This window comes from Rhizobium giardinii bv. giardinii H152 (genome assembly GCF_000379605.1).
In the GTDB taxonomy this organism is placed as follows: Bacteria; Pseudomonadota; Alphaproteobacteria; order Rhizobiales; family Rhizobiaceae; genus Pararhizobium; species Pararhizobium giardinii.
In genome coordinates this window covers 1-55,698 of the sequence record NZ_KB902691.1, presented here as the reverse complement: position 1 = coordinate 55,698, position 55,698 = coordinate 1, and the positions used below count along the sequence as shown (strand labels likewise).

The window sequence follows — 55,698 nt, the reverse complement described above, 5'->3', positions numbered from 1 at the left end:
TGATCTTCTGCGAACGCCGAATATGCATCTCTTCGGTGACTTGCCATCGCATGTTCCTCGCCTCTGTGTGCAAGAATGCTACGGAAATGCCGTAAAGGAAATGGCGTGAGAAAGCCGACAAATTTAACGACCGCTAAGATCGGCCGATCCTGACCGGTAAGGGCAGGGCGCCCAGTTCGCTTCCTGGGGCCTATCCCTCGCTCAGCATTTCCACACCGCCTGTCAGCCGGTCCATCAGGCTGCGGCGGACGCGGCCGACATCGCGCCGCGGCGGCTCGCCGTACAGCCGGGCATATTCGCGGCTGAACTGCGACTGGCTCTCATAACCCACCTGATGGCCGGCCGATCCTGCATCGAGCATCTCTACCAGCATCAGCCGGCGCGCTTCCTGCAGGCGCAACTGTTTCTGGTACTGCATCGGGCTCATGGCGGTGATCGCCTTGAAATGATGGTGCAGCGAGGACACGCTCATGCTGACGCGGCTGGCGAGTTCCTCGATCTTCAGCGGCAGGGCGTAGTTGTCCTTCAGCCAGATGCAGGCGCGGTTGATCTGGTGCGACTGGCTGTCGGTGACGGCCATCTGGCGCAGGCGGTCGCTCTGCGGTCCCGTCAAAAGGCGATAGAGGATCTCCCGCTCGATCAGCGGCAGCAGGACCCCAACGTCTTGCGGCCGGTCCAGCAGCCGCAGCAGTCGCGTGGCGACGTCCTCGAGCTCAGGCGTCAGTTCGTTCACCGCCATGCCGCGGGTGGCTGGGGTGGAACTGCGATCCGCCTGACCGGCTTGGTCCACGAAGCCGGCGATCTTGGTGGTGTCGATCTGGAAAGTCATGCTCAGATACGGCTTTTCGACGGTCGCCTCGACGATCTGGGTGGTGACCGGCAGGTCGATTGAGGTGAGCAGGTAGTCGCCGCGGCCATAGCGGTAGACGTCATCGCCGAGCGCCACCTGTTTTGCTCCCTGGACGATCAGCGCCAGGCTCGGCTTGTAGGCACCACATGCCTTGATGCCTGTTCCCGAATGCCTATGAACGCTCAAGCCGGGGATCGACGTTTCGTGATCGCCGTCTTCTTTGGCGAAACGGGCAATGAGATCAATCAGTTCCTGACTGCGCGGGGTTCTTGAATCTGTCATAATCGAAAGTCTTTCCAGCCATTTAGACTTCATCACGCAATTCGAGAGATAGTCTTTTAGCACGCGTCTGCAAAACGCCGGCGAGATATTTTGCAGGATCGTACAATAATCTTGCAGGATTGCTCTAACACCCTTTCGCCGCTGCCTGCATAGTGCGCTTCGGGGAGAGGCCGCTCGCGCCTCCACCTTAATCCCCGCTTCATGGCATAAAGGAGTGATCTATGGCCCTGGCAAGAGGATATGCGGCGACGGATGCGTCGAAACCGCTGCAACCTTTCACGTTCGAACGACGCGAGCCGCGCGAGGACGACGTCGTCATCAGTATCAAATATTCCGGCATCTGCCACTCGGACATTCATCAGGCCCGCAACGAATGGGGCAACTCGATGTTTCCGATGGTTCCCGGCCACGAGATCGCCGGCATCGTGACTGCTGTCGGATCGAAGGTTTCGAAATTCAAGGTGGGCGACCGGGTCGGCGTCGGCTGTTTCGTCGATAGCTGCACCACTTGTGCCAGCCGCGACGTGGATCTCGAACAGTACATGCCTGGCCTCGTGGCTACCTATAACGGCGTTGAGGCGGACGGAAAAACGCCCACCCAGGGCGGCTATTCCGATCACATCGTCGTCAAGGAAGGCTATGTGCTGTCCATTCCGGAGCATCTGCCTTTCGAAGCGACGGCGCCGTTGCTGTGCGCCGGCATCACGCTCTATTCGCCGTTGCGCAACTGGGGCGCCGGTCCCGGCAAGAAGGTCGCGATCGTCGGCATGGGCGGTCTCGGCCATATGGGCGTCAAGCTCGCCCATGCGATGGGCGCGGACGTGACCGTCCTCAGCCAGTCGCTGTCGAAGAAGGAAGATGGCCTCAAGCTGGGTGCCGATCACTATTACGCCACCAGTGACGCGGAGACCTTCAAGACGCTGGCCGGCACGTTCGACCTCATCCTGTGCACGGTCTCGGCGGAAATCGACTGGAATGCCTATCTCGGCCTGCTGAAGGTGGACGGGACGCTCGTCCTGCTCGGCGTTCCGGAACATCCGGTGCCAGTGCATGCCTTCTCGCTCATTCCGGGCCGCCGGTCGATCGCCGGCTCGATGATCGGTTCGATCAAGGAGACGCAGGAGATGCTCGATTTCTGCGGCGAACACAACATCGTCTCGGAAATCGAACTGATCCGCATGGACCAGGTCAATGAAGCCTACGAGCGCGTCACCAAGAGCGACGTGCGCTACCGCTTCGTTATCGACATGGCGACGCTGTAACCGCTGGGTCTGCGGTTTTTCGACAACGACGTCGGCACGCAGCAGGATGCGTGCCGACTTTTTTAGTTCTGAAAAGGAAGGCGGGACAATCGGCTCACCTCGCGTTTCGAAGGCCTTGCGGGCTTGTCGTCCCGGCTACTCTCCATAAGACGTCAATTGACTTCCGTCAGCGTCTCCGTGCCGGAGCCATCCTTGCCGGTGATGGTCCAGTTGCCCTCGAGCGTGCCGTCGCCGTTCACCTTATAGACGATGAGCCCAAGCGCGTCGCCGAGCACATAGGCGGCCGCGAAGGCATTGCCGTTGAGCATGCAGACGCCGGTTGATTTCTCGCCCGCGGTATCCCACTCGATGACGCACGTCGTTTCGCTGGCCAATGTTATTTCCGCGGTGCCGGAATAGCTCGACCCATCGAGATTGGTGCCTTCTACCGTGTATTTGCCGGCGTTGACGGTTTGCGCGTTCACAGCGGACGCGGCCGCGAGCAAAAGCGCGGCGGCGACGATGATTTTCTTCATATGACCCCACTAAAAATGTTTGATGATCGAGCACGCCGAAGCGTATGCGCAACCCCGGCGGTTTGAAAGGGGGAGCCTGCGGCAAGCGCGGGTCAAATTGCATGCCCGCCTGTCTGGAGGTAACGTTACACCAGCGGCAGCGGTCCGTCGTTCTTGATCTCTTCCATCACCGCATAGGTGCGCGTCTCCTTGACGCCCGGCAGCGTCCAGAGCACCTGCCCGAGAAAATTCCGGTAAGCGTGCATGTCCTCGAAGCGGGTCTTGACGAGATAGTCGAAGCCGCCGGCCACCATGTGGCACTCGAGCACTGCTGACGCCTGCTTGATGGCGATGGCGAACTTGTCGAAGACCTCCGGCGTCGTCTTGTCGAGCATGACCTCGATGAAGACGAGGAGCCCGAAGCCCAGCTTGTGCGGATCGAGCCGCGCGCCGAAGCCGGAGACGTAGCCTTCCTTCAACAGGCGGCGCAGCCGCTCGCTGGTTGCGGTCGGGGACAGGCCGATCCGGTCGGCCAGTTCGAGATTGGTGATCCGCCCGTCCGCCTGAAGGATATTGAGGATCCGCCGGTCGATCTTGTCTATTTCATGCATCGGCGCACTCCCGAAGCCGTCACGCCGCCAGCCGCATTTCTGCGAGCTTCACCCAATAGGAGATGCCGTGCGGAATCGCCTCGTCGTTGAAGTCGTAAGCGGGGTTGTGCAGGCCGGCCGTATCGCCGTTGCCGATGAAGATGAAGGCGCCGGGGCGGGCAAGCAGCATGTAGGAGAAATCCTCGCCGCCCATCATCGGGTCGAGATCGGCCGAGACCTTGCTTTCCCCTGCAATGTCGGAGGCTGCCGCCAGCGCATGCCCGGTCTCGTCGCGGTGATTGACCGTGACGGGATAGTTGCGGCCGTAGGATATGGTGACCCTGGCGCCATAGGCGGAAGCGAGGCTTTCGGAAATCTGCTTGATGCGGGCTTCGGCGAGGTCGCGGACCTCCGGCCTCAGAGTGCGCACGGTACCGGCGAGCACCGCCTGCTCCGGGATGATGTTGTGGGCAAAGCCGGCATTGAACTTAGTCACGGAGACGACGACGGAGGCGAGCGGATCGACCGTGCGCGAGGCGATCGTCTGCAGCGCATTGACGATCTGCGAGCCGATGACGATCGGGTCGACGGTCTTGTGCGGCTGGGCCGCATGGCCGCCGCGACCATCGATGGTGATGGTGAATTCGTCGGTCGAGGCCATGATCGGGCCGACGCGCGTGCCGAACCGGCCAAGCGGCATGCCCGGCATGTTGTGCATGCCATAGACCTCCTCGATGGCAAACCGCTCCATCATGCCGTCCTTGACCATCTCGTTGCCGCCGCCGCCGCCTTCTTCGGCCGGCTGGAAGATCACGGCGACCGCGCCCTTGAAGTTGCGGGTTTCGGCCAGATATTTCGCCGCACCCAGCAGCATGGCGGTGTGGCCGTCATGGCCGCAGGCATGCATCTTGCCGGGCACGGTGGAAGCCCAGGGCTTGCCGCTCGTCTCGGTCATCGGCAGGGCGTCCATGTCGGCGCGCAGCCCGATTGTCCGGCCTTCGCCGAGCTTGCCCTTGATCAGGCCGACGACACCGGTACGGCCAAGGCCGGTGACGATCTGGTCAACCCCGAATTCCCTCAGTTTATTTTCGACGAAAGCTGCCGTATTTTCCACGGCGAACAGGAGTTCCGGCTTCGTGTGCAGGTGTCGCCGCCATTCGGTGACTTCGTTCTGGAGCTCTGCTGCGCGGTTGAGAATGGGCATTGTGGGTTCCTGTGGGTCCATTGCGGGCATAGGGTACGGGATTTTTGGCATCGCCGCGGAAGAATGGTCTTTGCCATTACCTCGCCATATAGGTTAAATAGCCGGACGATACGAGGCAATTCCCGAAATTTCGAGGTCTGATTGTGGTGACGAATGGAAACCGGACAAGTGGCAAGATGAAGCTGTTCTCGGTGCTGGCGGGTGCCTGCGCATCGCTTCTGGTGACTGCCATGCCGGGCGCGGCCAATCCAAAGCTGGTCGTCGATGTCAACTCGCTGAAGGTCTACGAGCAGCAGGACATCTATCAGAAGTGGTATCCGGCTTCGCTCACCAAGCTGATGACGGCCTATACCACATTCCGCGCCCTGAAGTCCGGCCAACTGACACTCGAATCGCCGGTGGTGATATCGAAGAATGCCGCGGGCGAGCCGCCGAGCAAGATGTTTTACAAGCCCGGCCAGGCCGTGACGCTCGACAGCGCGCTGAAGATGATGCTGATCAAATCGGCAAACGACATCGCGGTTGCGATCGGCGAGACGGTCGCAGGCTCCGAGCCCGCCTTCGTCAACCTGATGAACGCTGAGGCCCGGCGGATCGGCATGACCTCCTCGCATTTCATCAACCCGAATGGTCTGCCGGGTCCCGGCCAGTACACGACGGCCCGCGACCTTGCAGTGCTGGCGGTCACCATCAAGCGCGAGTTCCCGCAATACGCCTCCTATTTCGCCTATGAAGGCTTCACCACGGGCAAGAAGAACTATCCCAACCTCAACATGCTGATCGGCCGCTTCGACGGCGCCGACGGCATGAAGACCGGCTTCATCTGCGCCTCCGGTTTCAACCAGGTTTCCTCGGCGACGCGCAACGGCCGCGCCGTCGTTTCCGTCGTGCTCGGCGCCGACAGCCTGGGCGGCCGGGCGGACGAATCGGCGCGGTTGCTGCAACTCGGGCTGACATCGACCGGCGTCGGCAAGCCCGGTCTCGGCCAGATCGCGCCCTATGGCGAGACCCGTGACATGGTCGCCGACGTCAGCAAGGAAATCTGCAATCCGAAGGCTGCAAAGATTCGCTCCGAAAACCGGGACGAAGTCGGCCGGCAAAAACTGCAGTCGCCCTACATCCATGAGATCAACCGCCCCCTGAACCTGGTTACCGCCGGTCTTATCCCCGGCTCGGAAAAAGCTGTAAACGTCAACGGCCAGACCGAGACCGCACAGGGCGACGTCGCCAATATTCCGATCCCGGTCCCGCGTCCCGTTTTTTAAGCCCTTTACCGATCGGATAAGATATGAGCCCCGTCCTCAATGCTGTGCCGGTGTCGATCCTCACCGGCTTCCTCGGTGCCGGAAAGACCTCGCTGCTCAACCGGCTGCTGAAGGATCCCGATCTCACCGACACCGCCGTCATCATCAACGAGTTCGGCGATGTCTCGCTGGATCACCTGTTGGTCGAGGCGTCGAGCGACGGCATCATCGAGCTGTCGGATGGCTGCCTCTGCTGCACGGTGCGCGGCGAACTGGTCGATACGCTCGCCGATCTGATGGACCGGATGCAGACGGACAAGATCAAGCCGCTGAAGCGCGTCGTCATCGAAACCACCGGCCTTGCGGATCCGGCGCCTGTGCTCCAATCGGTGATGGGCAATCCGGTGATCGCACAGAGCTACCGGTTGGATGGTGTGGTTACCGTCGTCGATGCGGTCAATGGGCTTTCGACACTCGCCAACCACGAGGAGGCGCTCAAGCAGGTCGCCATGGCCGACAGGCTGGTAATCAGCAAGGTGTCGCTCGCGACGCCCGATGCGGTTATCTCCCTGAAGGCACGGCTGCGAGAGCTCAATCCGCGCGCACCGATGATGGACGGCGATCTGCCGGAAGCCGCCAAGGCAAAGCTTTTTCATTGCGGGCTTTATGATCCGGCAACGAAGATCGCCGATGTCGGTCGCTGGCTGCAGGACGAGGTTGCCGGCGAACACGACCCTGCCCATGTGCATGACGGGCACCATCATCACGCGCATTGTGACCATGACCACCATGATCACGGCCACCACCGCCATGACGAAAACCGCCATGGCACGGATATCCGCTCCTTCAGCATCGTTCATGACCGGCCGATCGACCCGATGGCGCTGGAAATGTTCGTCGACCTCCTGCGTTCCGCCCATGGCGAAAAACTGCTTCGGATGAAGGCGATCGTTGCCATGTCCGACAATCCGGACAGGCCGCTGATCCTGCACGGCGTGCAGGCGGTGTTCCATCCGCCGCAGCGTCTGGCCGCCTGGCCGGATCCCTCGGACCGGCGCACCCGCATGGTGCTGATCACCAAAGATCTGCCGGAGGCTTTCGTCCGGGACCTGTTCGACGCCTTCACCGGCAAACCGCGCATCGACCGCCCGGATCGTCAGGCATTGGAGGATAATCCTTTGGCGGTGCCGGGTCTGCGGATGTAGCTCTCGACGGCAAAGGGCTGGCATGTTTCTCGGGGCGGGTGAAGTCATCGGCGACATGCCAGGACCGGCGCTTCGATCCAGCCGGCCCAGCCCGTGGGGACTTGGCGCCTCGCTCGGCTTTCACATCCTGATCGGACTTGCGCTCCTTCTTGCCGTTGCACCGCGCCGACAGGCGTCTCCGTTGGAGGAGAGCGTCACCGTCGATGTCGTGACGGAGCAGCAATTCGACGCTGCGAACAAGTCTCCGATTGCCGAAGCGAGTGTCGAGCCGCTGGGTGATGAACAAGCCGCGTCACTTGCCAAAGCCGTGCCGGACCTTTCCGTGTTGCCGCACGCCCAGCCGCGTCCCCACGCCGGCGATATTATGATCCAGGCGACGAACCTCCGGTCCGCAAAAGTCCTGGCAGACCCGCGCAGCGCCAAGGCGCGCAAGGCACTCCAGGGATTGGCGCCCTCCGAGCGCATCGTCCAACTCTGCAATATCGAGGCGATGGAACAGGTCCATATCTGGAAACCCGAGTTCCAGCCGGATTTTCTGGTGGCCTACGCGATGGCCGATACCAAACTGTCGGGACGGAAACTTGCGGCCGATGGCGGCGCGTTCCGCAGCAAGCGTCGTTGGTACGCTGTCGGCTTCACCTGCGAGGTGACGGCGGACCAGAAAGAGGTTGTTTCGTTCGCCCTCCGGATTGGCGACGCAATCCCGAAAAGCCAATGGGAAGACCACAATCTGTCCATCGATGACGGTCCAGCCGACTAGCGTCAGGCCTTCTTGCGGATCACGAACCGATGGCCGGTCCCCATGGGCTCGGATTGTTCCAGGCTATGCCCGTCCTCATTGCAGAAATGCGGAATGTCGATGATGGCCAGCGGGTCCGTCGTCTCGACGATGATCAGCGCGCCGGGCGCAAGGGTTTTCATGCGCTTGCGGGTCTTCAACACCGGCAAGGGGCATTTCAGTCCCTTGAGATCATAAATCAGGCGGTCGGCGTCGGGCATCAATTGCCCCAGAGCTTCCAGAACGGCCGCTTCTTCGGCTGCTGCTCGGCAACGACCTGCTCGGCCAGGGGTGCGCCCTGGGTTGCGGTGGTTGCCTGTGCCGCCGCTTCGGCGGGCTTCTGTGCGGTCTTGGCGACTGCCGCCGGCGTCGCGGCGACGGCTGCCTGCTGTTGAACGGCGCCGGTTGCGGGTTGCTCCGCAGGCTGCTGAATTGCGATGTCAGCGGACGCTGCACCTACCAACTCTGGTTTGCGCGCATCAGCGCTGTCCTTGGAGAATAGGCGGCCCCAGAAACCCTTGCCGGCCGGCGCCTGCACGGTGACGGCCTGCTCAGCCACCGGTGCAGCCTCGGTCGCGGCAGCTGCTTGAGCCGCCGCTTCAGCCGGTTTCCGTGGCGTCTCGCCGACGGCCGGCCGGGCCGTGGCGACGGCTGCCGATTGCTGAGCGGCGTCGACGGGCGCTGCCGCAGCAGGCTGCAGCTTCTGCGCATCGTCGCTTCCCTTGGAGAACAGGCCGCCCCAGAAACTCTTCCTGGCCGTCTGTTCCACCGAGGCCGTTTCGACCGGGCGCGGCAGCGGGTTTTCGGCCGGCACCGGCACGCTCTTGCCATTGCGGGTGGTTTTTTCCAGCTCGGCCTTCTGGATCTCGATCGCCTTCTTTGCTTCCTCAAGCTCGGCCCGGCGGGCTTCCTGCTTTTCGAGGTCGGCGACCTTCATCAGCTTGCCGGCATCGAGCGAGGTGCCGGTCGGCGCATAGGCCAGTTCCTTGCCGACACGTTGCTTGGCGACGATCGCCTTGCGTTCGGCTTCGCTCGGCTCGTACCAGACCATGCCGTCGAGCTTTTTCATCGCCTTGGCGTAGTCTTCATTGTATTTCTTGTTGTAGGCGGCGAGTGCACCCTGCATCACAGCCGGCGTCGACATCGCCGGGCAAGGCCCGGTCGGGCTGAACTTGCCGTCGGTCTGCTGGTTGAAGACGTACTTCTTCTCGCAGATGTTGATCTCGGGCGGGCGCTTGGTGATCTCGAACTGGTCGTAGCCGGGCTTCAGCATGTTCCAGAAATCGATGTTCGGGCTGTTGCGGTGCCGCGCCATGTTTTCCGCAGTCATGCGGAAGGGCAGGGCCTGCAGCTGGATGGCCTGTTGGCCGCCCTTGTAGGCGTCGCGAGCGAGCGCAAAGATTTCCTGCATCTGCTCGTCGGTCATCGAGTAGCAGCCGGACGAGGAGCAGGCGCCATGGATCATCAGATTGGTGCCGTAGCGGCCGTTGGCCTGGTCAAAACGGTTGGGAAAGCCGGTGTTGATCGCCAGGTAGTAGCTCGAATTCGGGTTCATCTGCCCGGGCGCGATCGGATAGAAGCCTTCCGGCGCCTGCCGGTCGCCTTCCTTGACCTTGGGGCCGAGCTTGCCCGACCAGGCGCAGATCTTGTACTGGCGCAGCATCTCGAAGCGGTTGGAGGCATTCGCCTTCCAGACCTCGAGCACGCCTTCCTCCTTGAAGATGCGCAGCATGATCGGCGATTCCTTCGCCATGCTCATTGCCTGCATCTTCTGCACGATCTTGCCGGAAAGCTGGTAATTTACCTTGCTCGAGACCTTCTTGAGATCGACGTCGACCGTATCCATCGCCTCATTGGCGGTGCAGCCTGCGAGCAGCGCTGCGATGGCGGCGGTGGCAACAAGATGTGTCAGACGCATCGGCAAAGGCCCATTGAGAAAACTACTGAACGTGAGGTTCCCGCGGCGGCGGTCCACGGAGAATCAATACGTCCTTATACTTCACAAAATATTAACCTTGCAGACCCGCCTTACGCCAGTCGTTCCAAACGCCAACATTGTGGCCAAGGTTGGACCGTGGGCTCAATCTGCGCGGGTAGCCCGGCGAAATATGCCGATATGTTTAAAGCTGGCGACCGATCGCCAGGTATTTCTGCCGGCGGTCGGAGCGCAACTGGTCGCCTGTGCGTCCGGACAGTTCCTTCAGCGCATCGGCAATCACCGTGCCGGTCTTTGCGATGACCGCGTCCGGATCGCGATGCGCGCCACCGACCGGCTCGCCGATGATGCCGTCGATGATGCCGAGCGACTTCAGGTCCTCGGCGGTGATCTTCATGTTGGTCGCCGCTTCCTTGGCGCGGGTGGAATCGCGCCACAGGATCGAGGCGGCCCCTTCCGGCGAGATCACACTGTAGATCGCGTGCTCCAGCATATAGACGCGATTGCCGGTGGCGATGGCGATCGCGCCGCCCGAACCGCCTTCGCCGAGAACAACCGAGACGATCGGAACTTTGAGGTTGAGGCACATTTCCGTCGAGCGGGCGATGGCTTCCGCCTGGCCGCGTTCTTCGGCGCCGATGCCGGGATAGGCGCCGGCGGTGTCGATCAGGGTGATCAGCGGTAGGCCGAAGCGGTCCGCCATCTCCATGACGCGGATCGCCTTGCGGTAGCCTTCCGGACGGGCGCTGCCGAAATTGTGCTTGATGCGCGACTTGGTGTCGTTGCCCTTTTCCTGGCCGATGACGGCGACGGGCGTACCGCGAAAGCGCGCGAGACCGGCCTGGATCGCCTCGTCGTTGGCGAACTTGCGGTCGCCGGCAAGCGGCGTGAATTCGGTGAAGAGGCTGGCGGCATATTCCTGGAAGTGGGGGCGCTGCGGATGGCGCGCGACCTGCGTCTTCTGCCAGGGGTTCAGCTTGGAATAGATCTCGGCCATCGCCTCGCGGGCGCGCACTTCAAGGCGCTCCACCTCGTCGGTCGTGTCGATGCTCTCGTCTTCGCTGGCAATCTTCTTCAGCTCGTGAATCTTGCCTTCGAGATCAGAGATTGGTTTTTCGAAATCGAGATAATTGTGCATGAGATGCGTTTCCGATCATATTGCGCCAATGGCCGCGGACATGATGATCCCAATGTCTTCGCGAAGGGTTCTGGCGCTCCTAATCCTGTTTTTTCGCCTGTTTGGCAAGGGGGTGATGATTTTGGACCAGCTGATGCAGCCGCTCTTCGAGCACATGGGTGTAGATTTGTGTCGTTGAAATGTCCGAATGACCGAGAAGTTCCTGTACGGCGCGTAGGTCCGCGCCGTTGGCAAGCAGATGGCTTGCAAAGGCGTGGCGCAGCACGTGCGGCGAGATCGCCGCGACGCGGATACCGGCGCGGGCCGCCAGCCCCTTGAGGTCGCGGGCAAAAACCTGCCGCGGCAGGTACCCGGCCTTGCCGGAGGAGGGGAACAGCCATGGGCTTTCGGGCGGCGGTGTTTTCTGCCCGGCGTTGTTCCTTGCCATTTCGGCGCCATAGGCTTGCAGGGCGCGGATGGCCGAATGCGATAGCGGCACCATCCGCTCCTTGTTGCCTTTGCCGCGAATGACGAGGAAGCGGCCGTTCTGGGCAAGCACGGAGGCGGGCAGGGCGACCAATTCGCTGACGCGCATGCCGGTCGCATAGAGCAGTTCGATCAGCGCATGCATCCGCAACCGGCCGATGACGTCGCCGTCCACTCGGGCCGCCTCGATTTCCGCCTGCCCGATCAGCCGTGAGACATCGTCGATGCTCAGCACCTTCGGCAGGGGGCGCGCCTTCTTCGGCGCATCGAGTACGCCGGTCGGATCGTCGGCGCGCAGTCCCTCGGCATAGAGAAACTTGTAGAATTGCCTGAGCGCTGACAGCCTGCGTGCCTGTGAGGAAGCCTTGAAACCCTGCTGGGCGAGATGGGCGAGATAGGCGCGCAGATCGTCCGAGGCGGCCTCCGTCGGCTTGACGCCGCGCTGTTTCAGGAAGGAATAGGCATCTTCCAGATCGTGCTCATAGGATAGAAGCGTGTTGTTGGCAGCACCCCGCTCGGCGCTCATCATCTCCAGGAAGGATTCCATATGGGCGGCGGACAGGTCGATCATTGGGCCTTGTTGATCCGTTCGGAGGGGATGCGGATGGTGACGTCGCGCTCCACCGGATCGACGAAGGTCACCAGCGCCACCATGCTTCCGTAAATCACCCCGGCAATCAAAGCGCACATGAACAGGAACCGGAAAAGGGTGGGCATTTTTTACTCCTGGGCTTGCGCCTATATGCCCATGACTGTTCGCAAGTGCAAGAACTGCCGGTTTGTCTCGGCGTGGCGCATGATGTTGCCCTGCCGCTTCACACTTTTCTGCATCACGCCCGCGTCATGCCGCAGCCATGTCTTGACGCTCCTCGCCGTTTTGTCGATACCGGAACGGAACGGGGAATTTGAAACTTAATGAGCGACGTGATGGAACCGGTTTCCGAGGCGCTGATCGAACGGGCGAAGGCCGCGCTCGGACGGCGGAACCTCGTCTTCATCGGTCTGATGGGCGCCGGAAAATCGGCGGTCGGCCGGATGACGGCAGCCGCGCTCGGCATTCCCTTCATCGATTCCGATCATGAGATCGAGCGTGTTTCGCGCATGACGATCAGCGAGCTGTTCGCAGCCTATGGCGAGGAAGAGTTCCGTGCGCTCGAAACCCGCGTCATCAAGCGGCTGCTGAACACCGGTCCGCGGGTCGTTTCCACCGGCGGCGGTGCCTATATCAACGAGCGCACCCGCAGGCATATCAAGAAACAGGGCCTGTCGATCTGGCTCAATGCCGAACTGGATGTGCTGTGGGAACGCGTCAACAAGCGTGACACGCGGCCGCTGCTGAAGACCGAAAACCCGAAGCAGACGCTCGAGAACCTGATGCACGCCCGCTACCCGATCTATGCCGAGGCGGACCTCACCGTGATCTCCCGCGATGTGAAGAAGGAGGTGATGGTGGAAGAGGTTCTCGCCGCGCTCGCCGCCATGCCAAAGAAGTGAAACAATGACATCTCCAGATCAATCTCCCGCCAAGCGTACCGTCCGCGTTGATCTCGGCGAGCGTTCCTATGACATCCTGATCGGCCCCGGGCTGATTGCGACGGCGGCAAACGAAATCGCCAGCCGGCTGAAGGGGCGCAGGATGGCGGTCATCACCGACGAGCATGTCGCGCCGCTCTATCTGGAGCCGTTGATGGCAAGCCTGAAGGCGAAGGAGATCGAGGCCGTGTCGCTTGTCCTGCCGGCGGGCGAAAAGACCAAGAGCTTCGAGCATCTGATTCCTGTCTGCGAGGCAATCCTCGGCGCGCGCATCGAGCGCAATGACGCGGTGATCGCGCTCGGCGGCGGCGTCATCGGCGATCTCACCGGCTTTGCAGCGGGTATCGCCCGGCGCGGGTCGCGGTTCATCCAGATCCCGACATCGCTCCTGGCGCAGGTCGATTCCTCCGTCGGCGGCAAGACCGGCATCAACTCCCCCCACGGCAAGAACCTGATCGGTGTCTTCCATCAGCCCGATCTCGTGCTCGCCGATACCGATGTGCTCGACACACTGAGCCCGCGCGAGTTCAGGGCCGGCTATGCCGAAGTCGCAAAATACGGCCTGATCGACAAGCCGGACTTCTTCGCCTGGTTGGAAAAGAACTGGCGGGCCGTGTTTGCCGGCGGCGACGCGCGCATCGAGGCGATCGCCATCAGCTGCCAGGCGAAAGCCGATGTCGTTGCGGCCGACGAGCGTGAAAACGGCCTGCGCGCGCTCCTCAATCTCGGCCACACCTTCGGTCATGCACTGGAAGCGGCCACGCAGTATGATGGCCGCCGGTTGGTGCACGGCGAGGGCGTTGCGATCGGCATGGTGCTGGCGCACGAGTTTTCGGCGCGCATGAACCTCGCAAGCCCCGACGATGCGACCCGCGTCGAGGCGCATCTGAAGGCCGTTGGCCTGCCGACCCGCATGAACGACATTCCCGGCCTTCTGCCGCCGGCTGAAAAGCTGATGGATGCGATTGCCCAGGACAAGAAGGTGAAGGGCGGCAAACTGACCTTCATCCTGACCCGCGGTATCGGCCAGTCCTTCGTTGCCGACGACGTGCCTGCCAACGAAGTGCTGCGGTTTCTTGAGGAAAAACATCCGGGATGACCATCGAAGCCGCAGTCGCGTTTCTGGCCGAATACTGGCTGATAATCATTTCGGTGCTCGGCCTGCTGGTGTTTTCCGCATTTTTTGCGGGCGCCGAAACAGCGTTGACGGCGGTGTCCCGCTCTCGCATGCACACGCTGGAAAGCAACGGCGATATCAGTGCAGGCATTGTGGTTCGGCTGATCGCCCGGCGCGACCGGATGATTGGAACGCTGCTGATCGGCAGCAATCTGGTGAACATCCTCGCATCGTCGCTGACTACCAGTCTTTTCCTCGGGCTGTTCGGCGATTCCGGTGTGGCGTTTGCCACCGTCATCATGACCATTCTGCTTGTGGTCTTTTCCGAGGTTCTGCCGAAAAGCTGGGCGATCGCCGCGCCCGACCGGTTCGCGCTTGCCGTTGCGCCGCTGGTCCGGTTGTTGGTGATCGTCGTCGGCCCCTTGTCGAGCCTGGTCAATGGCATCGTACGGCGCATCCTTGGCTTGTTCGGTGTCAATCTTTCCTCCGAAATGCCGATGCTGACGGCGCACGAAGAGTTGCGCGGAGCGGTCGACTTCCTCCACCGCGAGGGCTCCGTCATCAAGGCCGACCGCGACCGGCTCGGCGGCGTGCTCGATCTCGGTGAACTCGAAGTCTCCGACATCATGATCCATCGCACCTCGATGCGCGGCATCAATGCTGACGATGCGCCGGAAGTCGCGGTTCGTACGGTGCTCGAAAGCCCCTATACGCGCATGCCGGTCTGGCGCGGATCCACAGACAACATCATCGGCGTCGTTCACGCCAAGGACCTGTTGCGGGCGCTTGCGGAGCCGGATGTCGAGCCGGAAAATCTCGATATCGTGCGCATTGCGCAAAAGCCCTGGTTCGTGCCGGAGACCACCAATCTCAAGGAGCAGCTCAATGCTTTCCTGCGCCGCAAGATGCATTTCGCCATCGTCGTCGACGAATATGGCGAGGTCCAGGGGCTGGTGACGCTCGAGGATATTCTGGAGGAAATCGTTGGTGATATCTCCGACGAGCACGATCTGGAAATCCAGGGCGTTCGCCAGGAGGCCGACGGCTCGATCGTCGTCGATGGCAGCGTGCCGATCCGCGACCTCAACCGGGCCCTCGACTGGCACCTCCCGGACGAGGAGGCAACCACCGTCGCGGGCCTCGTCATCCACGAATCAAAGTCGATCCCCGAGGAGCGTCAGGCCTTCACCTTTTACGGCAAGCGCTTCATCGTGATGAAACGGGTGAAAAACAGGATAACCCGGCTGCGGATACGGCCTGCGGACGGAGCGCCGATACCTCCGCCCCCGGCAAAGGGCGAAGGCCGCGAATAGAGAGGCGTTCGGCTCAGCGGTTGCCGATGATCCCGCCAAGGGCGCCGCCCAGCAGGCCGCCGGCGAATGCCGCGCCTGCGGGGTCCATGCCGCCACCCCTGCGTTCGACCGGACCTTCCAGCGTGTCCTGCGCCGGCTGCCGCTGCCGTTTGACGCGCTGCTGCGCCACGACTTTCTGGCGCACCGGGGCCTGCGCCTTGCTGAGCGCTGCCGCTGCCTTCTTCTGCGCCTCGTACTGCGCCCGGATTTGCGGCATCATCGGGTCGGTCTGCACGACGAGGAACATGTGCTGCTGCAGTGTCAGGTAGGTCGTCTCGACGAGCCCGTTCTGGCGCTGCCAGGCACCGATTGCGCTGCGTGACTTGGCGCCGAGGGCACCGTCCGCACCGCCGGTGACGTGGCCCAATGCTCCGAGCCGCAGTTGCAGGTCGATGCGGGCACCCTTGTCGAGGTTCAGCGCTGTTTCCGTTTCCGGCGTGCCGACCGTCAGCTTGACGTCGTCGGGGACGGCGACCGCTGTCCTGACCTGCGATGCCGATGCGCTTGCCTCGCCGGCAGGCGCCACGGCCGCCACTTCGGTTGTCGCCACCGTCTTCAACTGGTCGAGATTGAGCTTGGCCAGCGTCGCGAAATTGCCGTTCGGATATTGCTGTAGGTAGAGTTCGTAATGCGCCACGGTGTTGCGCTTGGAGGCTTCTTCCCAGAGCTTCTGCTCCACCGTCCAGTTGACGTCGGTCTTGTCGGTGGAGGCGTCGGCGTCCGCGCTGGCCTTGACCTCCGCCGCGGCCTCAGCCGTTTGGGCCGGGGCATCGCCGCCGATGAAGACTTCGCGGGAGAGGGAGGCATTGTGCCACGGACGCTGCGCGCCCCTCGTTGCCTCCGATACGTCCGCCCGCACCCGCGTCAGGGCGCTCTGGATTTCCAGGCCCGGCGTCGTCAGGTGCCGTGCAAGGGCGGCCGTGTAGGGGCTGTTGATGCCCTTGCCGTCATAGGCGACAGCGCCCGGATCGGTCGCATAGGCGATCAGCAGTCCGCCGGAACCGGTGCTCTGGCCATTGGCCTGCACCGGCGCCAGGCCGACCCCCATCGAGGCGGAACGGCTGGCCGGCAGCACCTTTGCCAGGGAGCGCGCCAGCGGGTTGTCGCGGCAGGCGTCGAGGATGATGATGCTGACGGCCGGATCCGGCGGCAGCGCGCCGATAACCTTGTCGGCGGGGATGGTGCGGGTCTGAAGCTGCGCCGCCTTCTCCAGTTGCGCGTCGATCGGAACAAGGTAGTTGCGGCCGTCCACCTGCAGCCCGTGCCCGGCATAGTAGACGACCGCGACGTCTGCGTCGTAGGCGATCTCGGTGAACTGATCGACCAGCGCCGCCATCGCCGCCTTGTCGAGATTTTCCCCGTCAAGCACGGTGAAGCCGGCCGCGCGCAGCATCTGCGACATCAGCTTGGCGTCGTTTTTCGGATTGGGCAGCTCAACCGCGTACTGATACGCGCTGTTGCCCATGACCAGCGCGACGCGCTTGCCCGAAGGCGTCGATGCGGATGCGTAATCCATTGACAAGAATGCGGCGACAAACGCCGCGACAAGCCCAAACCTGAGCATAGCCTTGACCCCAAAAACAAAGGCCGGCCGGACAACCTGTCGGCTGCGCCTTAAAGATGAAAATTTTCCGTATATCGAAGTTTCAACGGATCACGTGATCCGCCCGCAACAATTGTCAATGCAGGATCAAAACCGTCAGTTCGACGCGGTGTCGGGCTTGATGGGTTCGATCGGGCATTGCGAGAGAGTTAGCACGCCCGTTACCAGCGCGTTGTTTCTCCGGGAACAGCCGGTTCGACCGCAAGCGCATGCAGCCCGGCGTCGAATTCGGGTTTCAGAAGATCATTGATGGCGCGGTGGCGGGCGACGCGGCTCATGCCGATGAAGGCGCTCGAGACGATGCGCACGCGCATATGGGTTTCGCCGGTGCCGTGGAAGTCGGGCTGATGGCCCGCATGCAGGTGGCTTTCGTTGATGACGATCAGCCGCTCCGGTGCAAAGGCCGCCGTGAGTTTTGTTTCGATGCGGCTTTGAAGCGACATGTTTCAGCCCCGTTTCTCTGGCTTTTCCGTTGCGTCGACCGCAGACGACGGACCCGTCCCGGATTGCTTTTTGCGAGGTGCAAAATGGTTTCACAAAGCCAGCAACATTCCCATTTGTCAATTCTTGTTGTGGTGCCCGCCACGCCCCATAATTAGCGCCATGAAACTCGATTCAAAATACTTCGATGGCATCCGTACCCGCCGCAAGGTGAACCAGAAACCGGAACCGATGGCACCCAAATGCCAGTGGGACGGGTGCGAGGAAAATGCTGTGCATCGCGCGCCCGTGGGGCGTAACGCCGAGAACGAATATTTCATGTTCTGCTTCGAGCACGTGAAGGAATACAATAAGGGCTACAACTACTTTTCCGGCCTTTCCGACAATGAGATCGCGCGCTACCAGAAGGAAGCCCTGACCGGACATCGTCCGACCTGGACGGTTGGCGTCAACAAGAATGCCAAGAATGGTCCGGCGCAGTCGCAGATGCGGTCCGGTTCAGCCGGGGCGCAGGCCCGCATGCGCGACCCGTTCGGCTTCGTCGACCAGGCGCGCGCCCGCGCTGCCCGGCAGGAACCGCGGCTGCGCAAGCTGAAGACGCTGGAGGCCAAGGCCTTCGATACGCTCGGCCTGCATGCCAATGCGACCGCCGCCGACGTCAAGGCCGCCTACAAGGAGCTTGTAAAAAAGCATCACCCCGATGCAAATGGCGGAGACAGAGGCTCGGAAGAGCGTTTTCGCGCCGTGATCCAGGCATATCAATTGTTAAAACAGGCTGGCTTCTGCTAGTAACCCGTTTTATTACGGTCACACATTTAAAAGGCATAGACGGGATGCCCCCACCAGGCCAATCAGGGGGCTTCCGTGCTGGAGACATGATGAGCAAGGTAGACCTCGATATTTCCAACCTTCCCGACACGACAGTTTCCGTCCGTGACGTTTTCGGTATCGATACCGATCTCAGGGTCCCGGCCTATTCGAAGGCCGATGCCTATGTGCCGGACGTCGATCCGGACTATCTGTTCGATCGCGAAACGACGCTCGCCATTCTCGCAGGCTTTGCCCATAACCGCCGCGTCATGGTGTCCGGTTACCACGGCACCGGGAAATCGACCCATATCGAGCAGGTCGCTGCGCGCCTTAACTGGCCTTGCGTGCGCGTCAACCTCGACAGCCACGTCAGCCGTATCGATCTCGTCGGCAAGGACGCGATCGTCGTCAAGGACGGCATGCAGGTCACCGAATTCAAGGACGGCATCCTGCCCTGGGCCTACCAGCACAATGTCGCGCTCGTCTTCGACGAATATGACGCCGGCCGTCCGGACGTGATGTTCGTCATCCAGCGCGTGCTCGAATCGTCGGGACGTCTCACCCTGCTCGACCAGAGCCGCGTCATCCGCCCGCACCCGGCCTTCCGGCTGTTCGCCACGGCCAATACCGTTGGTCTCGGCGATACGACCGGCCTCTATCACGGCACGCAGCAGATCAACCAGGCCCAGATGGACCGCTGGTCGATCGTCACCACGCTGAACTACCTGCCGCATGACAACGAAGTCGACATCGTCGCCGCCAAGGTCAAGGGCTTCACCAAGGACAAGGGACGCGAGACGGTTTCGAAGATGGTGCGCGTCGCCGATCTCACCCGTGCCGCCTTCATCAATGGCGATCTGTCGACCGTCATGAGCCCGCGCACGGTCATCACCTGGGCGGAAAACGCCTATATCTTCGGCGACATCGCCTTTGCCTTCCGCATCACCTTCCTCAACAAGTGCGATGAGCTCGAACGTCCGCTGGTGGCCGAACATTATCAGCGCGCCTTTGGTGTCGAGCTGAAGGAAAGCGCCGCCAACATCGTGCTCGAAGCCACGGCCTGATCCATGTCGGGCCGCGGCGACAATTCGAAACCAAGGCCGGCGGGGACAGTCGACGTCGAACCGTTCCGCCGCGCGCTGACCGGCTGCATCCGCTCGATCGCCGGCGATGCGGAGATCGAGGTGGTTTTCGCCAATGAGCGCCCCGGCCTGACCGGCGAGCGCATGCGGCTGCCCGAAATCTCCAAGCGACCGACCCGCAAGGAGCTTTCGGTAACGCGCGGGCTCGGCGATAGCATGGCGTTGCGCAAGGCCTGCCACAACGCGCGCATCCATGCGACCATGTCGCCGCAAGGGGCGGATGCGCGGGCGATCTTCGATGCCGTTGAACAGGCGCGCGTCGAAGCCATCGGCTCGCTTCGGATGAGCGGCGTGGCGGACAACCTCGCCTCCATGCTCGACGAGAAATATGCCCGAGCCAACTTCGGCAATATCGACCGGCAGGCCGATGCCCCGCTCGAGGAAGCCGTGGCGCTGATCGTGCGGGAGAAGCTGACCGGGCAGAAGCCTCCGGCCTCGGCCGGCAAGGTGCTTGATCTCTGGCGGGATTTCATCGAGGAAAAGGCAGCCGGCGACATGGCCAACCTGTCGGCCACCGTCAACGACCAGCAGGCTTTTGCCCGCGTTGTACGTGACATGCTGAGCTCGATGGACGTTGCCGAGAAATATGGCGACGATGACGTCGAGCCGGACGACCAGGACAGCCAGACCGACGAGGACCAGCCGCGCAGCCAGGAGCAGGACGAAAACAGTTCCGACGAGGATGCCGGATCCGATGCCGCGCCTGCCGATGAAAACGAATCTGCCGACGAGCAGATGGACGAAGGCGAGATGGACGGCGCCGAAATCTCCGAAGACGAGATGTCGGACGATGGTGAGGACGACAGCGAAACGCCGGGCGAAGTCAAGCGGCCGGCCCATCCCTTTGACGATTTCAACGAGAAGATCGATTACGCTGTCTTCACTGAGGAATTCGACGAGATCATCTCCTCCGAAGAGCTCTGCGACGAGGCTGAACTCGACCGGCTGCGGGCCTTCCTCGACAAGCAGCTGGCCCATCTTCAGGGCGCCGTCGGGCGTCTCGCCAACCGGCTGCAGCGCCGCCTGATGGCGCAGCAGAACCGTTCCTGGGAGTTCGACCTGGAAGAGGGCTATCTCGATTCGGCGCGCCTGACTCGGATGATCATCGATCCGATGCAGCCGCTTTCCTTCAAGCGCGAAAAGGACACCAATTTCCGCGATACCGTGGTGACGCTGCTGATCGACAATTCCGGCTCCATGCGAGGCCGGCCGATCACGGTTGCGGCCACCTGCGCCGATATCCTTGCCCGCACGCTGGAGCGCTGCGGCGTCAAGGTCGAGATTCTCGGCTTCACCACCAAGGCCTGGAAGGGCGGGCAGTCGCGCGAAAAGTGGCTCGCCAGCGGCAAGCCCCAGACGCCCGGGCGCCTCAACGACCTGCGCCACATCATCTACAAGTCCGCAGATGCGCCATGGCGGCGCGCCCGCCGCAATCTCGGCCTGATGATGCGCGAAGGCCTGTTGAAAGAGAACATCGACGGCGAGGCGCTGATCTGGGCGCACAACCGGCTGCTCGGCCGCCCCGAGCAGCGCCGCATCCTGATGATGATTTCGGACGGCGCGCCGGTCGACGATTCGACCTTGTCGGTCAATCCGGGCAACTATCTCGAACGGCATCTGCGTGCCGTGATCGAGCAGATCGAGACGCGTTCGCCGGTCGAACTGCTGGCGATCGGCATCGGCCACGATGTCACGCGCTACTATCGCCGTGCCGTGACCATCGTCGATGCCGATGAACTGGCCGGCGCGATGACCGAGCAACTCGCTTCCCTGTTCGACGACGAAGGCTCGAGGCGGCGAGGCGGGGCGATGCGGCGCGCCGGCTGAGACCTTTCCTGATCGGGGCGGCAAGCAGCCCCGGTTTTGTTTGTGCATTGTCTATTTTCGTTTTCGAGGAGCGGCATTTCATGCTCCGCGCCGGCCCGCCGGAAGGAAATCCATTTGAGAGCGATACTGATTCGGGCGGCGGCAATGTCCCTCACACTCACCGTGATGCCGGCCGCCGCCGTCTCCCTCCCGGCGCAGGAAACCGTCCCGGTGACGAGCCGGCAGATCGAGAATTTCAAGATCGGTTCGGACCAGAGACTGTTCGGAAAGCTGGAATTCATCGGTGGCATCGAGATGTCGTCGAGCAACGCCTTGCTGGGCGCGATCTCCTCGATCCGCTTCCGGCCGGACCGGAAGTCGTTCCTCGCCGTCATGGATACCGGCCACTGGGTCGAGGGCGCAATCGTCCGTGACGGGCAGGGCCGGCTCGCAGGCGTGAGTGATCTAGCCGTGACATCGATGATCGATCCCAAAGGCCGATCCGAGCAGGTCAAGGGTGAGATGGACAGCGAGGGATTGGCGCTGCGCGACGGCGAGGCGCTTGTCGGTATCGAGCAGATGAATCTCGTCGAGGTCTATCCCGACCCCGGATTTGCGCAGTCGCGCCCACTCGCGACGCTTCCCACGTTCATTCCGCCGAAATCGTTGCGCAGCAATCGCGGGCTTGAAACCATTGCCGTTTCGCCAAAGGAAAGCCCGCTTGCCGCTGGCGCCGTGGTCGTCTCGGAGCTGAGCCTGGACAAGGCGGGGCACATCTATGCCGCCGTTCTCGACGGCCCGCGCAAGGGCGTCTTCGGCGTCGTTCAGAAAAAACCCTTCGCCATTACAGATGGTGCCTTCCTGCCGAATGGCGATCTTCTGCTTCTGGAGCGCCGGTTCAGCTTTGCAGAAGGCCTCGGCATGGAGATACGGCGCATCAAGGGCGACGACATCAAGCCGGGTGCCGCGGTCGATGGCGAGGTCCTGTTGCAGGCGGACATGGGCTACCAGATCGACAACATGGAAGGCCTGGACGTTATCGTCGAACCCGGTGGGGACATCCACGTTATCATCGTTTCCGACGACAACCACTCGATCCTTGAGCGTAACCTGATGCTGGAATTCCGGCTGGTCGACTAAATCGGGCGCGTGAAAAAAACCCGCGTCACGGCGTGGTTGCGTTAGGTATTTCAGGCTCGCGCGCTTGCCTTCAAGGCGGGCATTGGCTTGATGATGCTCATCAGGGCGCCATAGGGCAGAAGCATGGTAAGGCCGACGAGGATCTTCACACCGAGATCGCCGAGCGCCCAGGAAATCCAGCGCGGCGCTTCGGCGGCCATGACGCCCAGAATCGGTGCGTTTTCGAGGGCGAACGGATCGTTCGGGCCGAAGAACACGAAGAACGAGGCGAAGGCGAAGGAAAAGAAGATCGCCGTATCGAGGAACGAGCCGAACAGCGAGCCGATCAGCGGAGCGCGCCACCAGCTCTGCGCCCGAAGCCTGTTGAACACCGAGATATCGAGGAACTGGCCGAGCAGGAAGGCCGAGCCGGAGGCGATGGCGATGCGCGGCGTGGCGATCAGCACCGACAGGAGGATGGCAACGGCAAAGCCGGCGATCACCACCTTGCGGGCGGTCCGCGGTCCGAACTGGCGATTGGTGAGGTCGGTGACCAGGAAGGCGATCGGATAGCTGAAGGCGCCCCAGGTCAGGAGGTCCCCCAACTGCATGCCGGCGATCGATCCCGGCAGCGGGTATTGAACGAGAAAGTTGGACGCCACGACCACGGCGGTCATCAGTGCGACATAGACGAGGAATGTGCGGTTCGTCAGCATTTTTTTATCCTGGGGTATGCCACCAGTTGGAGGAATATGGATGTGCCACGCTCCAAGCCTGGCAAAATCAACGAGTTTTATCGAAACGTCAAACGAGAAAAAGGCTCGCCGGTTGCCCTGGCAAGCCTCTCAAATCGCATGCGCAACCTGCTGATTAAGCAGCGACCGCTTCGGCCGTCTTCTTGACGATCTGGCGGCGCAGCAGGCGAGCGCGCATCGACAGTTCGGTTTCGTCAGCCTTGAGCAGGAACGCGTCGAGGCCGCCACGGTGTTCGACCGAACGCAGGGCTGCAGCCGAAACGCGCAGACGGTAACGCTGGCCAAGCGCGTCGGAGATCAACGTGACACTGCACAGGTTCGGGAGGAACTTGCGCTTGGTCTTGTTGTTTGCGTGGCTCACATTGTTGCCCGACTGGACGCCCTTGCCGGTCAATTCGCAACTACGGGACATGATGCACCTATTTTTCTTTTCGGCTTCGGTCCATGCGTTAGCGGGCCTAAGCGCCCAGGCCGCATTCCGTTGGCCATGATTGGAAAGTTGCGGTTCTATAGTCAGACAGAGCCGCGCCGTCAAGCCAAACCTTCGTTTTCCGGGAAAACTCTTGAAATCCGCGCCGATTTTACAAGGCCGGGAGAGCTTGGATTGTGTTTGGTCGCGTTCATATACATCAATGACCGGCGCAATTCCACTTTGCTGCGTCGTGGGTTAAAACTTGCGGCAAATGCAGGTCTTGCGGCGCAGAAATGCCGCAAACCCGCCGTATCTGCGACGGTTGCTAAACGGAAATGGAAGGGCTTGCGCGATGAACTGGCGCATCGGTATCTCGGCGCTTCTGGCTTTTGCCACGACGATGTTTTCCACAGGCCTGGCCCAAGCCGTCGAGGTGAAGCACAGCACGGATTACAGCATTTCGCTGGCCGGCCTGCCGATCGCCAGGGCGTCGTTTTATACCGAATTCAACGCCGACCGCTACACGATCTCGGGCACGATGAATTCCGCTGGTCTCGCCGACATCTTCGCCCAGACCTCGGGTCAGACCTCCGTGTCCGGCACCGTCGGCCGGGATCGGCTGAGTGCTTCGGAATATCGGGTCCGCTACCAGACGGGTAAGAAACGAAGGGCGATCGCCGTCCAGTTTCGCGATGGCAACGTGCTGTCGGCCTCGATGAAGCCGGCGCGCCGGATTCCGAAAAACTGGGTACCGGTCACCAAGGCCGACATGCGCAACGTCGTCGACCCGCTGTCCGGCCTTATCTTTCCCGCGGACACGCGCGTCTGCCCGAAAAGCGTGCCGATCTTCGACGGCGAATCGCGGATGGACCTGAAACTCTCGGCAAAAGGCACCAAACCGTTCAAGACTGATGGCTTCGACGGCGACGTCATCGTCTGTGGCATCAAGTTCGTGCCGAAATCCGGCTACCGCAAGGGGCGTCTCGACGTCGACTACCTGCGCAAGCTGGAAACGATGGAAATCTGGTTTGCCAAGGCCGAGGCGGCGAATGTATATGCTCCGGTCTATGTCCGGATCCCGACGCGACTCGGTCCGGTCACCGTTTGGGCCACCAAATTCGGGGGCTGACAATTCTGAAGGCTGGGGCACGCGCATGAAGGTCAAGGCAACGCTGATCGGCTTTTCGGCGATCCTGATGTGGTCGCTGCTGGCTTTGTTCACCGCCGCCTCAGGCACCATGCCGCCGTTCCAGCTGTCGGCGATCTGCTTTTCCATCGGCAGCCTCCCGGGTATCGTCGTGCTGGCGCTGAAGCCGGAGCGGCTTGCACTGCTGAAGCAGCCGGCAAAGGTCTGGGTTGTCGGCATCGCCGGGCTGTTCGGCTACCACTTCCTCTATTTTACGGCGCTCAGAAACGCGCCTGCCGTCGAGGCCGGGCTCATCGCCTATCTCTGGCCGCTGTTCATCGTCGTCGGCTCGGCGCTGCTGCCGGGTGAGCGGCTGCGCTGGTATCATATTGCCGGCGCGCTTTGCGGCCTTGCGGGGACGATCCTGATCGTCGCGCGCAACGGCGTCGAGTTCGACGATGCCTACACGCTCGGCTATTGCGCAGCGCTCGCCTGTGCCTTCACCTGGTCTGGCTACTCGCTGCTGACGCGACGGTTCGATGCCGTCTCGACGGATGTCGTCACCGGCTTCTGCCTGGCAACCGCGGCACTGTCGTTCCTTTGCCATCTCGGCCTGGAGGCAACTGTCTGGCCGGAGACGGCAACGCAATGGCTCGCGGTCGCCGGCCTTGGGCTCCTGCCGGTCGGTGCGGCCTTCTACGCCTGGGATTATGGCGTCAAGAACGGCAATATCCAGATTCTCGGCGTTGCCAGCTACGCAGCGCCTGTGCTCTCGACGCTCGTGCTCGTCCTGTTCGGCTTTGCCGAGCCGTCCTGGCGCATTGCGCTCGCCTGCCTGTTCGTGACCGGCGGGGCGGTTCTGGCCGCGAAGGACGTCATTTTTCGTGATCGGGCCGAAGCGGCGCAGGCCGCCGAATAGAGGTCACGCCGCAGGCGGCCGCCAATCCGGCGGCGCCATTTCGAAGGCGGAAAAATCGAAACCCGGAGATACGGTGCAGCCAACCAGCGTCCATGCGCCGAGCGAGGTCGCGGACTGCCACCAGTCGGCGGGCACGATCGCCTGTGGCCGCTCATCCAGTAGAATATTCGCACCGAGCGTGACGCTCGTCGCCGGCTTGCCGTCTTCGGCGATGCTGAGCGCCAGCGGCGCGCCCGCATAGAAGTGCCAGACTTCCGTCGCATCGCGAACGCGGTGCCAGTGCGAACGCTCGCCGCGCTCCAGCAGGTAATAGATGGCGGTGGAATGCCCCCGCGCACCGCCCGCCACATCCTTGAAGGTCTGGATGTACCAGCCCCCCTCGGGATGGCGCTGCATCTTCAGCGTCTCGATGATCGCCTGGGCCGAGAGGGGCAACTGTACATCCATCAGAAATTATCCTTGCGCTTGCGGATTTCGGCGAAGACCTCGGCGTCGGACGCGCTTTCCATGCCCAGATGCGTGCGTATCGCGGCATCATGCGGCCGCAGGAAAGGGTTGGTCCGCTTCTCCAGCCCAAGCGTTGTCGGCGCCGTGGGTTCGTCCTTTGCACGCAGGGCGTCGATCTCGGCTGCGCGCTCTTTCAAGGCGTCGTTTTGCGGATCGACGGTGAGCGCGAAACGGGCGTTCGATTGCGTGTATTCGTGGCCGAAATAGATCGTCGTGTCGTCCGGCAGCGCCATCAGCTTCTGCAGCGACGCCCACATCTGTGCCGGCGTGCCCTCGAACAGTCGACCGCAGCCGAGCGCAAACAGGGTGTCGGCGGAAAACAGCAGCTTGTCGTCGGGAAAATGAAAGCAGATATGCCCGGCGGTATGCCCGGGCGTCTCAAAGACATCGACCCTGTGGCCGGCAAAATCGAAATGGCCGCCGTCGCCGATCGTCTGGTCGATGCCGGGGATTTTGCCTGCCTCGTTCTCCGGCCCGATGATCGTTGCGTCAAAGGCCTCCTTCAAGGCCAGGTTTGCCGAGACATGGTCCGGGTGATGATGGGTCGTCAGAATATGGGTCAAGGTCCAGCCGCGCCGTTTCAGCGCGCCAAGGATTGGTTGTTCTTCCGGCGCATCGATGGAGGCGGTTGCGCCGCTTTCCGGGTCGTGGACCAGCACGCCGAAATTGTCGGTGCGGCACAGAAACAGGTCGAGTTCGAGATTGGCCATGGCAATGGCTCCTGGCAGAGACGGGGCGTTACCGCAAATGTAGTGACGGCCGCCTTGAAGTCCACCCGTTCCCGACTAACATGGTGCTCATGCACGCAGATATTGTCGATCTTCGCCAGTTCTATCATTCCCGCCTCGGCCGCTTTGCCGAGCAGTCGATCAGCATGGCGCTGTCGTCCGTCTGGGCGCGGCTGCCGGAGGAGCGGCTGGTCGGGCTCGGCTATGCCGTTCCCTATCTCGACCGTTTTCGCGCCGACACGGAGCGGACCTTCGCCTTCATGCCGGCGGGGCAGGGAGCGGTGAACTGGCCGGTCGCGGAACTCTCCGCGACAGCGTTGGTCTTCGACGAGGAACTGCCTTTGCCAGATTCGTCGGTCGACCGGGTGCTGATGGTGCATTCGCTGGAATTTGCCGAAAACCCGCGCGAAACAATGAAGGAGCTCTGGCGCGTCCTTGCACCCGGCGGTCGCCTCGTCATTGTCGTGCCGAACCGCCGCGGCGTCTGGGCCCGCATGGAGCATACGCCCTTCGGCTCCGGCCGTCCCTATTCGCGCGGACAATTGACCGCACTTCTGCGCGAGACCAATTTCACGCCCGGTGCATCGGCCGATGCGCTGTTCTTCCCGCCCTCCAAGCTCAAGATGGTGCTCAAGCTGCGCAGCGCCTTTGAGCGGATCGGCCGGTCGCTGTGGCCGGTGTTTTCCGGCGTCATCATCGTCGAGGCCCAGAAGCGCCTCTACCAGGGCCTGCCGGTGGCCGCCCGCGCGTCGCGCCGCGTCTTCGTGCCGGTGCTGGCGCCGCATGGCGTTCCGACGACGCGCGAGACGGCATTGCGGCGGGCGCGGCCGATTGATTTGTAATATCGGCGCAGCTTGGTATTAGGCGTGCCACACTCGACAAAATCAGCATTCGCCGGTATTGGCTGGGCCTCGTCTTTTGTCCCCGGAAAGCTGACCCCATGAGCACTGAATTGCAAAGCCCCGCACCCCGCCCCGGTATCCTCGACATCGCCGCTTACGTGCCGGGCAAGGAGCATGCTCCTGGCGTCGCCAAGGTCTACAAGCTTTCCTCGAACGAAACCCCGTTGGGCGCGAGCCCCAAGGCGATCGAGGCCTTCCAGAAGGCAGCGGCGAGCCTTGAGCGCTATCCCGATGGCCAGGCGGTGGAACTGCGCGAGGCGATTGCCTCCGTGCATGGCCTCAACGCCGCAAACCTGATCTGCGGCAACGGTTCCGACGAACTGCTCGGCCTGCTCTGCCACGTCTACCTGGCACCGGGCGACGAGGGCATCATTACGGAACACGGCTTCCTCGTCTACAAGATCCAGATCATGGCTTCGGGCGCGACGCCGGTCGTGGTCAAGGAAAAGGATTGCCGCGTCGATGTCGATGCGATCCTGGCGGCCGTGACCGCGAAGACGAAGATGGTCTTCATCGCCAATCCGGGTAATCCGACCGGGACCTATGTGCCGGTCGAGGACATTCGCCGCCTTCAGGCCGGGCTGCCGAAAAACGTCATCCTCGTCCTGGACGCCGCCTATGCCGAATATGTCCGCCGCAACGACTACGAGGCCGGGCTCGAGCTCGTCTCGTCCAACCGCAATGTGGTGATGACCCGCACCTTCTCGAAGATCTACGGCCTTGCTGGGCTGCGGATCGGCTGGATGTATGCGCCGCTCGCAATCATCGACGCGCTGAACCGCGTGCGCGGCCCGTTCAACATGAACGCGCCGGCCATCGCTGCCGGTGCCGCTGCCGTTCGCGATCAGGCATTCATCGCCACCGCCGCCGATCACAACCTCGAATGGCTCGGCAAGGTCACCGGCGCGCTGAGCTCGATCGGCCTCAAGGTGACCCCGTCGGTCGCCAATTTTGTGCTGATCCATTTCCCGAACGTCGACGGCAAGCGGGCGCCCGAGGCCGACGAGTTCCTGACGAGCCGCGGCTTCATCCTGCGGGCCGTGCGCGCCTACGGCCTTCCCAATGCGCTGCGTATGACGATCGGCTCGGCGGAGGCCAACGAAGGCGTGGTCGCCGCGCTGACCGAGTTCATGGGCCGGGCGTGATGGCAAAGCAGTTTGACACCATCGCGCTGGTCGGCATCGGCCTCATCGGCTCGTCGATAGCCCGCGAGATCAAGGACAAGGGGCTCGCTCGTTCCGTCACCGTTTCCTCGCGCAGCGACGCGACGCTGAAACGTGCGCAGGAGCTTGGGCTCGGCGACCGCTACACGACATCCGCCGCCGAGGCTGTGAAGGATGCCGATCTTGTGGTCGTTTCCGTCCCGGTCGGCGCGTCCGGTGCCGTCGCGGCCGAGATCGCCGCGAACCTGAAGCCCGGCGCGATCGTTACCGATGTCGGTTCGACCAAGGGCTCGGTGATTGCCCAGATGGCGCCGCATATGCCGCCGGGCGTACACTTCATCCCGGGCCATCCGATCGCCGGCACGGAATATTCCGGTCCGGATGCCGGTTTCATCGGGCTGTTCAAGGGGCGCTGGTGCATCCTGACGCCGCTGCCGGAGACCGACGAGGCGGCGAAGGCAAAGCTCAGGACCTTCTGGGAAACGCTGGGCTCGATGGTCGATGATATGGACCCGGAGCACCACGACAAGGTTCTGGCAATCGTTTCGCACCTGCCGCACATCATCGCCTACAATATCGTCGGCACGGCCGACGATCTGGAAGCGGTGACCGAATCGGAAGTGATCAAATATTCCGCCTCCGGTTTCCGCGACTTCACCCGTCTTGCCGCTTCCGACCCGATCATGTGGCGGGACGTCTGCCTGCACAACAAGGACGCGATCCTTGAAATGCTGGCACGGTTCTCCGAGGATCTCGCTTATCTTCAGCGGGCGATCCGTTGGGGCGATGGCGACAAACTGTTCGACCTCTTCACCCGCACCCGCGCCATCCGCCGCTCGATCATCCAGGCCGGCCAGGATACCGAGATGGTCGATTTCGGGCGGCATGCGATGGATCAGAAGTAGGGGTTCGCACCCACCTTCCCCTCGAGGGGGAGGGTCGAAAGACAGGGGCCGCACGCTCGCGCTTCTTCCCAAAGGCAGCCTCACAGCTGCGGCAATTCTCCGATCGGGAAGAACGCCAGAAACGCGATGCCGTCGCGGACGTTGAGCTTCACGGTCGCCTCGTTCTTGCCGTCGGCAAGGGCCGTCAGCATGTTGGCGATGTTGTTGACCATGGCCGTGCCGTCCTCGTTCGAAAACACCTTGACGAGGTTCTGACGCCATCCTTCGATGTTCTTCATCGTGACGCTGAACTCACCCGAGATCAGCCCCTTGTCGTCGACGGTAAAGGGGCCGGATGCCGTGGTGACCATGCCGCCGCCCAGATCGAGCGTCAGGTTGCGCATCTCCCCCTTGCTGTTGCGAAGCGCTCCGGGCTTCAGCCCCCCGGCGTTCATCAGCGCGGCGCGATCGACAAATGTCATATCCGCGCTGGCATTGAGCATCGGCAGCAGGCTTGGCGCGCCATCCACCTTGGCGTCGAAGCCATCGACGCTGAGGGCCGCATCGAGATCCGGACCGTTCTGGCGGAAATGTGCCTCGCCATGTCCGGCAGCGAAGGCGAGTTTGTGCGTATCGCCGATCGCGGCATCCTCATGCGTGGCAGGCAGAATGACGGTGCCGGTCAGCTGGTCGTAGGTCATGGAGGTCCGGTCAAGGCCGGAAAGGGTGACGTGCATGCTGGCATGCAGCAGCGACCAGTCGGCCGACACCGTGAGGCCGGGAGACACCCGTATTTCCGCCGGACCATCGAGCTCGACCACCGCATGCCCGGGCCGGTAGACCTGGGCTGCCGAGCGCAGCGCGCCGAACGAGGCCGACGCGCCATGTGCCGCATCGTCGAGGCGGACGGTGTCGCAGAACAGGCCGATGCGGAAGGGAAAGCCGCGCACGCTCATGCCGCCGCATTCCGCTGATGACCCGATGCCCTTGTTCTCGCTGAGAAAAGCCGGCAGCTGCGTCTCGATCCGGTTTGCCGCAAAAAACCATGCGCCGGAATAGACCACGAGAAACAGGAGGATACCGATCGCCAGCCATCGGATCTTTCGGCTCCCGGCGCTGGGTTCGGCAATGTCTGCTGCTGTCATGGTCTGCTCCAAGGCTATCGCCCTCTGATGCTGGTGCACCCGGGGGCTGGCGGCTGGCGTCTTCCGGTTTGCGCCCAATCGTTCAGGAAACCGATTCCGATTGGCAATCTTATGCGCTAGGAAAGCACCAGAGTTGTCTGTCGGCCATCCCGGCGCCTTGAGGCTGCATTGGCATGGCGAGAATGAATGGCAGTGGATATGGACGATTTTTGGGTCTTTGGCTACGGTTCCCTGATGTGGAACCCCGGCTTTGCCTTCGAGAACAAGATGACGGCGCGGGCTTTCGGCTACCGGCGCGCGCTTTGCGTCCGCTCCTGGGTGCACCGCGGCACGCAGGAACGCCCCGGCCTGGTGCTTGGCCTCGACTATGGCGGCTCCTGCCACGGCATGGCCTTCAAGGTGGCTCAGAAGAACAAGACTGACGTCATCGACTATCTGCGCGAGCGCGAGCTGGTCACCCATGTCTACAAGGAACGCACGATGCCGGTTAAGCTTGCCGACGGGCGGCGCGTACCGGCGCTTACCTACGTCATCGACCGCAACCATGTGCAATATGCCGGCACGCTGAGCGCCGAGGAGGCGGCGGCGACCGTTGCCGTGTCGCATGGCAAATCAGGCGCCAACACGGAGTATTTGATGAACACGCTTGCCCATCTGCAGGACATGGGCATTCGCGATCACTGGCTCGAAGAAGTGGCAGCCAGCGTCAAACGAATGCAGGCTCAGGCCTGAGCCTGCAATTCCTTCAGCCGCTGGGCTGCCGTCGGCGGCAGCGGCAAATGCGGATTGTCCTTCACCGTCTCCACCAGCAGCTGGTCGCTGGCCGTTTCCATCACATCGACCAGTGTCTGCAGGAAGACATCGGGATCGAGACCGGCTTCGATCGGCGGCAGGATGCGCACCTTGAAATGGCCGGGGAAACGCAGGAACTTGCGGCGCGGCCAGAACAGGCCGGGATGCATGACGACCGGCACCACCGGCACGGCGAGATCGCGGTAGAGCCGGGCGATGCCGTATTTGTAGTGCGGCGGCGCCCCCGGCGGGCGGCGCGTGCCTTCGGGGTAGATGATCAACTGGCGGCCGGTCGCCATTTCGTCCTTGGTGCGCTGCATCACCGCCGCCATCACCCTGCCGCGGGCGCCGCGATCGACCGGCACCATCCGCTGCTTCTGGACGTACCAGCCGAACAGCGGGATCCAGACGAGCTCGCGCTTCAGGATGAAGAAGGGATCGGACAGCCAGGGCAGCAGCGCATAGACATCCCAGAAGGACTGATGCTTGGGGGCGAAGATATATCCCTCCTTCGGGATATTCTCGAGGCCTTCGATCTCGAATGTCGTGCCAACGATCGTCTTGAACAGCCAGTGATTGCTCAGCGCCCAGTTCTTCGGAACGAACCATGCCGTCTTGCGGGGCACGAGGAAGTAGATCGGCGTCATCACGATCATCTGGACAATCAGATTGACATAGAACGCGATGTTGAACAGGACCGAACGCAGGATGATCATCAGGCAGGCTTTCGCAGCAAAGGACTGATCGCTGCCTACACGAATATTCCGGGAAGGAAAACCGCTTCCCTTGCGGGTTTCTCGCCTTGCCGCTCAGTTTCCTGATGCGGTGGCGTCCTTGCCTTCGGTGCGAAGACCGCTTGCCGGATGGGCGCCCAGCGTATCGCGCACGGATGCGATGGTCAGTTTGACGTACTCGGAAAGGATCGTCTTCAGCACCATCGGATTGTGCAGCCAATTGGTGCTCTTCAGGTCGGAATTGACGACCGGATAGGCGATGAACTCGATTCCCGGATTGGCGCGACGCAGCTCCAGCAGGCTGCGCGGCATGTGATAGTTGTTGGTGACGACGAGAATGCTCCGGTAGCCGTTGCCGCGGATCCAGTTGGCGGTTTCGTTGGCATTGCCGATGGTGTCGATCGCGTCATGGCCGATATCGACGCAGCATTTGAAAAGGTCGGCGGAACTCTGCGTGTTGCGCCGGATCTGGCCGCCTGTCGTCGACGGATGGACGCCGGAGATGAGCAGCCGCTTGCCCGCTCCAGCTTTCAGAAGTTCGACCGCCTGGTCGATCCGCTGGAAGCCTCCCGTCAGGACGACGATGGCATCGGCTTTCGGCTGGGCCGGTGGCTGCAGGGAGGCGACGGAATCGGCGAAATAGAGGAAGCCTGCGGTGGCGCAACCGGCGACGAGCAGCAGGACATAGAAGGTCAGCCGTACCAGACGCCGGCGAAGGCTGACATGCCTGCGCACCCGCGCGCCTTTCCGCCGCAATCCGCCGCTCTCGCTCATTCCTGTCCCGGGCGCTTCGCCAGCCATGGTGATTCTCTCATACAGGCAGATTGCGGCAAGGAATGGATGCGTGGCAATGCCATCATGTCCGTCAGTTCTGATGGGTATCGATACGCGCCGGATCGGAGCGGATCTGGTCGATCTCGTAGATCGTCCGCATGACGGTGAACCGCGCGGTCAGCGTGGTCAAAAGCGCAATGACGATCATGATGGCCGCGATGCCGAGATAGCCGGTATAGCCGATCGTGAAGCTGCCGAAGAGGGCGGTTGCCTGGTCGCTTTGCGGCGTTGCGATCGATCGCGATTGCCAGAAACCGGCGATCGCGAAACAGGTCGCGGCCAGCAGGCCGCCGGCGCCGGCGCCCTTGAGGCTGATCTTCAGGAAGTGTTTCTGGAACTCCGAGGCAACGAAACCGGCCTCGGCGCCGACGAAATGCAGGACCTCGACGATGTGGCGATTGCCCGATAGCGTCCCGCGCGTGGCGAAGATGACGGTCAGCACCATCGCGGAAAACACCAGCATCAGCACGCCGGTGCCGATCAGCGCCGTCGTATGGGCCATCGCCACCAGCCGATCGACCCAGGTGCGGTGATCGTCGAGATAGGCTTGCGGGATGGTTTCCGTCAGCATCTTGCGCATCGCCGCAAAATCGGGCGGATTGTTCTCGTCGATGGTGATGATCACCAGACGCGGCACGGGAAGGTCGTCGAGATTGAGACCTTCGCCAAGCCAGGGTTCGAGCAACCGGGCCGTCGCCGCCTTGTCGACGATGTTGCCGTCGGTCGTGCCATCGAAGGTCATCGCCAGATCGCGGGCATCGGCGAGCGCCTTTTCCATGTCCAGCTTTTCATCCGGCTTGATCTGGATGGTGATCTCGCGGGAAATCTGGCTCTGCCAGCTCTGCGCCGTCGAGCGCACCATGCTGACGGCGCCGAGCGTCAGGCAGGCGAGGAACGCCATGATGGCGATCACCAGCATCAAGGCATTGCCCGACACATTGCCGGGCGGCACGATCGGCGCCGTCGGCCGCACGCGCAGCGCTGCCTTGCGCTCCTGCGGCGCGGCCGGCTGCGGGCGATCGGTGGCGCGCACGTCACTCATAGATGTCGAGCCGTCCCTGCGAGAGGATCATGCGCCGTGCCTCGACCTGATCCATCAGCGACAGATCGTGGGTGGCGATGACGACGGCGGTGCCGAGCCGGTTGAGTTCGAGAAAGAGGTTCAATAGCCGCCGCGCCATCGGCGGATCGACGTTGCCCGTGGGCTCGTCGGCGAGCAGGATTTCCGGCCGGTCGATCAGCGCGCGGGCGATCGCCGCGCGCTGCTTCTCGCCGCCCGAGAGCACCGGCGGCAGCACGTTGATGCGCTCGCCGAGCCCGACCCAGCCGAGAAGTTCGAGAACGTCGGCGCGGTAGGACGATTCGTCCTTGCCCCGCACGCGCAGGGGCAGCGCGACATTCTCGTAGGTGGTCAGGTGATCGAGCAGGCGGAAGTCCTGAAAGACGATGCCAACGCGGCGGCGCAGCATCGGGAACTCCTCGCGCGGAATGCTCGAGATGTTGCGGTCGAACATGCGGATCAGCCCGCGCGTCGGCTTCAACGAGAGGAACAGCAGTCGCAGCAGCGTCGTCTTGCCGGCGCCCGACGGACCGGTCAGGAACTGGAAGGATTTTTTGGGAATGTCGAAGGTCAGGTCGCGGAGGATTTCCGGACCCATTCCATAGCGCAATCCGACATTTTCAAAGTGAATCAACGGGTCAGTCCAGCTTCTCGTCAGGCTTCTTGCCACGCATTTCCGGCGGGTTGATGGCCTCCGCCACAGGAAACCGCGTCGCGCTCACTGCTAAGCTCCCAACATGGTTAAACAATGGTTAATTTTCGATGAAAGCGGCTGGTTCCAGGACGTCATTTTCGAAGCATTAACCATTTAGGTTTACGTCTCGGAAAGGTTTGTTTCAATGCCCGATTCTGCCCGCGCCCGTCCCGGCTTACTGGCGTGGACGGGATGGCTGCGAGAGGAGAGACCATGAACGCCTTTCGTTCCAACAGGGGCCATAGCGCCCGGATGGACCTTCTGCCTCCCGATCGTCCTCAGCGTTCCGCCCGGGCCACGAGTGCTCCCCGTGCCACCGATATCATCGACGCGGATTTCGAAACCGTCGCCGCGAACAGCCGCCGCAATGTCTACCCGGTTTTCAACGACAATCATTGCCGCGCTGCACCTCGGCAACAAGCGCGCGTCGCCGCCGAATCGCGTGCCACGTCGGCTCTCCTCTGGGCAGTGAACCATCTCGAGCGCCTTCTTCAGACCGCGTCGCCCAAGGCGTTTGCAGTGCTTGTGACCTGCCTGTGCGCCCCCGTCTTCCTGCTTTTTGCCGGTCTTTCCAATTACCAGCCGGCCGTTGCGCCAGCCTTGGCCATCAGCGGTGTCACCACGGCGCTCAGCGACGCCAACGGCATGAAGATTGTTTCGGTCTACGGCGCCGTCGAAAATCAATCCGATGCGCCGAAGGCGGTGCCGATGATCCAGGTTGATGTCATCGCCGGCGGACGGAAAAGCACGGCCAGCCGGATATTCCCCGGCGAGGCGGTGCTGGCTCCTGGCGAAAGCCGGCCCTTTTCGGCGCGCCTCCCACACGCAGGTGGAAAACTGCCGGACGTGACGGTTTCCTTTGGCGAAAAGGGTGATTCGGTGCCGTGATTGTGCTAAGCGGCTAACTTCCGGAGGCCTAGCACGCAGTCTCCATGACCATTTCTGGAGACTTCCATATGCCCGTCGTCCGTGGGAAAAACATCGAACCGCTCTACTCCGCCGAGACCATCGCGGCGCGCAATATCGAACTGGCCAGGCAGATCGGCGAAGGCCCGACAAACGATCTCCTCGTGATTGCGGTGCTGAAGGGATCCTTCATTTTCGCCGCCGACCTGATCCGCGCCATGCACGCGGTCGGTCTTGCGCCGGAAGTGGAGTTCATCACCTTGTCGAGCTATGGCACGGGAACGGTGTCGCAGGGCGTCAGGGTCATCAAGGATATCGACAGCGACGTACATGGCCGTGACGTGCTTCTGATCGACGACATTCTCGAATCGGGCCGCACCCTGCTTTTCGCCAAGGAACTGATGTACGAGCGCGGCGCAAAGTCGGTCTCGATCGCCGTTCTTCTCGACAAGACGGTGAAGCGTCAGACCGACCTCCATGCAGATTATGTCGGTTTCGAATGCCCGGACTATTTCGTCGTTGGTTACGGCATGGATGTCGCCTATGCGTTCCGCGAACTGCCTTTCGTCGGCATCGTCACCGGCGACGCGGAATAATCGTTCGGCTGTGGGCAGCCGCTGATCTGGTCATCCGCGTTTACGGAAAACAAAGAAAACTCTGGTGGTGTGAGCTCGCAGCGATGTGCTGCGGATGAGGGACGCGCGCCTCTACGGCCTCGGTCCCAGCGGAGTTGTTGCCGGAACGGAGGCCATGATGGCGAAAATCCTGATTACCGAAGATGAGGACGGCCTGCGCCGTTTCGTTGCCCGGGCGTTGCAACTGGATGGTCATGAAACCGTCGAGGCGGCCGATGGCGCCGAGGGGCTGGCTTGCCTGCGTGGCGAAGACTTCGATCTGCTCTTGTCCGACATCCGCATGCCCGTCATGGACGGAATCGAGCTTGCCCATCAGGCATCGGCGGCCTTTCCGAGCCTGAAAATCCTCCTGATGACCGGTTACGCCGAACAGCGCGAAAGGGCCGACAATCTGACCGGCAAGGTCATGGATGTCGTCTCCAAGCCCTTCACTTTGCCGGATATCCGCAAGGCCGTGGCCGTCGCTCTTGCGGCATAAGCCTGCTCTCCACGCGCGCGACTGCCATGGCCCATCGATGCTCGGCCTCCGACGCGCTTCGCTTCCATCCGCGGACTTGGGGATCAGTTCACGCCTGACCCGGTCGTCACGCGCCAGTTCGGCCGGCCAAGCCCGAATGGCCATCCGATGACGTCGCGATCGTTGAAATAGATCACTTCCTTCAGATCCGGAAACTGGTCATTCCTGGCGGTCGCCGCTTGGATCCACGGTTGCATGTAGTTGGCGTCCCCCTCATATCCCAGCTCCGCCACCCAGATCGGCTTCCTGAACGGCGCCACCCGCTCGTAGCCCGGCTTCAGCGCCTCCGTGAAGGTCCTGGGAGCACCATATTCACGCATGTCATAGTCCTGTAGGCCAAAGACCGAGAGACCGATGACGTCGACATAGTCATCGCCGGGATAGTATTTCTCCAGGTCCTCCTGCCCTTTCGGGGACCACATGATCTGGACCGTCGGCCTGTCCTTGCGGAATTGATCGGCAACCTTCCTGTAGGCCTTGATATAGTCCCGCGGGGGCCAGTCAGCCCACGAGAAGCGGCCGGATTTGTCTTCCATTTCCTGACCCCAGCGGATGATCACGGGGCTTTTCAAGGTCTTCACGACATCGGAAATCGCCTTGATGTTGGCGTCATAGCTTCCGGCCAGCACCCTCCGGCGCAAGTCATCGGCACTAAGCCGCCGGTCTTCGTTCCAGGACCACGGTTCGATGGTGATCAGGAGCTTGCGTTTGCGCTGCAGAGCGTATTCGTCGGCGACACTGAGCGTTGCAAGATCGACGTCTTCCCACGGCAAAAACAGGGCTTCGGTTTCCAGACCGCTCTGCGTGCTGAAATCGCCATAGGGGTCGTAGGCGCCGAATTTCGTGGCGTTTGGATGCAGGATTGGCCGCTTGTCGACGACGACCGCTTCGACACCCGTGTCCCCTGCATAGGCCGGCGACGGGGCCGCGCCGGTGGTGATGAGCGTGACGGGCATCAGCAAAAGCGCGCCTCCCGCCACGGTTCTTACAAGTCTGTGTGTCATGTCAGCCTCCCTGGCTGGCCGAGACGCCCGCCCTGAGCCTGCTCGTCTTCTGTAAGACAGCATCCCCTTTTGCGCTCGGTGTGTTTATTCTCAGCAGCATATTCGCCGTGTCGGCCTGGGCGGCCAGCAAAAGCGTTCCGATCAGCATTCCGCCCGCGGAAAGGGCTGTAACGGCTACTTTGGTGACTTTGATCATGGTCAGGCTCCCTGTTGTTGTTGTTGTTGTTGTGTTGCACTGCTGACGAAATTCTTTGAAGAAATTACTGATCCCGAACCTCGGTGCCGCACGGGATATTCATGAAATGCCATGCCATTTGATCTTGAAACGCGTAATCTTGACCTGAGACCCCCCTTGGCCGGCCCCTGCGACGGCAAAGTGGGTTTCAGTAAAAGTGATGATGTTCTGCCCGTATGCGACGGCTTCGAGGCCGGGCACACCGCGCGCAAAAATGGCGTTGCCGGTGACGACGAGGCAGGTCGCCAGCGTTGCGACCGTGGCCAGGCCTCTCGTCGATGTCGAGAACAGCGGAAGGCCGTTTTCTTGGGCGTGGCCGACGATGATGACGGCGAGAACGGCGGCATAGACGATCGAATTCATGATCGCGAAGAAATAATAGCCTTGGGCCGAACCCGGATCGGACACAAGCAGCGCGGTTGCCGCGGAGGAAAGCGACATCGCGATATAAGGAGCGAGCACCCGCAATGGCGGGAGGGTGGCGGTCTTGCCGTCCTTCGGCGTGATCCGGAAATCGACGAAGGACCCCGTGATCTGGTCACGGATGGCAAGGAGAGAGCCGGCCAGTGACCATGGCCAGCGCGCAAGCAGAAACACTGCCGATTCCCAACCGAAAATCCTGGCGTCGTAGGGCCTGAATGTTCCGGTGGAGCGCCAATAGAAAGCCAGCCCGATCAGCACCATCGACAAGGGCAGGATATGCACCAGGAAATCCGGATAGGCGACATTGACGAAGTTGCGGCCCGTCGCGAGCGCCAGGATCGGCAGCAGGAACATGGCCGCCATGAAGAGTGAAAACAGCGGATACCACAACTGCGAGAACAGGAACTGGAACTGCAGCTTGCCCGAGAGGCTCGGTACATAGTCCCTGGAATAGCGAAGCAGGATCGTGACAAGGCTGCGCGACCACTGGAACTCCTGGACGGCGAGATCGGCAAAGGTGCGGGGACCTTCGCCGTGCGCAATCGCGTCGATGGCGTGAACGCCCTTCCATCGGCCTGCGTTCATCAGAAGGGTGGTCGAATGATCCTCCGCCAGTTCGGGACCGAGACCGCCGATCTGTCTGAGTGCCGCCGTTCGCACCGCGTAGTGCGAACCGATGCAAAGCGGTGCCCAGCCGTTGTTGTAGCCGATCTGCAGGCAGCCGTGCATGCTGGCTTCCGCCTGAAGCCGGCCGCGCGCGGTCCAGCTTTCCGCGGCATTGGAATCGCAGATGCTTGGAGCCGACACGTAGCCCACGCCCGGGTCGGCGAACGGCCGCATGATCTCGCGCAGGTATGTGACGTCCGGCACGTGGTCCGCATCGAACTGGCAGACGAAATCGTACCGGGCATATCCGTAGTGATCGTAGAAATAGGCAAGATTGCCTTCCTTGCAGCGCGTGCGCCGCGGCCATGTCTTGCGATGATAGGCCTCCACACCATGTCGGGTCGAGATGAAGATGCCGTGGCGCTCGCACCATGTGATCGTCTCGCGATCGGGCGCCTCGTCCGCCAGCCAGACGTCGTAATCATAGCCGATCTGGTCAAGCATCGCATTGAGCGTCTTGCGGACGACCGCGAACGGTTCCGACGGCGCCTTGGTGACGACCATTGCGATGCGCCCCGGGACGCATTGCCCTTCAACAGGCTGCGCCCGCCTGCTGCCGCCGAACAGATAGATGAAGTAGGCCGGTAGCAGGGTTATCCAGGCCATGATCAGCGTCAGCGCCAGAAAAGGCATTATGTCGATGAAATGCTCGGGCCGGAACCACCATCGCCAGAACCAGGCGAGGGCTGCCAGCCAGGCCAGAACACCCGCGGCATAGGCGATGCGCCGCTCTCGCGTAAAAACGGGGACCAGTCCCTCGGGCAGTCTGTGCTTCACGGTGCGCCGTCGCGCACCTGCTGTCCTCACCTGCGACCGGTCACGCGACGACATTATGTTTGATCTCCAGCCCGAAGGTCGGGGCGGCGGTGCGGATGATCGTTTCGATGTCCGAGAAGCGGGGGGTAAAGTTCAGCTCGGATGCCGCGACGCTGAGATCCGGGTAAAGCGCGGGCGGGTCGCCGCCGCGCCTTGCCTCGCGACGCACGGGGACGCGACGATGCGTCAGCCGTTCGATCGTATCGATGATCTGTTGCACGGAGGTGCCCCGGCCGGAACCCAGGTTCACCATCATGTTCTTGCCGCCGGCGATCAGATGCTGGACTGCCGAAACATGGGCCTGGGCGAGATCCGTCACGTGGACATAGTCGCGAATGCACGTACCGTCGGGCGTATCATAGTCGCTACCGAAGACGGTCAGTTCGGGGATTCGCCCTGCCGCCGCCATCAGGGCACGGGGGATGAGATGGGTTTCCGGATCGTGTCGCTCGCGAAGCTCACCGTCGATATCGGCGCCGGCGGCATTGAAATAGCGCAGCGCCACGTAGTGGATCTTATAGGCCGAAGCATAGTCCTTCAGCATCATTTCACCGATCAGCTTGGTGCGGCCGTAAGGGTTTATCGGGGCCTGCGGGCTACGCTCGGCAATCGGCAGTTTCGCCGGGATGCCATAGGTGGCGCAGCTGCTCGAAAAGACGATATTGCGCAGCTGGATGTCCACGCAGGTATCAAGCAGAGAGAGGATGCCGGCGACATTGTTGCTGTAGTATTTGCGCGGATCGGTGATGGATTCGCCGACATAGGCCGATGCGGCGAAATGAATGACGCAGACCGGCTGCCAGAGCCTTATCGCATGTTTCAACTGGTCCCGGTCGCGCACGTCACCGCGGACCAGCGGCCCCCATTTTACGTTCTCCTTGGATCCCGTTGCGAGATTGTCATAGGTAACGGGGGTAAAGCCCGACTGATGCAAAAGTTTACAAGTATGGCTGCCAATATATCCAGCGCCCCCGGTGACGAGAACAGTATTCACCTCGTCACCTCTCAGTTATTTGCGGCCGCATGCCGCAGAACCTGGTCGAAATGGTCGATCGTCGCGAGAAGACCATTGTCGATATCGATGTTCGGACGCCAGCCAAGTTGCGCGGCTGCACGGCCGATATCCGGGCGGCGCTGTTTGGGATCGTCAACGGCAGCAAGCATGTGGACGATCGGAGATTTCGAATTGGCCAGTCGGACGATGCGGTGGGCCAGGTCGATCACCGTCAACTCGGCAGGGTTGCCGAGATTGATGGGGCCGGTGATGTCGGGCGACGAGTGGAAGAGTTTCATGAACCCTCCGACCAGATCGTCGACATGGCAGAACGAACGGGTCTGCAATCCGGATCCGTAGATGGTTATGGGTGCATTGCGCAGCGCCTGGACGATGAAATTCGAAACGACACGCCCGTCATCGGGGCGCATGCGCGGTCCGTACGTATTGAAAATCCGTGCGACCTTGATCTTCAGGCCATAGAGGCGGTGAAAGTCGAAAAACTGGGTCTCGGCGCAGCGCTTTCCTTCGTCGTAGCAGGCGCGAGGCCCGGTCGTGTTGACATTGCCGAGATAGTCTTCGCGCTGTGGTGATACCAACGGATCACCATACACCTCGGATGTCGATGCCTGGATAATGGTCGCATCGCGGCGACGGGCAAGCTCCAGCAGGTTTCGGGCGCCGACAATATTGGTGAAGAGCGTACCGATAGGATCGGCCTGATAGGCGGGCGGCGATGCCGGGCTTGCAAAATTGAAGATGGCATCGACCTTGACGTTGAGCGGTGACCGGATGTCATGCCGCCTGAACGTGAACTGCGGCAGGTCGAGCAGGTGCTTGATGTTTTCGATGCGCCCTGTCGAGAGGTCGTCGGCGCAGATGACGTCGTAGTCTGCCGCGAGCAGTGATTCACAGAGATGCGAGCCCAAAAAACCCGCGCCACCGGCGACAAGTACTTTCTTGAGTTTTTTTCTCCTGTTACTGGGGAATTGTAGAATATTTTCAGTACTACCCATTTTGGGCTTGTTTGTTCGCGCCATGACTCAGCTCCCGCCTAGACTACAAAAAACCAGATGTCGTACGCAGATCTCCCCCAGAATTCTGTGGGCGGATAGACACCGGTCCCCCAAAATTTGAGAGTGCAGAAACGCCGAATCACGGATTACTCGGGGGTGAGCACGAGATTTGGACGGGTTCCGCCGCTTATGCGGATGAAAAAGTCAGATCGAAGGGCGCGATCCGATGAAGTAAAAATTGGTTACCTATACATTAATTCAATTATGCACGCGATTTTGAAATAAGTCAAAGTCGAATCGGAATTTTCTTAAGGTGCGGAAAATGCAGGTGTTTTTGATATATTGACCGGTCGGAGGGGTTCGGTCCTCTCCGAATCTGTACTTGTCTTTGCGTACTAATACTTATCCTGCAGTCCCGTCCGCCTTGCGCGCTCGGAAGTATTGGTGCGCCGGGGAGCGCCGTCGCGCTTCGAAATTGCCATGAAAGAAGTTGCGGACAGAGGATTGTTCAGACTAAAAAAGTACGCGCTGTGCCAATTCTGTGCATACGACAGCTTTCGTACAGTGGCGGGATTTTCTTCACTATGTCGTTCGGTCTTCTATTTGAAGAATTTCTAATAAAGCTATTATTAAGGATGTGATGAAATACTGAGAACCGAGACGGGCGTCGACCAGTTGTGGGGCAAGGATGCATTCGAAAAACGGTGAGGCAAACGCGGTAAGGGGGCGGTTTCGCAGCATTTCATGCGTGATCGCAATCGGGTTCGTTTCCTTGCTCGCATCGTGTTCTTCCGAGCGATCCCTCGAGGTGGCCTCTGCCGCTCCGTATCAAGCTCCCAGGAAAGCATCGGTTCGGAGCGTCGCTACGGCGGAGGATCGTGTAAAGCGTCCCGCTTCCGCGAAAAACGTCAAATACGTTTCGGACTTGAAGCCGAACAGCCGTTTGATCGCCTATGGCGAGGGCCCGTACATCTGCTCACCGAGCGGTTTCGGCCGTACCTCCCGGTGCGTGCCTCGCTGGAGTTTCGACTGACTTCCAGTAATGCTTGAGCCATCGGCCGACCCTTAGCCGCCTGCGCCACAGGACCGCGCTGCGCTTGCCGGCTCCGGCTTGACGCTACTCCCTGTGTCACCGCTTGGCGTTCGATGAATGCCTGGGGCCGTCAACTCTCTTCATGCGGCTTTCCAGTTAATACGCGGTCGGCGGCGCCAGCCGGTAAATCAGCATGGCGTCATCGTCGACGACACGCTCGGCGGTCTTGTCGAGATGCGCAATCAGGCCCGTATTGTATTCGAGGAGCTTTCGCCCCCTGGAGTCGCGCGCATTTTTTGCCACCCCGAACCACGCCGCATCCTTGGCGCGCAGCGTCTCCAACATGTCGATCGCCTCGCGGTCGTCGGGAAGCACCGACCAGTCGTTCATCCCACCGCCCGGTGGGAAAACCCAGCCCCGGCGTCTGCTGTAATAGATTGCAATCGGATCACCGATCGTAGCCGAGGCCGCGATTACCAGATCGCCAGGCTTCGCGAGAGCGCTCAACTGCACACCAAGCTGGTGGCCGGATTGCGCGTAGGGGGTCTTCATGAGCTGGAGCCCGGGAATGCTGCCGCCGACGATCACGATAGCCGCAATAACGGCCGATCGCAGCAGGCGTGATGGCACGCTCCACTGGAGGCTGCCGTCAATGGTGGCCAACAGGATGAGCCCGCGGCCGGCAAACGCGGCCACCGGCACGTTGAAGATATGGAAGTTCCATGGATTGGTCTTGATCTCGCGGGCGGCGAAAAAATAGACGATAAGGGCGCCGGCGAGCCATGCGTGGAAGAACCACTGGACTTTGCCGCGTGCCGGGCTGGTCGTGCCCGGCGGCATGACCAGCAATGCTATGCCGGCTAGGACCACAACGGGCAGGGTAAAGAGCCAGCTGCTCGCGATCTTCCATGCGGCGGGAAGGTAAAAGGCCTGGCTGAAGAACTTGGAGAGCCCGTCGTCCCAGAGATAGCCGCTGCCGGCGACATGATAGGGCGGAAAGTTCGTGCCGACATGGATCGCCCACCGATAGTAGCCGAGGATCAGCGCGCCGGCGATCAGCGCGACCGGCGCGATCTGCAGGATGCGGCGCGGATTGAGCCTGCCTCTGACCTGGAGAATGGAAAAGGTCGCATAGGTCATCGGCACGACCACGGCGATGCCGGGCAGCTTGGCGAGCACGCCGAGCGTCGCGATCACACCGGCGAGCACCAGCAGACCAGGGCGGTCTTCCTGCAGATAGACGACGTAGAGCCACGCGCCGGTGGTGACCAGCGACAGCATCGCCGGGTCCGGAAGAAACGACCGGTCGATGAAAACCGCACCGGGCATGATGGCGAGCAGAAACGCACCGGCGTGCGCGTGCGCCGTGCCCCATACGCGATCAAGCAGCCGGTGCAGGGCAAAGACGCCCCACAGGCCAAAGGTGATGGCGACCAGGCGTCCCAGCCAGTCATGCCAGCCGAACAGCGCGTAGAGCAGCGCGGTGATATAAGAGATGATCTGCAGTTCGCGCCCCTGATAGGCGGGGCCTGGACCAGTCCAGCTGACCTCCGGAAAGAAAATGTTCCAGCTGCGTGCCAGGAAATTGTCGGCCATCATCGCCGTACTGGCTTGGCGCCAGCTAAATGCGTCGATCAAGGGCTGCTGGACATCGTGGAGGCGAAACAGGGCAGCAAGCACCAGTATGCCAGCCAGAACCGCGCAATTACGCTGCCCGATACCGGATCCCGGCATGACGTCCTCCTTCACCGGTAAGCCACGGTGCGGACTATAATCGAAATTGCGTAACGCTATAGTTACTCCATGAAAACACAGAGAGCGTGTCTTGCTTCGCGAGGCACCTCCTGGTGGCGATGGCCGATCGCATCCCGCCGTAACCAGTATCGCGGAGGCGACGTCGGTCTAAGCGCGGGGGACGGTGGCCATTGTCGACGGCCGGTTTTTGAATCAGGATAAGGCAGCGGCTGGACGCGTTTCAGCCTTGGTCAGGGGACGCGAGCCCGGGGCGTTCGCGCCAATCTTTAAACGCTCAGCGAATATCGAGCAGGCGTTCCAGATATTGCCGCTCGGTTTCCGGCGAGGCATTCGTGCCGAGACGACGGCGGATTTCCTCGAGAATTTCGCGTGCCCTCTGGGTGTCGATCTCGTCGGGCACCTTGACCTGATCGCCGAAATCCGGTCCGGCATTCTGCTGGCGCCGGCCGAGCGGATCGCGGCCGTTCTGGCCATATTGCGGAATGCCCTGACCCGGTCCGGAGCCCGGACCCTGGCTCTGCATCTGCTGCATCATGTCCTGGGCGCCATCGCGCAGCGCCTGCAGCGCGCGGCCCTGGCTGCCGACCGCATGCTCGCCTTCGCCTCTGCCGAGCGCGCCTGCCGCCCCCTTCATCTCGCGGCCAGCCTCGCCGAAGCCCTTGCCGGGCTTGATACCCATGCCTTCGAGGCCCTTCTGTAGCTCGCCAAGCTGTTTGCCGAGCTGTTCCTGCTGCGCCTGCAGATTCTTCAGCGCCTGCTTCAGCTCCTCGGCCGTCATATTGTCGAGCGGCCCCGGCTGGGCGTTCTCATCCGGCTGCTGGCCGGGCTCCTGCGGCATGTCCTGATCGAACAGCTCCTGATCCTCGCCGTCGAGCGGATCACCGCGCTGCATGCGATCGCGCAGGGCCTGATCGAACTTGAAGGTCTCGTCCATCAACTGCTGCTGCTGCTGCATCAGCTGGCCGAGCTTGTCCATCTGCTCGCGCATCTGGCTGTTCGCTTCGCCCTGCTGCTGCTGCATGCGGCCGGCCTGAAGGTTGTTCATCATCCGCTGCATTTCAGACAGCAGCTGGCGTGCCTGATCCTTGGCGCCGGATCTGGCGAGGTTCTCGATCTGGTTCATCATCTTTTCCAGATCCTGCTGGCGCAGCACGTTGTTCTGGTCCGGATTGGCGGCCATGCGCGGGTTCTTGGCCGCCTGTCTGGCGAGCGCCTCCATATACTCCTGCATCGCCTCGCGCAGTTCCTGCATCAGCTTGGCGATTTCCTCGTCGGATGCATTGCGCTCCAGCGCCTCGGACAGCTTCTGTTGCGCATCGCGCAGCCGCTTGTCGGCCAGCGCCAGGTCGCCATCCTCGATGCCGAGCGCGATTTCCCAGAGATGGCCTGCGGCGTCGCGCAGCATGTCGTCATTGCGGGCGAGCGCCATGCGGGTATGCGCCGATTGCAGCAGCAGGAAATGCGTGAGGTTCGGGATCGTCTCGTCGGGCCTGATCATCAGCGCGTCGTTGAGGTCGATCGCGCGCGGCAACTGGTTGGCATCGAGCGAGAACACCTGGCGCTGCTCGGCGACGGCACCGGCCAGCGGCTCGAAGAACTGGCGGGCAGGCAGGATCATCGCTTGTGGCACGCTGCGGCCTTCCTGTCCAGCCGCATCGCGGGCGACGAGCGTGACGGTGACGCGTTTTCCCGAAAGCGGATGTTCGCTGAGGTTGCGGCTGGTCAGCCCCTTGGCCTCGCGGGCATTGCGCTTGGGCAGGTCGAGACGATATTCCGGCAACGGATAAAGCGGGCGGGCGCCCGCCTCGGGCTTGTCGAGCGGCGTGATCTCGGCCCATGCATCCTGAATGCCGTAGTCATCCCTGGCGGCAAAGCCGATTTCGAGCGCCCCATTTCCCGTGGGGCGGGGAATGCCGTCGAAGGCGATATCCGGCACGCTGTCGGGAATCACCGTGAAGGCCCATGTTTCGCCGCCGACGGCGAGCCTACCGTCCTTGGTGATTTTCAGAACATGGGTTTCACTGCCGGGCTTGGCCGGATCGGCGGGCAGGGCTTGCGCCGTGGCTTTCTGCGCTTCGGAGGGTTTTGCCTCCGCCGCGGGGACGACGAGCGGTTCGCCCGCGCCATCCTCGTGATAGGTAACAGCGGTGGCCTTGCCGCCGCTGGTGATGCGGACGGTCAATTCGCTGAACTGCGGGACGCGAAGCGGTTCGGTGCTGTCTGATGCCTGCTCGCTTCCCTGGCGGCCGGTGAGGAAAACCGGCGCGCGGCCGGTATAGGCCGGCGGCGTCACCCAGGCGTCGATACGCACATCGGGCTTTGCCTCGACCTGTTGCGGCGGATGAAAGGCATCGGAAATCTGGCCAGCCCGGTTCGAATAGGAATAGGCGAAAGCGACACAGGCGATCAGCACCGGAAGCGCGCGCAGTCCGTAGGTATCGCTGCGGGCAATGTCGGGCCGCGGCAGGCCGGTCTCCAGCGTGTTGATCATCCGCGCCATGCGCACCTGGTGTTCCTGCCAAAGCGCGTGGCCGAAAGCGCCGCTGGTGGCCGGCTGGTCGTCCTGCACGCGGATAGCCTGGTGGGCAAGGTGGTTGCGCTCCTCCAGCATCCGGTCCGCGTCGATATTGCCGGGGACGCGAAGGCGCAGCAGCGGAACGAGCAGAGCGACGAAGGCGGCTGCGAAGCCAATGAGGACGATCACGTGCAGCCAGCCGGGGGCAACGCGGAAAAAGCCGAACCAGGCGGCGGAAAGGAAGAAAAGGACGGTCGCAGCCAGGGGAAGGGCGCGGGGCGCAGCCCGTTCGGCAAAGAGGATGACACGAGCAAGCGTCCGCTTGACCGCCAGGCTTCTCATCCAGCCCGTCCCCGTCGAGCCATCCCGGCGGATTTTCGTCATCCGTTCCCTTTCAGCATTCGAAACGTGCCACGAAGGATAACACTCTTTGTGGCGAAGACGAGGGCGGTCGCGCGATCGTGATCGATTTCGTACGTCTGTGGTCGACGCTATCAACAGCGGCAGGGCAGGAGCGGTGGTCTCAGTCGAGCCAGTCCGGTACCGAGTCGAGGCCGATCAGGTCCTCGTAGCTCGTGCGCGGCCGAATCACATGGAATCGGTCGCCGTTGACCAGCACCTCGGGCACCAGCAGGCGGCTGTTATAGGTGCCGGCCTGCACCGCGCCATAGGCGCCGGCGGTGCCGACGGCGATGAGATCGCCGGGCTTCGGCATCGCCATTTCGCGGTCGAGCGCCAGATAGTCGCCGGTCTCGCAGACGGGGCCGACCACGTCGGCCTTGATGCGCGGCGCATTGGCGGCGGAAATCCGGACCGGCCGGATTTCATGATAGGCCTCGTACAGCGTCGGGCGGATCAGGTCGTTCATGGCGCCGTCGACGATGACGAAGGTCTTTGAGCCGCCGTCCTTCACGTAGATGACCTCGGTCACCAGAATACCGGCATTGCCGACGATCAGCCGGCCCGGCTCTGTGACGATCTTGCAGTTCAGGTTGCGCAGCTGGTCCTTGACGATGTTGGCATAGGCGTCGGGCAGGGGAGGCGGATTGTTGTCTTCCTTGTACGGTACGCCAAGCCCGCCGCCGACATCGACGTGATCGATCGCATGGCCGTCGGCGCGCAGCGTATCGACCAGCTCGCGCAAAAGCTTGAAGGCATCCTCGAACGGCTGCAGCTCGGTGATCTGGCTGCCGATATGCATGTCGATGCCGGTCACCTTGATCCCGGGCAGGGTCGCGGCATGGGCGTAGACGGCGCGCGCGCGCTCCCACGAGATGCCGAACTTGTTTTCCTTCTTGCCGGTCGAGATCTTCGCGTGCGTTCGCGCATCGACATCCGGATTGATGCGGAAGGAGACATGCGCCTTTTTGCCGAGCCGAACAGCGCGAGCGTTGAGGATTTCGAGTTCCGGTTCGGATTCGACGTTGAAGCAGTATATGCCGGCTTCGAGCGCGAGGTCCATTTCCGCGGCCGTCTTACCGACGCCGGAGAACATGATGCGGCTTGCCGGAATGCCGGCCGCCAGGGCCCGGCGCAGTTCACCCCCCGAAACCACGTCGACGCCGGCGCCCAGCCGTCCGAGGGTCTTCAGCACGGCCTGGTTGGAATTGGCCTTCATCGCATAGCAGACCATGGCGTCGATATCGGCGAAGGCCTTGGAGAAGACCGAATAGTGCCGCTCGAGCGTTGCGGTGGAATAGCAATAGAACGGCGTGCCGACCGCCTTGGCGATGTCGATGATGGAGACGCCTTCCGCAAAGAGAATGCCGTCGCGATATTCGAAATGGTTCAAGGGAGTGCCCTGTTAAAGGAGAGGATCAAGGAGAAAGCGCTTGTCCTGCACCTCATCCTTCTTTTCGACGGTGCCCGCTGCTGCCTTGGTATTGATCGGCGCGGTCGAACCCGGGCGATCAAGGTCGCCCTTGCGGCCGCAGCCGGACAAGGTCAGGCCGGCGATGGCAAGCGCAGCAAGCAGATAGGTGGTGTTTCGCAGATGCATGGATGCTTCCTGGTCAGGGTGGTGAGCCCGTCTTGCAAAATTCGTCAGAACTCATATCGGCTTTTCAAGGGCTTGTGCACCCTGAATCTTGCCCTCAATTGCGACCCCGCCACCAGGCGATCTGCTTCTTCACTTCGCTCGGTGCGGTGCCGCCGAAGGAGGTGCGGCTGGCAACCGAGGCCTCGACCGTGAGCACGTCGAACACTTTGTCGGTGATATCGGCATGGATCGCCTGCAGCTCTTCAAGCGACAATTCGGCAAGCTCGCAGCCCTTCTGTTCGGCCAGCGCCACCGCCCGGCCGGTGACGTGATGGGCGTCGCGGAAGGGCAGGCCGGCCTCGCGCACCAGCCAGTCGGCAAGATCGGTCGCGGTGGAATAGCCGGAGCCAGCGGCGGCCTTCATACGGTCGGCGCGGATGGTCATGTCGCGCACCATGCCGGTCATCGCGGCGATGGCGAGTTCCAGGCTTTCGGCCGAATCGAAGACCTGTTCCTTGTCTTCCTGCATGTCCTTGGAATAGGCGAGCGGCAGGCCCTTCATCACCGTCAGAAGTGCGATGAGCGAACCGTTGATGCGGCCGGTCTTGGCGCGCACCAGCTCGGCTGCGTCCGGGTTCTTCTTCTGCGGCATGATCGAGGAGCCGGTGGAGAAGGCGTCCGACAGGCGCACGAAGCCGAATTGCGGCGTCGACCAGATGACGATCTCTTCGGCCAGCCGTGAAAGGTGGGTGGCGCAGATCGAAGCGATCGCCAGGAATTCCAGCGCGAAGTCGCGGTCCGACACGGTGTCGATCGAGTTGCGCGTCGGTTCGCGAAAGCCGAGTGCCTTGGCCGTGATGTGGCGGTCGATCGGAAAGCCGGTGCCGGCAAGCGCCGCAGCGCCGATCGGGCTTTCGTCCATGTGCTCGATGGCGTGGCGCACGCGCGAACGGTCGCGGCCGAACATCTCGACATAGGCCATGCAATGATGGCCGAAGGTGACGGGCTGGGCGGTCTGCAGATGGGTGAAGCCGGGCATCACCGTCTCGGCATGTTCTTCGGCGCGGTCGAGGAAAGCTGCGATCAGCGCCGTCAGCATCTTCTCCGTCTTCTGCAGTTCTTCCTTCACCCAGAGGCGAAAATCGAGCGCCACCTGGTCGTTGCGCGAGCGGGCGGTGTGCAGGCGCCCGGCGGCCGGGCCGATCAGGGTTGCGAGCCGCGCCTCGACGTTCATATGGATGTCTTCGAGCTGGCGGGAGAATTCGAACTGGCCGCTTGAGATCTCTGACAGGATCGTGCTTAGGCCGTGAACGATCTTGTCTTTATCCTCGGCGGAAATGATGCCTTGATGCGCAAGCATGGTCGCATGCGCTATCGAGCCGCGGATATCCTGGGCGAAAAGCTTCTTGTCGAAGCCGATCGAGGCATTTATCTCCTCCATGATCGCGTCCGGCCCTTGCGCGAAGCGTCCGCCCCACATCTGGTTGGAGGATTTGGTTTCGGAAGTGCCGTCGCCCATGAAGAATGCCCGCCTTGGAGAATGACCCAATTGGAAAATGAAGTGACAGACCGGAAGAAACGCCTTCCCGCCGCCAGACTGGTTGTGATCGCTGCCCTCTTCGGGCTGATCGCCGGTGCGGCAGCGGTATACGTCAGGGAAAGCGGGTCTGGCAATGGTGCGGCGGTGGAAACAGCAGGCGCAAGGGCCTGCGAGGCGGCAAAGGACCGCGTTGCGGCGATCACGCCGTTCCTGAAGGGCCAGGTTGCCGCCATGGCACCCGTCAGCGAACCGCGTCCGCTTGCCGGATTGAGCTTCAAGGACAAGGACGGCAAGGACCGGACGCTTGCCGATTTCACCGGCAGGACCATCCTTCTCAATCTATGGGCAACGTGGTGTGTACCCTGCCGCGAGGAAATGCCGGCGTTGAACGCGCTGCAGAAGGCCGAGGGCAGCGACACGTTCGAGGTCGTTGCCGTCAACATCGATATCGGCGACGACGAAAAGCCGAAGGCCTTCCTGAACGAGACCGGCGTGCATGATCTCGGCTATTACCGGGACGCCTCCATGGGCGTCTTCAACGCGCTGAAAAAGGAAGGCCTCGCCTTCGGCCTGCCGGTCACGCTTATGATGGATGAAAAGGGCTGTCTGCTCTCGTCGATGAACGGCCCGGCGGCCTGGGACAGCGACGACGCCAAAGCGCTGGTGAAAGCGGTAGTCGCCGCCGCACGTTCAGGCGCTCCTTAGCTGCGAGCCGCCCCCGTCCGCCTGCCGACCCAGGGTGACTGCCTTTGCCGCCATGGCGAGGATCGTTGTTGCGGGCACCGGCTTGGAATAGACGAAGCCTTGGCCGGCGCGGATTCCGAGTTGCAGTAGGACAGCGATCTGCTCCTCCGTCTCGACGCCCTCGGCGACCACGGTCATGCCGAATTTCCCCGCCAGTGCGGCGAGCAGCTCGACGAGTTCCGACGACTTGCGGTCAAGCGTGATGCCATCGACGAAGAACTTGTCGATCTTCAGATAGTTGGCGCCGAGCGCATGGATCGCGGACAGGCCGTTGTGGCCGGTGCCTGCATCATCGATGGCAACCTGCATGCCGGCGTCGATGAGCTTTTCCGTGACGGCAGCGGCCTTGTCCTTGTCGGCGATGGCCTGCCGTTCGGTCACCTCCACGACCATCGAGTTGAGGGGAAGCCCAAATTTTGTCGCCTGCGCGGTGAGATTGTCGACGAAATCCGCCGCCAGATATTGGTCCGGGGTTACGTTGAAGCTGAGCTTGAGATGGCTCTGCGCTTGAAGCAGGCCGCCGAGCTGGGCGCCGGTTTGCTTCAAGAGTTCTGTCGTCAACCGCTCGATGCGGCCGTTGCTTTCGGCGAGCGGAATGAAGGCGAGCGGCGGGATCACCGCGCCATCGGGCTTGATCCAGCGCGCCAGCATTTCGAAACCCAGAAGCTGTCGGCTTTCCAGGTGGAAGATCGGCTGGAAATACGGCCTTATCTCGCCATTGGCCAAAGCGGCGTCCAGTTCGTCAAGGATCGAGGTGCTGCGGAACATGCCGCGTGCGGCAAGCACGCCGAAACCAAGGCCGAAGGCGACGACGATCGCGCTCGTCAGTGGCGATAATGAATGGTTCCATTGCGCAAGAGCGGCGGAATCGACCTTTAGGCTGATCGCGATGGGATACTGGACGGATTTCTCCTCGAAAATGATGAGGGCCGCGTCATCCATGCCCGAGCCAGCCCGGGGCGCGTAGCTTGCGAACGACGAGCCGTCCGCGAGGGTAAGCTGCATCAGCGCGCTGTCGCGCAGTTCGACCGGCAGAATAGCAAAGAGCAGTCCGCTGGTCGCGAGAACTTCAAGGATGCTTTTTTCCGGCCCGTATTGCCAGCGCACGCCGAGGCCCTTCCAGCCCGGGAAACCAAGCGAAAAGAGCGAATAGTGCGGGTTGTTGGTCCGGTTGTGCTGTGCGGCTGCGATCGATTGCTCGAGCGCCTGGTTCTTTTCCTCGTAGCTCCAGCAAGTGCCGTCTCTGGTTTCCAGCCGCATGTTCTTCATGATGCTGGAACCGTAGAGGGCGCGTGTCATCGCCATCCGGTCGACCGTGGCGCAGGAAGTATCCTGGTTGAACACGACGTCGCTCATTTTCATGACGGCGGAATCGATGGCCTGTTCCGTGCGAGAGAGAGTGTCCCTGGCGAGGCGGTGCAATTGCTGCTCGTTCCACGAGGCGATAAAGGCTCTATGCGCCAGCGAGAGGCCGCCGGCAAAAAGGCCGGCAAAGCACAGCACGAAAGCTGCGAATTGTAATTTGCGCTGAACTGTCATGGCCCGGCCCGTTGCTGAGCCAGGACGGTGGGCGAAACAGGTTAAGATCGGTTGAACGTTTCTACCGCTGATTTAGCCTTGCGGCACCGCTTAGCGCGTCGGAACCGGCGTATCGCCGCGGTAATCATAGAAGCCGCGGCCGGATTTGCGGCCGAGCCAGCCGGCCTCGACATATTTGACCAGAAGCGGGCAGGGCCGGTATTTGGAATCCGCCAGGCCGTCATGCAGCACCTGCATGATCGACAGGCAGGTATCGAGACCGATGAAATCGGCAAGCTGCAGAGGTCCCATCGGATGGTTGGCGCCGAGCTTCATCGCGGTATCGATCGCATCGACGCTGCCGACGCCTTCATAGAGCGTGTAGATCGCCTCGTTGATCATCGGCAGGAGAATGCGGTTGACGATGAAGGCCGGGAAGTCCTCGGCAACCGTGATCGTCTTGTCGAGAGCGGTGACGAACTGCTTGGCGGTCTGAAAGGTTCCTTCGTCCGTCGCGATGCCGCGCACCAGTTCGACCAGTTTCATCACCGGCACCGGATTCATGAAGTGGATGCCCATGAAGCGTTCCGGCCGATCGGTCGCGGATGCGAGCCGGGTGATCGACAGGGAGGAGGTGTTGGTGGCGAGGATCGCGTCGGTCTTGAGAACCGGACAGACCTGGCCGTAAATCTTGCGCTTGATGCTCTCATCCTCGGTGGCCGCCTCGATGACGAGATCGGCCTGGCTGAGATCGTTGAGGTCAGCCGAGCCCTTGATCAGCGACAGTGCCTTCTTGCGCTCCTCGTCGGTCAGCTTGCCGGACGACACCTGCCGCGCCATGTTGCCGTTGATGGTTGCAAGGCCAGCCTCGACGCGGTCGGCGGCGATGTCGTAGATATGCACCTTGTAACCGGCCGCAGCCGATACCTGGGCAATGCCGCAGCCCATCTGTCCAGCGCCAACAATTCCGACATTCTTGATCATCGAGCCGATTTTCCATCATCAGGGCGGAAGGGCGGACGCTCTTCCGTTCAGGCAAAGAATAGTGAAACCGCCAAGGCGGGGTCCGGATGCCAGTGATAAAGGCATCGAGCTTAATTTTCCAGCTTTATTCACGGCATGAGCTACGGAAAACCGGCATGCACGCGGCTTGCAAAATAAAAGACGGCCGCGCTGGTGGGCGCGGCCGCGGATGTCAGTTTCGGAAGGCTCAGAGCGCCTTTTCGAGTTCCGGCAGGACGTCGAAGAGATCGCCGACGAGGCCGTAGTCGGCGACCTGGAAGATCGGCGCTTCCTCGTCCTTGTTGATGGCGACGATGACCTTCGAGTCCTTCATGCCGGCGAGGTGCTGGATGGCACCGGAGATGCCGCAGGCGATGTAGAGCTGCGGCGCGACGACCTTGCCGGTCTGGCCGACCTGCCAGTCGTTCGGCGCATAGCCGGCGTCGACGGCGGCACGGCTTGCACCGACGGCAGCACCAAGCTTGTCGGCGACGGGCAGGATGACCTGCTGGAACTTCTCCGCCGAACCGAGCGCCCGGCCGCCGGAAATGATGATCTTCGCCGAGGTCAGTTCCGGCCGGTCGGACGAGGACAGCGCGTCCTTGACGAAGCTGGACAGNCCCGGATTGGCGGCGGCCGCGACGGTTTCCACCGGTGCCGAGCCGCCTTCGCCAGCCGAGGCGAAGGATGCGGTACGCACGGTGATNACCTTCTTCGGCTCGCTCGTCTGCACCGTCTGGATGGCATTGCCGGCATAGATCGGCCGCTTGAACGTGTCTGCCGAGATCACCTCGGTGATTTCCGAGATCTGGACGACGTCGAGCAATGCTGCAACACGCGGCAGNACGTTCTTGCCNACCGAGGTGGCNGCNGNGAGNATGGTGTCNTAAGCGCCGGCGAGCGAGACGATCAGCGCCGCCANGGGCTCGGCGAGGTTGTTGGCAAGATCGCTGCTGTCGGCGAGCAGNACCTTGGAAACNCCGGTNAGCTTGGCGGCCGCATCGGCGGCGGCTNTTGAGCCCGCGCCGGCGACCAGCACATGCACCTCGCCGCCGATCTTGGTGGCGGCCGTCAGGGCCTTGGCGGTCTGGTCGGACAGGGTTGCGTTGTCGTGATCTGCCAGAAGAAGAATGGCCATGATGTTAGTCTCCCTTTTCCTGGACCGTTAAAGCACGCCGGCTTCGTTTTTCAGCTTGTCGACCAGCTCGGCGACAGACTTGACCTTGATGCCGGCCTTGCGGCCCGACGGCTCCTCGGTCTTCAGGACCTTGAGGCGGGCCGTCGTATCGACGCCGAAATCGGCCGGCGTCTTCTTGTCGAGCGGCTTCTTCTTCGCCTTCATGATGTTCGGCAGCGAGGCATAACGCGGCTCGTT

Annotated in this window: 54 protein-coding genes and 2 pseudogenes (1 of these 56 only partly in view); 21 read left to right on the top strand and 35 right to left on the bottom strand. The window is 62.0% G+C overall.

What is annotated here, in order from left to right; all coding sequences use genetic code 11:
* Both A3AY_RS39335 and A3AY_RS0121825 read right to left on the bottom strand, forming a co-directional pair.
* Window positions 1-47: the 5' portion of a hypothetical protein gene (locus A3AY_RS39335; protein WP_018327810.1), read on the bottom strand. It extends 121 nt beyond the left edge of the window; only the first 47 of its 168 coding nucleotides appear in the window; the start codon lies at window positions 45-47; its stop codon lies off the left edge, out of view.
* Window positions 48-190: 143 nt separating this feature from the next.
* The gene (locus tag A3AY_RS0121825) at window positions 191-1,132 is read right to left on the bottom strand and encodes an AraC family transcriptional regulator (protein WP_018327809.1); all 942 of its coding nucleotides are present in this window, start codon (window positions 1,130-1,132) and stop codon (window positions 191-193) included.
* Between the two features lie 221 nt (window positions 1,133-1,353).
* Between A3AY_RS0121825 and A3AY_RS0121820 the strand changes: the two genes are divergently transcribed.
* Window positions 1,354-2,394, top strand: coding sequence for an NAD(P)-dependent alcohol dehydrogenase (locus tag A3AY_RS0121820; protein WP_018327808.1), 1,041 nt, complete (start codon window positions 1,354-1,356; stop codon window positions 2,392-2,394).
* A gap of 152 nt (window positions 2,395-2,546) precedes the next feature.
* On the opposite strand, the gene A3AY_RS0121815 is transcribed toward A3AY_RS0121820, so the two are convergent.
* The 3 genes from A3AY_RS0121815 to A3AY_RS0121805 all read right to left on the bottom strand — a co-directional run bounded on the left by A3AY_RS0121815 (window position 2,547) and on the right by A3AY_RS0121805 (window position 4,682).
* A complete protein-coding gene (locus A3AY_RS0121815) occupies window positions 2,547-2,909 on the bottom strand; it encodes a hypothetical protein (protein WP_018327807.1) in 363 nt (120 codons plus the stop codon).
* A gap of 125 nt (window positions 2,910-3,034) precedes the next feature.
* Entirely contained in the window at window positions 3,035-3,499 is a 465-nt protein-coding gene (locus tag A3AY_RS0121810; protein ID WP_018327806.1) for a winged helix-turn-helix transcriptional regulator, read from the bottom strand.
* 19 nt (window positions 3,500-3,518) lie between these two features.
* Window positions 3,519-4,682, bottom strand: coding sequence for a M20 aminoacylase family protein (locus A3AY_RS0121805; protein ID WP_018327805.1), 1,164 nt, complete (start codon window positions 4,680-4,682; stop codon window positions 3,519-3,521).
* A 176-nt stretch (window positions 4,683-4,858) separates the two neighbouring features.
* Here A3AY_RS0121805 and A3AY_RS0121800 point away from each other — a divergent pair, with 176 nt between their 5' ends.
* Genes A3AY_RS0121800 through A3AY_RS37130 form a run of 3 tightly spaced genes read left to right on the top strand, consistent with a single transcriptional unit; the run spans window position 4,859 to window position 7,891 of the window.
* On the top strand, window positions 4,859-5,947 hold the full coding sequence (locus tag A3AY_RS0121800) for a D-alanyl-D-alanine carboxypeptidase family protein (RefSeq protein ID WP_018327804.1): 1,089 nt from the start codon (window positions 4,859-4,861) through the stop codon (window positions 5,945-5,947).
* 23 nt (window positions 5,948-5,970) lie between these two features.
* Window positions 5,971-7,131 carry a CobW family GTP-binding protein gene (locus A3AY_RS0121795; RefSeq protein ID WP_018327803.1) on the top strand — a complete coding sequence of 387 codons (1,161 nt, stop codon included), beginning with the start codon at window positions 5,971-5,973 and terminating at the stop codon, window positions 7,129-7,131.
* 22 nt (window positions 7,132-7,153) lie between these two features.
* Window positions 7,154-7,891: a DUF930 domain-containing protein gene (locus tag A3AY_RS37130; RefSeq protein ID WP_018327802.1), complete on the top strand. Its 738-nt coding sequence runs from the start codon at window positions 7,154-7,156 to the stop codon at window positions 7,889-7,891.
* A 2-nt stretch (window positions 7,892-7,893) separates the two neighbouring features.
* On the opposite strand, the gene A3AY_RS0121785 is transcribed toward A3AY_RS37130, so the two are convergent.
* The 5 genes and pseudogenes from A3AY_RS0121785 to A3AY_RS38710 form a co-directional block, all read right to left on the bottom strand.
* The gene (locus tag A3AY_RS0121785; protein WP_018327801.1) at window positions 7,894-8,130 is read right to left on the bottom strand and encodes a sulfurtransferase TusA family protein; all 237 of its coding nucleotides are present in this window, start codon (window positions 8,128-8,130) and stop codon (window positions 7,894-7,896) included.
* A 287-nt stretch (window positions 8,131-8,417) separates the two neighbouring features.
* Window positions 8,418-9,827: pseudogene (locus A3AY_RS0121780) on the bottom strand (L,D-transpeptidase family protein); the annotation flags it as partial.
* Between the two features lie 202 nt (window positions 9,828-10,029).
* Window positions 10,030-10,983 carry an acetyl-CoA carboxylase carboxyltransferase subunit alpha gene (locus tag A3AY_RS0121775; protein ID WP_018327799.1) on the bottom strand — a complete coding sequence of 318 codons (954 nt, stop codon included), beginning with the start codon at window positions 10,981-10,983 and terminating at the stop codon, window positions 10,030-10,032.
* A gap of 79 nt (window positions 10,984-11,062) precedes the next feature.
* Window positions 11,063-12,019, bottom strand: a complete 957-nt coding sequence (gene xerD / locus A3AY_RS0121770) for a site-specific tyrosine recombinase XerD (RefSeq protein ID WP_018327798.1) — start codon at window positions 12,017-12,019, stop codon at window positions 11,063-11,065.
* On the bottom strand, window positions 12,016-12,165 hold the full coding sequence (locus A3AY_RS38710; protein ID WP_018327797.1) for a hypothetical protein: 150 nt from the start codon (window positions 12,163-12,165) through the stop codon (window positions 12,016-12,018). The genes xerD and A3AY_RS38710 overlap by 4 nt, the downstream gene beginning before the upstream one ends.
* Window positions 12,166-12,363: 198 nt before the next feature.
* Between A3AY_RS38710 and A3AY_RS0121755 the strand changes: the two genes are divergently transcribed.
* From A3AY_RS0121755 to A3AY_RS0121745, 3 genes are read left to right on the top strand one after another with little or no spacing between them, the layout of a single operon-like run.
* Entirely contained in the window at window positions 12,364-12,942 is a 579-nt protein-coding gene (locus A3AY_RS0121755) for a shikimate kinase (protein WP_018327795.1), read from the top strand.
* Between the two features lie 4 nt (window positions 12,943-12,946).
* Complete coding sequence (gene aroB / locus A3AY_RS0121750) at window positions 12,947-14,080, top strand: 3-dehydroquinate synthase (protein ID WP_018327794.1); 1,134 nt, start codon at window positions 12,947-12,949, stop codon at window positions 14,078-14,080.
* Window positions 14,077-15,411: an HlyC/CorC family transporter gene (locus tag A3AY_RS0121745; RefSeq protein WP_018327793.1), complete on the top strand. Its 1,335-nt coding sequence runs from the start codon at window positions 14,077-14,079 to the stop codon at window positions 15,409-15,411. The genes aroB and A3AY_RS0121745 overlap by 4 nt, the downstream gene beginning before the upstream one ends.
* A gap of 13 nt (window positions 15,412-15,424) precedes the next feature.
* Here A3AY_RS0121745 and A3AY_RS0121740 read toward each other — a convergent pair whose 3' ends face one another.
* Window positions 15,425-16,966, bottom strand: a complete 1,542-nt coding sequence (locus tag A3AY_RS0121740) for a caspase family protein (protein WP_162709239.1) — start codon at window positions 16,964-16,966, stop codon at window positions 15,425-15,427.
* A gap of 248 nt (window positions 16,967-17,214) precedes the next feature.
* Window positions 17,215-17,496 (bottom strand): BolA family protein, encoded by a 282-nt coding sequence (locus A3AY_RS0121735; protein ID WP_018327791.1) that lies wholly within the window; start codon window positions 17,494-17,496, stop codon window positions 17,215-17,217.
* Between the two features lie 151 nt (window positions 17,497-17,647).
* Here A3AY_RS0121735 and A3AY_RS0121730 point away from each other — a divergent pair, with 151 nt between their 5' ends.
* The 4 genes from A3AY_RS0121730 (at window position 17,648) to A3AY_RS0121715 (ending at window position 22,392) form a co-directional block, all read left to right on the top strand.
* Complete coding sequence (locus A3AY_RS0121730; RefSeq protein WP_026203699.1) at window positions 17,648-18,283, top strand: J domain-containing protein; 636 nt, start codon at window positions 17,648-17,650, stop codon at window positions 18,281-18,283.
* Window positions 18,284-18,372: 89 nt separating this feature from the next.
* On the top strand, window positions 18,373-19,368 hold the full coding sequence (gene cobS / locus A3AY_RS0121725) for a cobaltochelatase subunit CobS (RefSeq protein ID WP_018327789.1): 996 nt from the start codon (window positions 18,373-18,375) through the stop codon (window positions 19,366-19,368).
* Window positions 19,369-19,371: 3 nt separating this feature from the next.
* A complete protein-coding gene (gene cobT / locus A3AY_RS0121720) occupies window positions 19,372-21,273 on the top strand; it encodes a cobaltochelatase subunit CobT (RefSeq protein WP_018327788.1) in 1,902 nt (633 codons plus the stop codon).
* A 144-nt stretch (window positions 21,274-21,417) separates the two neighbouring features.
* Complete coding sequence (locus A3AY_RS0121715; protein WP_018327787.1) at window positions 21,418-22,392, top strand: esterase-like activity of phytase family protein; 975 nt, start codon at window positions 21,418-21,420, stop codon at window positions 22,390-22,392.
* Between the two features lie 50 nt (window positions 22,393-22,442).
* On the opposite strand, the gene A3AY_RS0121710 is transcribed toward A3AY_RS0121715, so the two are convergent.
* Together A3AY_RS0121710 and rpmB are read right to left on the bottom strand one after the other, a co-directional pair.
* Window positions 22,443-23,087 carry a queuosine precursor transporter gene (locus tag A3AY_RS0121710; protein ID WP_018327786.1) on the bottom strand — a complete coding sequence of 215 codons (645 nt, stop codon included), beginning with the start codon at window positions 23,085-23,087 and terminating at the stop codon, window positions 22,443-22,445.
* Between the two features lie 154 nt (window positions 23,088-23,241).
* Window positions 23,242-23,538, bottom strand: coding sequence for a 50S ribosomal protein L28 (gene rpmB / locus A3AY_RS0121705; protein WP_026203698.1), 297 nt, complete (start codon window positions 23,536-23,538; stop codon window positions 23,242-23,244).
* A 352-nt stretch (window positions 23,539-23,890) separates the two neighbouring features.
* Between rpmB and A3AY_RS0121700 the strand changes: the two genes are divergently transcribed.
* A complete protein-coding gene (locus A3AY_RS0121700) occupies window positions 23,891-24,667 on the top strand; it encodes a DUF3108 domain-containing protein (protein WP_018327784.1) in 777 nt (258 codons plus the stop codon).
* Between the two features lie 25 nt (window positions 24,668-24,692).
* Window positions 24,693-25,583 (top strand): aromatic amino acid exporter YddG, encoded by an 891-nt coding sequence (yddG, locus tag A3AY_RS0121695; protein WP_018327783.1) that lies wholly within the window; start codon window positions 24,693-24,695, stop codon window positions 25,581-25,583.
* Between the two features lie 3 nt (window positions 25,584-25,586).
* Here the strand turns inward: yddG and A3AY_RS0121690 are convergent, their stop codons facing one another.
* Window positions 25,587-26,030, bottom strand: coding sequence for a cupin domain-containing protein (locus A3AY_RS0121690; protein ID WP_018327782.1), 444 nt, complete (start codon window positions 26,028-26,030; stop codon window positions 25,587-25,589).
* Window positions 26,030-26,800 carry a hydroxyacylglutathione hydrolase gene (gene gloB, locus A3AY_RS0121685; protein ID WP_018327781.1) on the bottom strand — a complete coding sequence of 257 codons (771 nt, stop codon included), beginning with the start codon at window positions 26,798-26,800 and terminating at the stop codon, window positions 26,030-26,032. Before gloB ends, A3AY_RS0121690 begins: the two co-directional genes overlap by 1 nt.
* A gap of 89 nt (window positions 26,801-26,889) precedes the next feature.
* Here gloB and A3AY_RS0121680 point away from each other — a divergent pair, with 89 nt between their 5' ends.
* The 3 genes from A3AY_RS0121680 (at window position 26,890) to A3AY_RS0121670 (ending at window position 29,788) form a co-directional block, all read left to right on the top strand.
* Window positions 26,890-27,660 carry a class I SAM-dependent methyltransferase gene (locus tag A3AY_RS0121680; protein WP_040669122.1) on the top strand — a complete coding sequence of 257 codons (771 nt, stop codon included), beginning with the start codon at window positions 26,890-26,892 and terminating at the stop codon, window positions 27,658-27,660.
* Between the two features lie 98 nt (window positions 27,661-27,758).
* The gene (hisC, locus tag A3AY_RS0121675) at window positions 27,759-28,865 is read left to right on the top strand and encodes a histidinol-phosphate transaminase (RefSeq protein ID WP_018327779.1); all 1,107 of its coding nucleotides are present in this window, start codon (window positions 27,759-27,761) and stop codon (window positions 28,863-28,865) included.
* The gene (locus tag A3AY_RS0121670) at window positions 28,862-29,788 is read left to right on the top strand and encodes a prephenate/arogenate dehydrogenase family protein (protein ID WP_026203696.1); all 927 of its coding nucleotides are present in this window, start codon (window positions 28,862-28,864) and stop codon (window positions 29,786-29,788) included. The genes hisC and A3AY_RS0121670 overlap by 4 nt, the downstream gene beginning before the upstream one ends.
* An 80-nt stretch (window positions 29,789-29,868) precedes the next feature.
* On the opposite strand, the gene A3AY_RS0121665 is transcribed toward A3AY_RS0121670, so the two are convergent.
* The gene (locus tag A3AY_RS0121665; protein WP_018327777.1) at window positions 29,869-30,912 is read right to left on the bottom strand and encodes a DUF2125 domain-containing protein; all 1,044 of its coding nucleotides are present in this window, start codon (window positions 30,910-30,912) and stop codon (window positions 29,869-29,871) included.
* A 186-nt stretch (window positions 30,913-31,098) separates the two neighbouring features.
* On the opposite strand from A3AY_RS0121665, the gene A3AY_RS0121660 reads away from it, so the two are divergent.
* Window positions 31,099-31,644: a gamma-glutamylcyclotransferase gene (locus tag A3AY_RS0121660; protein WP_018327776.1), complete on the top strand. Its 546-nt coding sequence runs from the start codon at window positions 31,099-31,101 to the stop codon at window positions 31,642-31,644.
* Here A3AY_RS0121660 and A3AY_RS0121655 read toward each other — a convergent pair.
* The 4 genes from A3AY_RS0121655 to ftsE all read right to left on the bottom strand — a co-directional run bounded on the left by A3AY_RS0121655 (window position 31,635) and on the right by ftsE (window position 34,966).
* On the bottom strand, window positions 31,635-32,420 hold the full coding sequence (locus A3AY_RS0121655; RefSeq protein ID WP_018327775.1) for a lysophospholipid acyltransferase family protein: 786 nt from the start codon (window positions 32,418-32,420) through the stop codon (window positions 31,635-31,637). The two genes, A3AY_RS0121660 and A3AY_RS0121655, sit on opposite strands and share 10 nt — an antisense overlap.
* A gap of 93 nt (window positions 32,421-32,513) precedes the next feature.
* Entirely contained in the window at window positions 32,514-33,212 is a 699-nt protein-coding gene (locus tag A3AY_RS0121650; RefSeq protein ID WP_018327774.1) for a YdcF family protein, read from the bottom strand.
* A gap of 91 nt (window positions 33,213-33,303) precedes the next feature.
* Window positions 33,304-34,314, bottom strand: a complete 1,011-nt coding sequence (locus A3AY_RS0121645; RefSeq protein WP_018327773.1) for a cell division protein FtsX — start codon at window positions 34,312-34,314, stop codon at window positions 33,304-33,306.
* Entirely contained in the window at window positions 34,307-34,966 is a 660-nt protein-coding gene (gene ftsE, locus A3AY_RS0121640; protein WP_083926014.1) for a cell division ATP-binding protein FtsE, read from the bottom strand. The genes A3AY_RS0121645 and ftsE overlap by 8 nt, the downstream gene beginning before the upstream one ends.
* Window positions 34,967-35,239: 273 nt before the next feature.
* Between ftsE and A3AY_RS0121630 the strand changes: the two genes are divergently transcribed.
* From A3AY_RS0121630 to A3AY_RS0121620, 3 genes are all read left to right on the top strand, one after another.
* The gene (locus tag A3AY_RS0121630) at window positions 35,240-35,914 is read left to right on the top strand and encodes a hypothetical protein (protein ID WP_018327771.1); all 675 of its coding nucleotides are present in this window, start codon (window positions 35,240-35,242) and stop codon (window positions 35,912-35,914) included.
* A 68-nt stretch (window positions 35,915-35,982) separates the two neighbouring features.
* Window positions 35,983-36,528, top strand: coding sequence for a hypoxanthine phosphoribosyltransferase (gene hpt, locus A3AY_RS0121625; protein ID WP_018327770.1), 546 nt, complete (start codon window positions 35,983-35,985; stop codon window positions 36,526-36,528).
* 157 nt (window positions 36,529-36,685) lie between these two features.
* Window positions 36,686-37,045, top strand: coding sequence for a response regulator (locus tag A3AY_RS0121620; RefSeq protein ID WP_026203695.1), 360 nt, complete (start codon window positions 36,686-36,688; stop codon window positions 37,043-37,045).
* An 83-nt stretch (window positions 37,046-37,128) separates the two neighbouring features.
* On the opposite strand, the gene A3AY_RS0121615 is transcribed toward A3AY_RS0121620, so the two are convergent.
* The 10 genes from A3AY_RS0121615 to argH form a co-directional block, all read right to left on the bottom strand.
* Window positions 37,129-38,040, bottom strand: coding sequence for a glycoside hydrolase family 26 protein (locus tag A3AY_RS0121615; protein WP_234913067.1), 912 nt, complete (start codon window positions 38,038-38,040; stop codon window positions 37,129-37,131).
* Between the two features lie 49 nt (window positions 38,041-38,089).
* Window positions 38,090-38,284, bottom strand: a complete 195-nt coding sequence (locus tag A3AY_RS0121610) for a hypothetical protein (RefSeq protein WP_018327767.1) — start codon at window positions 38,282-38,284, stop codon at window positions 38,090-38,092.
* A 99-nt stretch (window positions 38,285-38,383) separates the two neighbouring features.
* The gene (locus tag A3AY_RS0121605) at window positions 38,384-40,243 is read right to left on the bottom strand and encodes a glycosyltransferase family 2 protein (protein WP_018327766.1); all 1,860 of its coding nucleotides are present in this window, start codon (window positions 40,241-40,243) and stop codon (window positions 38,384-38,386) included.
* Entirely contained in the window at window positions 40,230-41,222 is a 993-nt protein-coding gene (galE, locus tag A3AY_RS0121600; protein WP_040669101.1) for a UDP-glucose 4-epimerase GalE, read from the bottom strand. The genes A3AY_RS0121605 and galE overlap by 14 nt, the downstream gene beginning before the upstream one ends.
* A gap of 11 nt (window positions 41,223-41,233) precedes the next feature.
* The gene (locus A3AY_RS35825; RefSeq protein WP_051108392.1) at window positions 41,234-42,238 is read right to left on the bottom strand and encodes a UDP-glucuronic acid decarboxylase family protein; all 1,005 of its coding nucleotides are present in this window, start codon (window positions 42,236-42,238) and stop codon (window positions 41,234-41,236) included.
* 1,189 nt (window positions 42,239-43,427) lie between these two features.
* Entirely contained in the window at window positions 43,428-45,005 is a 1,578-nt protein-coding gene (locus tag A3AY_RS0121590; protein WP_018327763.1) for an ArnT family glycosyltransferase, read from the bottom strand.
* Between the two features lie 295 nt (window positions 45,006-45,300).
* Window positions 45,301-47,925 (bottom strand): TIGR02302 family protein, encoded by a 2,625-nt coding sequence (locus A3AY_RS0121585; protein ID WP_018327762.1) that lies wholly within the window; start codon window positions 47,923-47,925, stop codon window positions 45,301-45,303.
* 139 nt (window positions 47,926-48,064) lie between these two features.
* Window positions 48,065-49,333, bottom strand: a complete 1,269-nt coding sequence (gene lysA, locus A3AY_RS0121580; protein WP_018327761.1) for a diaminopimelate decarboxylase — start codon at window positions 49,331-49,333, stop codon at window positions 48,065-48,067.
* Window positions 49,334-49,345: 12 nt separating this feature from the next.
* On the bottom strand, window positions 49,346-49,540 hold the full coding sequence (gene lptM, locus A3AY_RS0121575) for an LPS translocon maturation chaperone LptM (RefSeq protein WP_018327760.1): 195 nt from the start codon (window positions 49,538-49,540) through the stop codon (window positions 49,346-49,348).
* A 94-nt stretch (window positions 49,541-49,634) separates the two neighbouring features.
* Window positions 49,635-51,038 (bottom strand): argininosuccinate lyase, encoded by a 1,404-nt coding sequence (gene argH, locus A3AY_RS0121570; protein ID WP_018327759.1) that lies wholly within the window; start codon window positions 51,036-51,038, stop codon window positions 49,635-49,637.
* A gap of 42 nt (window positions 51,039-51,080) precedes the next feature.
* On the opposite strand from argH, the gene tlpA reads away from it, so the two are divergent.
* On the top strand, window positions 51,081-51,764 hold the full coding sequence (gene tlpA / locus A3AY_RS0121565; RefSeq protein ID WP_026203691.1) for a thiol:disulfide interchange protein TlpA: 684 nt from the start codon (window positions 51,081-51,083) through the stop codon (window positions 51,762-51,764).
* On the opposite strand, the gene A3AY_RS35820 is transcribed toward tlpA, so the two are convergent.
* From A3AY_RS35820 to A3AY_RS35815, 4 genes and pseudogenes are all read right to left on the bottom strand, one after another.
* Window positions 51,750-53,342, bottom strand: a complete 1,593-nt coding sequence (locus tag A3AY_RS35820) for an EAL domain-containing protein (RefSeq protein WP_018327757.1) — start codon at window positions 53,340-53,342, stop codon at window positions 51,750-51,752. The genes tlpA and A3AY_RS35820 overlap by 15 nt on opposite strands.
* Before the next feature lie 90 nt (window positions 53,343-53,432).
* Window positions 53,433-54,305, bottom strand: a complete 873-nt coding sequence (locus A3AY_RS0121555) for a 3-hydroxybutyryl-CoA dehydrogenase (RefSeq protein WP_018327756.1) — start codon at window positions 54,303-54,305, stop codon at window positions 53,433-53,435.
* Window positions 54,306-54,531: 226 nt separating this feature from the next.
* Window positions 54,532-55,461 (bottom strand): electron transfer flavoprotein subunit alpha/FixB family protein, encoded by a 930-nt coding sequence (locus tag A3AY_RS0121550; RefSeq protein WP_018327755.1) that lies wholly within the window; start codon window positions 55,459-55,461, stop codon window positions 54,532-54,534.
* A 27-nt stretch (window positions 55,462-55,488) separates the two neighbouring features.
* A pseudogene (locus tag A3AY_RS35815) lies at window positions 55,489-55,698 on the bottom strand (electron transfer flavoprotein subunit beta/FixA family protein); the annotation flags it as partial.

Coding starts and splice junctions, on each gene's coding strand:
- A3AY_RS0121825 (WP_018327809.1), bottom strand. CDS start 1,132: ATGACAGATTCAAGAACCCCGCGCAGTCAGGAACTGATTGATCTCATT.
- A3AY_RS0121820 (WP_018327808.1), top strand. CDS start 1,354: ATGGCCCTGGCAAGAGGATATGCGGCGACGGATGCGTCGAAACCGCTG.
- A3AY_RS0121815 (WP_018327807.1), bottom strand. CDS start 2,909: ATGAAGAAAATCATCGTCGCCGCCGCGCTTTTGCTCGCGGCCGCGTCC.
- A3AY_RS0121810 (WP_018327806.1), bottom strand. CDS start 3,499: ATGCATGAAATAGACAAGATCGACCGGCGGATCCTCAATATCCTTCAG.
- A3AY_RS0121805 (WP_018327805.1), bottom strand. CDS start 4,682: ATGCCCATTCTCAACCGCGCAGCAGAGCTCCAGAACGAAGTCACCGAA.
- A3AY_RS0121800 (WP_018327804.1), top strand. CDS start 4,859: ATGAAGCTGTTCTCGGTGCTGGCGGGTGCCTGCGCATCGCTTCTGGTG.
- A3AY_RS0121795 (WP_018327803.1), top strand. CDS start 5,971: ATGAGCCCCGTCCTCAATGCTGTGCCGGTGTCGATCCTCACCGGCTTC.
- A3AY_RS37130 (WP_018327802.1), top strand. CDS start 7,154: ATGTTTCTCGGGGCGGGTGAAGTCATCGGCGACATGCCAGGACCGGCG.
- A3AY_RS0121785 (WP_018327801.1), bottom strand. CDS start 8,130: ATGCCCGACGCCGACCGCCTGATTTATGATCTCAAGGGACTGAAATGC.
- A3AY_RS0121775 (WP_018327799.1), bottom strand. CDS start 10,983: ATGCACAATTATCTCGATTTCGAAAAACCAATCTCTGATCTCGAAGGC.
- xerD (WP_018327798.1), bottom strand. CDS start 12,019: ATGATCGACCTGTCCGCCGCCCATATGGAATCCTTCCTGGAGATGATG.
- A3AY_RS38710 (WP_018327797.1), bottom strand. CDS start 12,165: ATGCCCACCCTTTTCCGGTTCCTGTTCATGTGCGCTTTGATTGCCGGG.
- A3AY_RS0121755 (WP_018327795.1), top strand. CDS start 12,364: ATGAGCGACGTGATGGAACCGGTTTCCGAGGCGCTGATCGAACGGGCG.
- aroB (WP_018327794.1), top strand. CDS start 12,947: ATGACATCTCCAGATCAATCTCCCGCCAAGCGTACCGTCCGCGTTGAT.
- A3AY_RS0121745 (WP_018327793.1), top strand. CDS start 14,077: ATGACCATCGAAGCCGCAGTCGCGTTTCTGGCCGAATACTGGCTGATA.
- A3AY_RS0121740 (WP_162709239.1), bottom strand. CDS start 16,966: ATGGATTACGCATCCGCATCGACGCCTTCGGGCAAGCGCGTCGCGCTG.
- A3AY_RS0121735 (WP_018327791.1), bottom strand. CDS start 17,496: ATGTCGCTTCAAAGCCGCATCGAAACAAAACTCACGGCGGCCTTTGCA.
- cobS (WP_018327789.1), top strand. CDS start 18,373: ATGAGCAAGGTAGACCTCGATATTTCCAACCTTCCCGACACGACAGTT.
- cobT (WP_018327788.1), top strand. CDS start 19,372: ATGTCGGGCCGCGGCGACAATTCGAAACCAAGGCCGGCGGGGACAGTC.
- A3AY_RS0121715 (WP_018327787.1), top strand. CDS start 21,418: ATGTCCCTCACACTCACCGTGATGCCGGCCGCCGCCGTCTCCCTCCCG.
- A3AY_RS0121710 (WP_018327786.1), bottom strand. CDS start 23,087: ATGCTGACGAACCGCACATTCCTCGTCTATGTCGCACTGATGACCGCC.
- rpmB (WP_026203698.1), bottom strand. CDS start 23,538: ATGTCCCGTAGTTGCGAATTGACCGGCAAGGGCGTCCAGTCGGGCAAC.
- A3AY_RS0121700 (WP_018327784.1), top strand. CDS start 23,891: ATGAACTGGCGCATCGGTATCTCGGCGCTTCTGGCTTTTGCCACGACG.
- yddG (WP_018327783.1), top strand. CDS start 24,693: ATGAAGGTCAAGGCAACGCTGATCGGCTTTTCGGCGATCCTGATGTGG.
- A3AY_RS0121690 (WP_018327782.1), bottom strand. CDS start 26,030: ATGGATGTACAGTTGCCCCTCTCGGCCCAGGCGATCATCGAGACGCTG.
- gloB (WP_018327781.1), bottom strand. CDS start 26,800: ATGGCCAATCTCGAACTCGACCTGTTTCTGTGCCGCACCGACAATTTC.
- A3AY_RS0121680 (WP_040669122.1), top strand. CDS start 26,890: ATGCACGCAGATATTGTCGATCTTCGCCAGTTCTATCATTCCCGCCTC.
- hisC (WP_018327779.1), top strand. CDS start 27,759: ATGAGCACTGAATTGCAAAGCCCCGCACCCCGCCCCGGTATCCTCGAC.
- A3AY_RS0121665 (WP_018327777.1), bottom strand. CDS start 30,912: ATGACAGCAGCAGACATTGCCGAACCCAGCGCCGGGAGCCGAAAGATC.
- A3AY_RS0121660 (WP_018327776.1), top strand. CDS start 31,099: ATGGCAGTGGATATGGACGATTTTTGGGTCTTTGGCTACGGTTCCCTG.
- A3AY_RS0121655 (WP_018327775.1), bottom strand. CDS start 32,420: ATGATCATCCTGCGTTCGGTCCTGTTCAACATCGCGTTCTATGTCAAT.
- A3AY_RS0121650 (WP_018327774.1), bottom strand. CDS start 33,212: ATGAGCGAGAGCGGCGGATTGCGGCGGAAAGGCGCGCGGGTGCGCAGG.
- A3AY_RS0121645 (WP_018327773.1), bottom strand. CDS start 34,314: ATGAGTGACGTGCGCGCCACCGATCGCCCGCAGCCGGCCGCGCCGCAG.
- A3AY_RS0121630 (WP_018327771.1), top strand. CDS start 35,240: ATGAACGCCTTTCGTTCCAACAGGGGCCATAGCGCCCGGATGGACCTT.
- hpt (WP_018327770.1), top strand. CDS start 35,983: ATGCCCGTCGTCCGTGGGAAAAACATCGAACCGCTCTACTCCGCCGAG.
- A3AY_RS0121620 (WP_026203695.1), top strand. CDS start 36,686: ATGGCGAAAATCCTGATTACCGAAGATGAGGACGGCCTGCGCCGTTTC.
- A3AY_RS0121615 (WP_234913067.1), bottom strand. CDS start 38,040: ATGCCCGTCACGCTCATCACCACCGGCGCGGCCCCGTCGCCGGCCTAT.
- A3AY_RS0121610 (WP_018327767.1), bottom strand. CDS start 38,284: ATGATCAAAGTCACCAAAGTAGCCGTTACAGCCCTTTCCGCGGGCGGA.
- A3AY_RS0121605 (WP_018327766.1), bottom strand. CDS start 40,243: ATGTCGTCGCGTGACCGGTCGCAGGTGAGGACAGCAGGTGCGCGACGG.
- A3AY_RS35825 (WP_051108392.1), bottom strand. CDS start 42,238: ATGGGTAGTACTGAAAATATTCTACAATTCCCCAGTAACAGGAGAAAA.
- A3AY_RS0121590 (WP_018327763.1), bottom strand. CDS start 45,005: ATGCCGGGATCCGGTATCGGGCAGCGTAATTGCGCGGTTCTGGCTGGC.
- A3AY_RS0121585 (WP_018327762.1), bottom strand. CDS start 47,925: ATGACGAAAATCCGCCGGGATGGCTCGACGGGGACGGGCTGGATGAGA.
- lptM (WP_018327760.1), bottom strand. CDS start 49,540: ATGCATCTGCGAAACACCACCTATCTGCTTGCTGCGCTTGCCATCGCC.
- argH (WP_018327759.1), bottom strand. CDS start 51,038: ATGGGCGACGGCACTTCCGAAACCAAATCCTCCAACCAGATGTGGGGC.
- A3AY_RS35820 (WP_018327757.1), bottom strand. CDS start 53,342: ATGACAGTTCAGCGCAAATTACAATTCGCAGCTTTCGTGCTGTGCTTT.
- A3AY_RS0121555 (WP_018327756.1), bottom strand. CDS start 54,305: ATGATCAAGAATGTCGGAATTGTTGGCGCTGGACAGATGGGCTGCGGC.